Below are 56524 nucleotides of genomic sequence, written 5' to 3' on the forward strand. Positions count from 1 at the left end.
CGTCCATGTAGCGCTATTGGGTCAACGTCCATGTTGATCCCAATTGCCGGGAGAACACATCCCCCTCCCGACGGCGCTGAAAGGTAGGTTGTACGTTTCCGCGGAAACGTTCGACAGGGTGCGTGGTGCGTTTCCGCCGAAACGTTCGAAAGCTGGAGTGACGTTTCCGCGGAAAGGTGCGGGCGGCAGCGCCGAAATTCCGTTCCCCGTTTCGGGCCGTGCAAAACCTCTTGTCCGCGGCGCGGTATGCTTGCGTGCATGCCGATCTATTCCGAGCACACCTACCGTTCGCGTGACGGGTTGAAGCTCTACTTCCGCGACTATCCTGGCGACATGAAGAAGGTGCCGGTGCTTTGTATGCACGGGCTCACGCGCAATTGCCGGGACTTCGAGGCGCTGGCGCTGCGTATTACGCCGGGGAGGAGGGTGATCACGCCGGACTTCAGGGGAAGAGGGCGCTCGCAGTACGACTCGATGTGGATGAATTATCACCCGATGACTTACGTCGACGACATGTGGTCGCTCCTGCGTGAGATCGGAGTGGATCGCGTAATTGCGATCGGCACTTCGCTAGGCGGGCTTGTGGCGATGTTGATGGCCGCCGTGCGTGCGCAAACGTTTGCGGGCGTGGTGCTCAACGACATCGGTCCCGAAGTCGATCCAGTCGGCGCGGCGCGGATTCGGGGCTATGCGGGCCGGTTTCCGCCGCCGCGGAGTTGGGATGAAGCCATCGACCAAATGAAAGTGGTCTTCGGCGCAGCGCTGCCTGACTTCACGGAAAATCAGTGGCGCGAGTTCGTGCGATTCTCCTACAGTGAGGACAGCACCGGCTCGCCGCAGCTCGACGCGGATCCACGCATTGGCGACGCTATGCGAGCAGTGGTGCCGCCGCCGGGCGCGGCGCAAGGGATGTGGCTGGCGTTCAACGCGCTTCGTGACACGCCGACGCTGGCGATTCGAGGCGCGCTGTCCGATTTGCTGTCAGTGGAAGTCTTCGATCGTATGCAACGTGAGCATCCCAACCTACGCCGTGTAACGATCCAGAACCGCGGTCACGTGCCGCAGCTCGACGAGCCGCAGAGTCGCGCGGCGCTAGAGCAATTCCTTGCGGAGCTGCCATGAGCTTCAAAGACCATTTCTCCGGCCACGCCAACGCCTACGCCAAATATCGCCCGGACTATCCGCCCGAGCTGTTCGAATATCTGGCGACACTCACGAACAGCCGCGAGGTCGCGCTCGATTGCGCGACGGGCAGCGGCCAAGCCGCGGTCGGGCTGGCCGAACATTTCTCGCTAGTGGTCGCGAGCGATGGCAGCGTGTCGCAGCTCCAGAATGCCGAACAGCATTCGAAGGTCGCCTACGTCGCCAATCTCGCCGAGCAACCAGCATTGCGCGACGGCACGGTAGATCTCGTCGTCGCCGCGCAGGCGGCGCATTGGTTCGATCACGCGCGTTTCTATCCCGAAGTGAAACGTGTGTTGAAGCAGGACGGCGCGCTCGCGTTATGGACGTACGGGCTGGCGTTCGTGGAGCCGACCATCGATGCGATCGTGAGGCACTTCTACAGCGACGTGGTCGGCGGTTACTGGCCGCCCGAGCGGCGTTGGGTCGAGACCGCGTATCGCGACCTGCCGTTCCCGATGCAGGAAGTCAGCGCGCCTGACTTCGAGCTGCATTTGCAGTGGGACCTGGATAGTCTCATCGGCTACATCGGCACCTGGTCCGCGGTCCAACGATTCAAGCGCGCGACCGGACAAGATCCGCTGCCCGCTCTGCGGGCCGAGATCGCGCCGTGTTGGGGTTCGCCGGTCGAGGCGAGGGCGGTGACCTGGCCGTTATATCTGCGAGTCGGACGGGCGCACTGACTCAGGCACGGCACGGTCCGTCGATTTCACAAGGTTAAGTCGGCGCTCCAAAATCATCCGGCGGTTTATGATCGCCGCATGAACGCCAAACCTTTGCTCGCTGTATTCAGCTGCGCCTTCGTGCTCGCCGGTTGTTCGACTCCGCAAAGCGCTCCGCCCGCGGCGGCGCCGACGTCGACGATGCGCTCAGGTGTGTATGCATCGAATCTCGATAAAGCCGTTCGGCCCCAGGACGATTTCTATCGATTCGTGAATGGCCAGTGGCTGGCCAACACCACCATTCCTGCCGATCGTTCCAACTACGGCGCGTTCTCGCTGCTGGAAGACGGCGCCGAGAACGATCTCAAAGCCATTCTCGAAGAAGCCGCGGCCGCCAACGCGCCGGCAGGCTCGGACGCGCAGAAGGTCGGCGACTTGTATGCAAGCTTTCTGGATGAAACCACCGTCGAGGCGCGCGGGCTGACGCCGCTTGCGGCCGAGCTCAAGCGCATCGATGGGCTCAAGACCAAGCAGGACGTGGCGCGTTACATCGGTTACAGCCAGCGCATTTCAGTCCGGCATCCATTCGTCTACTACGTTTCCATCGACCGGAAGAACTCCAGCCAGTACACCGGCATCATCGCGCAGAGCGGCCTCGGCATGCCGGACCGCGACTATTACCTGTCCGAGGACCTGCGCCTGAAGGGCATCCGCGAGAAATATCAGGTCTACGTGAGAGACCTGCTCGCCGCGGCGGACACGCCGAAGGCGGATAAAGTCGCCGAGAAAATTTTCTCGATCGAAGCGCAGCTCGCGAACTCACATTGGACGCGCGTGCAGAATCGCGACGCCCAGAAAACCTACAACCGTTACGAAGCCGCCGAGTTGCCCAAGCTCATGCCAGGCTTCGACTGGGCAGCATTCTTCGCGGGCGCGCAGATTCCGGTCGAGAAGGCCAAGGCGCTGGTCGTGGTGCAACCGAGTTACTTCGAGGCGCTCGGCAAGGTCATCGCCACGACCTCGGTCGCGGACTGGCGCGGCTATTTCCGATATAAGTTGCTCAATGTCTATGCGCCCGACCTGCCGGCGAAGTTCGCGCAGCTGCATTTCGATTTCAATCAGCGCACCGTCTCCGGCATCGAAGAGCAGAAGCCGCGTTGGAAGCGCGCGGTCGATACCGTCGATGGCGCGGTCGGCGATCTGGTCGGCAAGATCTATGTGGAGCGCCACTTCAGCCCGGATGCGAAGCGGCGCATGGACGAACTGGTCGGCAACCTGATGAAGGCGTACGCCCAAGGCATCGATTCGCTCGAATGGATGACGTCGGCCACCAAGCAAAAGGCGCACGCCAAGCTCGCGCGATTCACCACCAAGATCGGTTATCCGTCCCAGTGGCGCGACTGGTCCAGGCTGGAGATTCGCCGCGACGACCTCGTAGGCAACGAGATGCGCGCGTCGACCGTCGTGTTCGAACGGAACCTCGCGAAACTGGGCGGGCCCATCGATCGCACGGAATGGTTCATGACGCCGCAGACGGTGAACGCTTACTACAGTCCGCCGAGCAACGAGATCGTGTTCCCCGCCGCGATTTTGCAGCCGCCGTTCTTCAACGTGGCGGCGGACGACGCTATCAACTACGGCGCCATCGGCGCGGTCATTGGCCACGAGATCAGTCATGGCTTCGACGATCAGGGTCGTCGCTACGACGGCACGGGCAACCTCAACGATTGGTGGGCGCCAGAGGACAACGAGGAGTTCACACGGCGCGCCAAGCGACTCGGCGCGCAATACAGCATGCTGAGCCCCATCCCTGGGATGAACGTGAACGCCGAGCTCACCATGGGCGAGAACATCGCCGATGTCGCCGGCCTGGCGATGGCGTATCGCGCCTGGCAACTGTCGCTGCAGGGCAAGCCGTCGCCGGTCATCGATGGCTTTACTGGCGAGCAACGCTTCTTCATCGGCTGGGCCCAGGGCTGGGCGCGCAAATATCGCGAGGACGAGTTGCGGCGCCGCCTGCTGACCGATCCGCACAGCCCCAGCGAGTACCGGACCAACGCGGTCGTGTCGAACTTGCCCGAGTTCCACGCGGCTTTCGACGTGAAACCGGGCGACAAAATGTACAAATCGCCTGCAGAACGCGTCCGCATCTGGTGAGGCTTCAGCGCACTACCTCGGGGCGCAGGCCGGTGAATTGGAGGCATTCACCGGCAATCGCTTGAAACGAGCCGCGTCTTTCCCCAATTTAACAGTCGCTGTCGGCGGAACTCCCACCCACCCCGGGCGGTTTCGCTGACGGGTCCGGCGCGCCTGTCGCCGCCGGCCGACCATTATTAGACGACTATTAGAGAAGGGCTCCGTCATGCATGTTCTGCGCATTGGTGTGCTGGTCCTGCTCGGCATGCTGTTGACCGGCTGTGGTTACAACCGGTTGCAACAACAGGACGAGCAGGTGACTGCGGCCTGGTCGGAGGTGCTGAACCAGTATCAGCGCCGCGCCGATCTCGTGCCTAACCTGGTGAACACGGTCAAAGGCGCGGTCCAGGCCGAAAAAGACATTCTCGACAGTGTGGTCGAGGCGCGCGCCCGCGCGACGTCCATTCAGGCCACGCCGGAGCTCATCAACAACCCGCAAGCCTTCCAGCAATGGCAGGCGGCGCAGGGCGAGTTGAGCCAGGCGCTGTCGCGACTGATGGTGGTGGTGGAGCGTTATCCGGAATTGAAATCCATCTCCGGGTTCGACGATCTGCGCGCGCAGCTGGAGGGCACCGAAAATCGTATTGCGGTGGCGCGCAAACGCTACATAGAGGCGGTGCAGACTTATAACGTCACCGTGCGCTCGTTCCCGACCAATCTCACCGCGAAAGTGTTCGGCCACGAATCGAAGCAGAATTTCTCGGTGGAAAACGAGCGTGAGATCGCGCGTCCGCCGGCGGTGGACTTCGGTCGCACCGAGTCCGGGCCGCAGCAGCAACAGACGCAGCCGCCCCAGGTCGAGAAGCCTGGCTGATCATGGGTGAAGCTCGTGCGTGGCGACCGTGGTCGCTGCTGTTTGTTCTGCTGCTGGCCTTCGCTGCGCTTGCGCAGGAGTTGCCGATTCCAGCACCGCCTGATGCGTACGTGCTGGATCTTACCGGCACGTTACGATCCGAAGAGATCGCCGCGCTGAATAGCCGGCTAGCCGCCTTCGAGCAGAGCAAGGGCAGTGAGATCGCCGTGCTCATCGTGCCAACGACTCAACCCGAGACCATCGAGGAATATTCCATACGCGTCGCGGATGCGTGGAAGGTCGGTCGCGCCGCTCCGGAGGACGGCGTCATTTTGCTGGTCGCGAAGAACGATCGCGCGGTGCGCATCGAAGTGGGCACGGGCTTGGAGGGCGCGCTGCCCGACGTGATCGCCAGCCGCATCATCTCGCAAGTCATCGCCCCGCACTTTCGCGAAGGCGATTTCGCGGGCGGCATCAATGCTGCCATCACTCGCATCATCGCGGTCATCGAAGGTGAACCACTGCCTGAACCGCAGCGCCGCTCGACGCGCGCGCCCGAAGGGCTCGGCGGTCTGGGTAACGCGCTGCCACTGCTGCTGATGTTTGTTTTCGTCGGCAGCGGAATATTGCGAAGCATGTTTGGCAGAGTCGCCGGCGCGGGCGCTACTGCAGGCATCGCAGGCTTTCTGATGTGGATCGTCACCAGCGTGGTTGCCGTGGCGATCGGTGCTGCTGTGCTCGCGTTCTTTTTCGCGCTGTTCGGTGGATTCGGCGGTGGCGGACGCGGCTGGACTAATCGTCGCGGCGGCGGTTGGGGCGGGGGTGGCTGGGGCGGCGGCTTCGGTGGCGGCGGCGGTTGGAGCGGTGGTGGTGGTGGCGGCGGCTTCGGCGGTGGCGGCTTCAGCGGCGGCGGCGCGTCGGGTCGTTGGTGAACAAATGAATTTCAGCCGACTCACCCGACACGTGTTCATGCCCCGGCGCAGCCTGCGTCGCGCCTTCGACGAAGCCGCGCTGTCGGCCATCGAGAGGGCAATTACCGACACAGAGAAAACTCACGGCGGCGAGATCCGTATTGCGCTGGAAGCGAGCCTCGAACCAGGAGAGCTGTTCAGCGACATCACACCGCGACAGCGCGCACTCCAGGCGTTTGCGCAACTCGGCGTGTGGGACACCGAACTAAACAACGGCGTGCTGATCTATGTGCTGTGGGCGGATCGCGACGTCGAGATCGTTGCGGATCGCGGCTTCAATGACCGAGTGAGCGCACAGGAATGGAGCGACGTGTGTCACCGGATGGAGCAGCTGTTCAGCCAGGGCGCGGCCGTGGACGCGGTGATCAGCGGCATTCAGGCCGCCGGAGCGCTGATTTCGCGCCATTTCCCAGGGGGCGACCGCAACGAGCTGTCCGATCGTCCGGTGATCCTCTGAACCCTGAGTGAACCCCTATCAGACAAACCCTGGGCGGAACGCCCGGAAATGGCGTCGATAACGTTTCGAAATGGAAAAGCGTGGGCCAATAAGGTAATAAGTACCCCCATGAACCTGTCGATCCGTCCCGTGCTTGGCCGCGTAATGTTGCTGGCCGCGGCCCTGGTGGCCGCTGGTTGTCAAATCACCCGCCCGGAGCCCCCACCGCCGCCTCCGCCCGCGCCGCCGCCGATTCAGGCTCCGCTGGCGATGCATAAATTCCGCTTCGATCCCGCGCAGGACGAAGTGGTGGGCCAGATTCAGATCACGCAAGTGCAGGGCGAGGACACGCTCTCCGACATCGCACGTCGCTTCAATGTCGGCTACGAGGAAATTCTTCGCGCCAATCCCGGTGTGGATCCATGGCTGCCTGGCGTCGGTCGCGAAATAGTCGTGCCCACGCAGTTCGTGTTGCCCAAGGGGCCGCGCGAAGGGCTGGTGGTAAATCTTGCACAGTTGCGCGTTTTCTATTACCCGAAGCCGGCGAAGCTGAAGAAGGGCGAAGTCGACGACGGCCTGCGCACCGTCATCACGCATCCCATCGGCATCGGCAAGGTGGGTTGGCAGACGCCCGAAGGCTCCACCAAGGTCATCAGCAAACAAAAGAATCCCACCTGGACGCCGCCGTTGTCGGTGCGCAAGGAGCACAAGGAAAACGGCGATCCGCTGCCGGCGCGTGTGCCGCCGGGTCCGGACAATCCGCTGGGCGCGTACAAGATGGTGCTTGGCTGGCCGAGCTATCTGATTCACGGCACCAACAAACCGTATGGCGTGGGCATGCGCTCCAGCCATGGCTGCATTCGTTTCTATCCTGAAGACATCGCCGAGCTCTACGACCAGATTCCGGTCGGCACCAAGGTCACGGTGGTCAACCAGCCGTTCCTGTTCGGCTGGCAGAAGGACGCGATGTATGTGCAGGCGTTCCCGGTGCTCGAAGACGACGACCGTGAGCATCCGAAGGGCGCCGAAGCGTTGCTCACCGCCGGGATCAACGACGAGTTGTCTCAGAAGCTGCAAGAGCACGGCGCGGCCGTCGATCTCGAACTGCTCAATCAGATCGTCGCTCAGCCCCGTGGCATCGCCATGCCCATCTCGCGCAAGAATGTGACGATCGACGGCTACCTCGCCACGGTCCGTCGCGTCGAGAACCGCGTGCCCGAGGGCGCGACCTGGAACTACACCGAAGAAGGTTTGTTTCTCGCCGAAGAATTCGAAGCGGTGCGCAACGGCCAGCCGTTGCCCAAGAAGACGCCGCCCAAAGGCAAAAAGACTGCCACCAAGCCAGCTGGCGCCGCCAGCGGCTCGTAAATCCACGCGTTTGTTGCGACCGGGCGCCCGCTTGAAGCGGTGGGCGCCCGGCCGCATATCGTCCGCAGGTTAGCTGCGTTCGATTGCCCTTGTCCGTCGTTCCACCGACCTCGAGTCACCTATGAAACGAATAGTGCTGTTTATCGCCACCAACGTGGCCATCCTGCTGGTTCTGAGCGTCACGCTGCGCTTGCTCGGCGTGGATCGCATTCTCAACGAGCAAGGCACGGGCCTGGATCTGAACAATCTGCTGATCCTGTCGGCGGTGATGGGTTTCACCGGCTCCCTGATCTCGCTGGCTATGTCCAAGTTCATCGCCAAGCGCTCGATGGGCGTGCAGGTCATCGAGCAGCCTCGCACCCAGACCGAGGTCTGGCTGGTCGAAACCGTGCGCAAGCAGGCGCAGGCGGCCGGCATCGGCATGCCTGAAGTCGGCATCTTCGACGCGCCTGAAATGAACGCGTTCGCCACGGGCGCGAATCGAAACAACGCGCTCGTCGCGGTCAGCAGCGGCCTGCTGCGTGGCATGTCACAGCGCGAGGCGGAGGCGGTGCTCGCTCACGAAGTCAGTCACGTCGCAAACGGCGACATGGTGACGCTGACCCTCATCCAGGGCGTGGTGAATACGTTCGTCGTGTTCTTCTCGCGCATCATCGGCTACACCGTCGATCGCGTGGTGTTCAAGACCGAGCGTGGTCACGGGCCGGCGTTCTTGATCACCGTGATCATCGCGCAGCTGGTGCTGGGCATTCTCGCGAGCATGATCGTGATGTGGTTCTCGCGTTATCGCGAGTTCCGCGCCGACGCGGGTGGCGCGCACTTGGCTGGTCGCGACAGCATGATCGGCGCGCTGGAACGCCTGCGTCACGCGCATGCCGCTCCGCTGCCGGATTCGATGCAGGCCTTTGGCATCAGCACCGACAAGGCGCCGGGCGGTCTGGCGCGGCTGTTCATGACTCACCCGCCGTTGGAAGAGCGCATCGCGGCTCTCCGCCAGGCGGCGTAAAGAAGTCGGTTTGACTACGACGGCGGCCAGATCCTGCGATCTGGTCGCCGTTTTCTTTTTCCGGGCCGGGCGGATTCATATAACCGTCATCAAAACGACATAGGCTGCCGCGCCATCGTCAGTCACGAGTGCCGGCATGCGCATCTTGATGATCTCGGATGTTTATTTTCCGCGGATCAACGGCGTTTCCACCTCGATCCAGACGTTCCGTCGCGGCCTGCATGCGGCCGGACATGAAACGGTCCTGATCGCGCCCGAATATCCGGTGCAGTATTCGGACGTGGGGCAGGAACCCATTATTCGCGTGCCGTCACGTTATCTGCCGCGCGATCCCGAAGATCGCATCATGAAACAAGGTGCGCTGAAGGCATTGCGTCCCGAGCTCAAGCGCGGCGGCTTCGATCTCGTCCACATCCAGACGCCGTTCCTGGCTCATTACTACGGCGTCAGCGTCGCCAGGGAATTGGGCGTGCCGGCGATCGAGACCTATCACACCTACTTCGAAGAGTACCTGCATCACTACGTGCCGCTGGTGCCGAGGTCGGTGATGCGTTTCGTCGCGCGACGGTTCACCGTTTCGCAATGTTCCGCGCTCGATGCGCTCGTCGTGCCCTCGCAGGCCATGCAGAAGGCGCTCGAGGACTATGGCGTTCGCTGTCCCATGCACATCATTCCGACGGGCATGGAGATGGAGCGCTTCGCGAGCGGTAACGGCCGTCCGTTCCGTGAGCGGCTCGGCATCCCGCTCGATCGTCCGACATTGGTTCACGTCGGGCGCATCGCTCACGAAAAGAACATCGACTTCCTGTTGCGCATGTTTGTTCGCGTGGTGAAGCGCAAGCCCGAGACCATGCTGGTGGTGGCGGGCGAGGGGCCGGCGCTCGAACACTGCAAATCGTATGTCGAGTCCTTGAAGCTCAGCCCCAATGTTCGCTTCGTCGGTTATCTCTCGCGCGAACGTGAGCTGCCCGACTGTTATACCGCAGGCGATCTGTTCGTGTTCTCGTCCAAGACGGAGACACAGGGCCTCGTGTTGCTGGAGGCCATGGCCTGCGGCACGCCGGTTGTTTCAACCGCGTACATGGGAACAGCGGACATTGTGAAGCCGGAACGCGGTGCGCGTGTCGCGCCGGATGACGAAGAAGGCTTTGCGAATCTGGTCGTTGAGCTGCTGGACGATCCTGCGCGTCGGCGTGAGATGTCAGCCGAAGCGCGCGGCTATGCGGCGACTTGGTCTGCCGGGGCGATGGCGACGCGCATGGCTGAGCTCTATTCGAGTCTTATCGCCACCGACGGCCGCAAGAACCTGGTCGCCGCTGCGTAAGATTTGGCGAAAACGGCGTCGGCCGGAACACTTCGCGTTCCAGTCCGTATAACCTCTACCGACAATTCTCGGCGGAGTGGCGTCATGCGTTGGCAAGGTCGGCAAGGCAGCTCGAATATCGAGGACCGGCGTGGCGTCCGTTTCGGACGGGCCGGCGGCATTGGCATCGGCACCATCCTGCTCGCGCTGGTCGCCATGTATTTCGGTCAGGATCCCTCCGTGGTGCTGCAGGGGATTCAACCTTCCGCACCGACTTCTGAAGAGGTTCCGTATAACGAGACCCCGGAAGAGGCGCAGCTTCGTGAGTTCGTCAGCGTCGTGCTGGCGGATACCGAGCAGACCTGGGGTCAGATCTTCAGCCAGGCCGGGGCCACCTACGAGCAACCCAAGCTGGTGTTGTTCAATGGCGCGGTCGAATCGGCGTGCGGGTTCGCGCAGGCGGCGGTCGGGCCGTTCTATTGCCCGGGCGATCGCAAGGTCTACATCGACCTCTCGTTCTATCAAGACTTGCAGAGCCGCTTCGGCGCACCGGGCGATTTCGCGCAGGCCTATGTGGTCGCGCACGAGATCGGTCATCACGTGCAGACGCTGATGGGTATCTCCGAAAGGAACATGGCGGCGCGGCAGAGCGTCGGCGAGGCCGAAGCGAATGCGTTGTCGGTGCGCCAGGAGCTGCAGGCCGATTGTTTCGCCGGCATCTGGGCGCACAACGCAGATCGCTCGCGTCAGCTGCTCGAGCAAGGTGACATCGAAGAAGGTTTGAACGCCGCCGCCGCCATCGGCGACGACCGGTTGCAGAAGCAGTCACGCGGCTACATAGCGCCGGAGTCGTTTACACATGGCAGCTCGGAGCAGCGAGTGCGATGGTTCAAACGCGGTTTCGAGAGCGGCTCGGTGCAGTCCTGCGATACTTTCGGCGCGAATTCTGTTTAACCTGTCAATAGCTGTGATAACTTACGCTTCGCACACACCTGGGGAGGTACGGTGCGGGAGCAAACGCTCGCGAACATTCAGATCGCGGCTATTTCGAGTGCGGAGCAACCGATTGCGCGCGCCAGCGCGCAGCTGACCGCGTTCGTCGGGCGGACTCTTCGCGGTCCCCTCAATCAACCCATCATCGTCCGCAGCTTCGCGGATTTTCAGCAGCACTTCGGCGGCCTGTGGCAGCCGAGCCCGCTGTCTTATGCCGTCGAGCATTTCTTCGAGCAGGGCGGTCGCCAGGCCGTCATCGTTCGTGTCGCCAATGGGGCGTCGCCTGTCACGCTGTCTCTAAAGTGCGGTCGCGAGACGCTGCGGCTTGAGGCCAAGGCGCCCGGCACTCGTGAGTTCCTGCGAGCTTCGGTCGACTACGACAATGTGCCCGGCGGCGACGATCAAGCCTTCAATCTGGTCATTCAGCGCGTGCGCTCGCCCGGTTCCGAGCGTGTCGAGGCGCAGGAAACGTTTCGTGGGCTGTCGGTGGATCCGGAGTCGCCGCGCTTCATTTCCAATGTATTGATGGATTCGGACCTGATGCGAGTTCGCGGCAATGTGCCGCTGCTGCGCCCGGATCGCACTCTCATGCCGGGCACGAACTTGCCCGTGGGGTACGTCAGCTCCAATCCGGATGGCGACGACGGCAAGCCCATTTCCGATTACGACGTGATCGGCTCGGCGGCCCGAGGCACGGGTTTGTTTGCATTGGAAGGCGTGGACGACCTGGCGTTTGTCTATATCCCGCCGCTGGCCCGCGTGGTCGATGTCGGGATCAGCACGTTGCTGGTTGCGGCCCGCTTCTGTCGTGACAAGCGGGCCATGCTCATCCTGGATCCGCCGTCTTCATGGGAAAGTGCGCCGGACGCAGTTCGTGCGCTCAAAGCGCTCGACTTTCGCAGTGACAATGCGCTGATGTTCTTTCCCCGAATCTCAGCGCAGGATCGGCTGCGTGGTCGGGCTGAGATCTTTGGTAACGGCGGCGCGGTTGCAGGGCTGTTATCCCGCTCCGGCGAGGCCGTCGCGGCCGCAGTCTCCGAGCGGGAGCCGGAGCCCATGCTGCGTTCCAGTGCCAAGCTGGCCAAGGACGTCAGCAGCACTGATCGCTGGTTGCTGGCTTCGTTGGGCGTCAATGTGCTGCAGTCGGTTCGCAATCCAGAGCGTGCCTGGCCGGCATTGCGAACGTTGGCGTGCGGCGCCAGTGCGTCCTCCGACTGGTCGTATCTGGCTCAGCGGCGATTCGCGCTATTCGTCATCAATGCCATCGAGCGCGGTACTCGCTGGTGCGCCGGGCAATCCAACGGCCCGCAAACTTGGGGGCGCGTGTCGAGCCAGATCTTGAATTTCCTAAGCGAGCTGCGTAGCGCCGGTGCTTTCGCTGCCGTGCCTGCCGATCAAGCCTTCCTGGTGATTTGTGACGAGCGCATCAATGACTCGGCCGACGGCGTCAACATCCTGGTGCAGTTCGCCGCCACACATGCCGGGGCTTATCACAGCTTTATGCTGACCCACCGCGTCGGCGGCTCGACGGTGCGGCCGGTGATGGTCAATCGCTTCGAGGCGACGCTGGTCTTGTCTCGCGAGCTGGAGCAGGAGATCACGCTCCGGCTCGGGCCCAAAGAAGATGTGGTGAGCGTGCTGGCGCTGAACTAGGTTTTCTTGCCGACGATGGGCGTGGTTTTTTTCCAGAGCACTTCCTGCCCGTTCTCATGTCGCGCCAACACGCGCGCGATCACGAACAATAAATCGGACAGGCGATTCAGATAACGCGTCACTTCCGGCGCGATCTCTTCCTGCTTCGACAGCGCCCATGAATTGCGCTCGGCGCGTCTGGTGATGGCCCGCGCCAGGTGGCACGCAGCCGCCGCCGGGCCGCCGCCCGGAAGAATGAACTCTTTCAACGGCGGGAGCGGATCGTTGAACCGATCCAGCGTGTCTTCCAGCTGGTCGATATGACTCGCCGTGATGACGCGGTATCCCGGCACCGCCAACTCCCCGCCGAGATCGAACAGCTCGTGCTGAATCTGCGTCAACGCTTGTGCCACGTCCGCCGGCAAATTGGGCACCGCCAGGATCATCCCGATTGCGCTGTTCGCTTCGTCCACCGTCCCATACGCCTCGATGCGGGCATGCGTCTTCTCCACCCGCGTGCCGTCTCCCAAGCCGGTCGTGCCGTCGTCGCCGGTGCGTGTGTAGATCTTCGAAAGACGGTGGCCCATGGCAGTTGCGCTCGTCGGAGGTCGAAACCCTTACCTTGCCCGGATCGGGCCGGATTGTCGAATCACGAGTCGCCTTTCGGCGCGCGCAGTTTGGTAAGCTGTTACCGCTAACAAGTATCCTTCGGGGGAGCCAGGATGAAGCCAAAGATCCGCGGGTTGCGCTGGTGGATCATCGCCGTCGTGATGATCGGCACCAGCCTCAACTATCTGACGCGCAGCACGCTGGGCGTGGCCGCGCCGACAGTGCTCGCGGACCTGAATATCGGCGAGCGCGAGTACGGCTTGATCACCGCTGCATTTCAGCTCGGCATCATGCTGCAGCCGGTGGCGGGCTATGTGCTCGACCTGATCGGGCTGCGCGTCGGACTTGCCGCGTTCGCCACCGCTTGGGCCGTCATCACCATGGGGCATGGACTTGCCGCCGGTTGGCACTCATTGCTCGCGCTACGCGCCGCGCTCGGATTTGCGGAAGGAACGGCGCACCCCGGCGGACTCAAAGTGGTGTCGCAATGGTTCCCGGCGCGTGAGCGTGGCTTCGCCGGCGGAATTTACAACATCGGCGCGTCTGTGGGCTCGATGGTCGCGCCACCGCTCGTCGCCGCGGCGATCCTGTTTTGGAACTGGCGGGCCGCGTTCTTCATCGTCGGGGCGATGGCCGCGGTGTGGGTGGTGTTGTGGCTGACCGTTTACCGCTCGCCGGCCGAGCACCCTCGTATTACTGATGAAGAACGCGAACAGATCATCTCTGGGCGCGAAGCGCATCTCACCGATCGAGAGCGGCGGCCACTGTCCAAGCTGCTGCGCGAACGCAATGTTTGGGGCCTTGCTCTGCCGCGCTTTCTCGCCGATCCGACGTGGGGCACGCTCACGTTTTGGTTGCCGCTGTATCTGACGACCACTCGTGGTTTCGATTTGAAACAAATCGCGATGTTCGCCTGGTTGCCGTTCGTCGCGGCTGATCTCGGCTGCATGGCCGGTCCGGCCACGGCCGCTTGGCTGAATCGTCGCGGCATCGGCCTCATCAACGCGCGTCGCTGCGCATTCACGATCGGCGCTGTGATGATGATCTGCATGATCTTCGTGCCCCAGGTGCAGAGTCCTTACGCCGCGATTGCTTTGCTATGTGTGGGCGGCTTCGCGCATCAGATGCTGTCGGTCACTTGCATCACGATGGCCACGGACCTGTTCCCGCAGAATGAGGTTGGCACCGTGTCGGGTCTCGCGGGCACGTTTGCGAACCTGGGCGTGTTGTTGTTCTCGCTCGCCATCGGTGGATTGGTCGCGACCATCGGCTACGATCCGTTCTTTATCGCACTCTCGTTACTGGACCTGGTCGCTGCCGCCGTGCTGTGGACCGTCATTCGTCCTCCTGTGTCTCAAGAGACTGCAGAGCCTTTGCCGCTGGAGAAGCCGCTGTGATTCGCAATCCCGTGTTGCCCGGGTTCAATCCGGATCCGTCCATCGTTCGCGTCGGCGAGGACTATTACATCGCCACTTCGACCTTCGAGTGGTTTCCGGGCGTGCAGATCTATCACTCACGCGACCTCGCCAACTGGACACTTCGCACGCGGCCTCTGACTCGCGCCAGTCAGCTCGACATGCGCGGCGATCCCGACAGCTGCGGCGTCTGGGCGCCGTGCCTCAGCTGGTCGGACGGATTGTTCTATTTGATCTATACCGATGTGAAGCGCTATGGACGCACCACTGTCGGTGGCGCCTCCGGCGCATCGCTGCGTGACTTCCACAACTACTTGGTCACTGCGCCGTCTATCGACGGCCCCTGGTCCGAGCGGGTGTATCTCAACAGCAGTGGCTTCGATCCTTCTTTGTTTCATGATGACGACGGCCGGAAATATCTGATCAACATGCTTTGGGATCATCGCCCCGGTCGCAATCGCTTCGCCGGCATCGTGCTGCAGGAATACGATCACTCGCGCAAGTCTCTGGTCGGCGAACGCCAATTGATATTCGGTGGCACCTCCCTCGGTCTGACCGAAGCGCCGCATCTCTACAAGCGCAACGGGTGGTACTACCTGCTCACGGCCGAGGGCGGCACCGGCTGGAACCACGCCGTCACCATGGCGCGTTCCCGCTCGCTCACCGGTCCATATGAGTTGCATCCCGACACATACATTCTGAGCTCTCGCAATCGCCCCGATGCGCCGCTTCAGCGCGCCGGTCATGCGAGCCTCGTGCATGACCCCGACGGTACGCCTTGGGTCGCTTATCTCTGTGGCCGACCGCTGCCGAATCGCGGACGTTGTGTGCTCGGCCGTGAGACAGCCATTCAGCCCATGCGTTGGGAAGATGACGGCTGGCTGTACACGTTGAACCGCGACGCGATGCCTGTCGCGACCATCGAACATCCAGCTTCATCGCCTGGATACACAGAGCGTCGCTACACCTTCGATTCGCCAAGACTCGATATCGATTTCCAGTGGCTGCGAACTCCGGGGCCGGAGGAGATCTTCAGTCTCACTGCACGTCCCGGCTATCTACGCCTGTTCGGCCGCGAGACGCTCGGCAGCGTGTTCACACAATCCCTGGTCGCTCGTCGCCAGCAGGCCCTCTGTTACTCCGCCAGCACCCGCATCGAGGTCGAACCCGCACATTTCCAGCAGCTCGCCGGCCTGGTTTGTTACTACAACGCCGTGAAGTTCCACTACCTTCACATCACCCACGACGACCAGCACGGCCGCCACCTTCGCGTGATGTCCGCACTCCCCGATAGCCCCCAAGCCGACGCCTTCACCTCGCCGATCCCCATCGGCCCCGGTCCTATCGAACTCGGCGTCGACGTCGACTTCGAACGCCTCCGCTTCCGCTACCGCCAAGCCGACGACTCAACGTGGCGCTACCTCCCCGAACAATTCGACGCCAGCATCCTCTCCGACGAAGCCGCCGCACCGGGCACCGCCAACTTCACCGGCGCATTCGTCGGCGTCGCATGTCAGGACATGGCCGGCACCGCGCTGCCCGCCGACGTCGCGTGGTTTGAATATCGGGAGCGCGATTTTCGAGTTACGCCGGGCGCGTAGGGTCGATGCGACTGGGGGTTCCCAAACCGAGTACGTTCTGTGCTCGGCTCGCATTGAACCAGAAATTCCAATCGCGACTCTACCGAAGGGGCTGTAGCAGTGGGGTTCTTCAACTCGACCCGCGCATCCAAAGCTTACATTAAGACTAGCCGCCGGACCGGAGACAGAGAGTCCCGTCACCGGAACGTGGCTTTCGCGTGATGAGGAAGAAGGTACACGCCCAGGAACAAATGTTCGCAAACATCTATCGCCAACCCTAGTTGCTCCATAGTGTGTGGCTTCACCTCATGCGCAGCTTCGTTACCAAGGCTGCGTACTTTGTGCAAGATGTCGGCTCCATCCTTAGTGAGGACTCCAAGAGGTACGAGCGCGTCAATTTTCTCAAGCAGGTTTCCTTTTGTCGCTTGTCTATCCCTGCAAATGCTCTCAACGATTGCTCTGATACCGATGCCCGCAAGCACGGGTTGTTCGTTGTTCATTGCCTTAATGGTTTCGCCGTAGATTCTCTGAACGTCCACCGGCAGTAAGTGCGAATCTTTCAGTGGTGTGCGGCCCTCGCTTCGGCTTGGATAGAGGCTCGTTGTGATGTTGTAGCTGAGACCGCCGTCATCGATATCGTAATCTTCCGAGTTCCAACCTCTTATGCGAAAGGAGATTGTTTCGCAGCCCTTGCATTGAATGACTTGGTAGTTCTCTGAGTATTCGACCGCGAGTATGCCCTGGTGATACTGTTGGCCGCTCAAGTCGGCGGACGCCAGCACAATATGCTTGGTCAGTCTGCGGCAACTAGCGCAGGCCACGTCGTCCACTTCGTTCGCTGTTTTGTTTATCTCAAGCTGCTGCCTGTCGCTGGACATGATCTCACGCTCAGTTTTCTGATGTTGCTATATGCACCAAGCGAGCAGACAAGATATATGCCTTCGTCACAGTTTGAACACTGTATTGCGAATGCAGCACGGAATCGCGTGGGGAATGGGTCATTGATTGGTTCGCAGCTGCCCGGCGTCTGCCAACGCGATTTCCGCGCACCGAGTCGTCTCAGGTGTTTGCGCTGGCGGCTCGCTGATTGATCGACAGCTACACGTCCGCAGGTGCGCGTCCGTTACTCGCGCTCTCGCGCGTAGTCGCTCTCACGCGTAGTCGCTCTCACGCGTAGTGACACTCGTGTCGCCCGCGTGAAGCGCGCGGAGAGCGGAGAAACATTTTCCTCGAATGCGGTCTGTTGTTATATACAGTAAAGGCGCGCCGAGGCACATTCAATTGATCGGTGCAACACTTCATTCTGATGGAAATGGGAGGTGTTGCATGAGGTTGTATCATCGTCGGAGCGAGAGCGAAGAGACCAGAGCACGGATATGGGATCATTGGGAAGCCGGACTGGGCCTGTGCGAGATTTCACGCGAGCTGAAAGTACGAGTGGCCAGGGTGTGCTCGACGATCGAGGCGTGCGGGGGAATCAGACCTCCGCGGCGACGACGCTCGAAGCAAGCACTGAGCGCGGCGGAACGCGAGGAGATCTCCCGTGGGTTAAGGGCGGGATGTTCTATGCGTGGGATCGCGCGCCATCTCCAGCGAGCTCCTTCCAGCATCAGTCGGGAGATTGCTCGCCACGGTGGAATCAGGAGATATCGCGCCGTGAATGCCGATGAACGTGCTTGGCGACACGCACGCCGGCCGAAGAAGCGCTTGTTAGCTCGTAACGAAGCGCTTCGCCAGGTCGTCACGCAGAAGTTGTTGATTGACTGGTCCCCGGAGCAGATCAGTGCGTGGTTGAAACTAGCCTATCCTGATGATGAGACGATGCGCGTGTCTCACGAGACGATCTATCGCAGTCTGTTCGTGCAAGCGCGCGGAGCGCTGAGAAAAGAGCTGACAGCGCATCTGCGCCGGCAACAATCAATACGCCGTAGCCGCGCGGCAGTCAGCCGTCGCGCACCCCACGGCCATATTGTCGACGCGGTGTGCATTCGTCAGCGGCCAGCCCAAGTCGAAGACAGAGCAGTTCCGGGGCACTGGGAAGGAGACTTGCTGTGTGGTACGCCCTCATCGCAGATTGCGACGCTAGTCGAGCGTAAGTCGCGGTTTGTGATGCTAGTAAAAGTGCCCAGCAAGAGCACTGAGGTGGTCGTAGCCGCCTTGAGCAAGCATATCCGCAAGCTTCCCTCGCAGCTGCGTCGCTCTCTCACCTGGGACCGAGGATTTGAGCTCACCGGCCACAAGCAGTTCACGCTGGCAACACAGATGCAAGTGTACTTTTGCGATCCACACAGCCCTTGGCAGCGCGGATCAAATGAGAACACCAATGGCTTGCTGCGACAATACTTTCCGAAGGGACAAGATGTCTCCGGATATTCGCAGCAGCAGCTCGATGCGATTGCAATGCGTCTCAATCAGCGCCCGAGGAAGACCTTGGACTTTTCTACGCCAGCACAGAGTCTTGCCCAAAGTGTTGCGTCGACCGATTGAGACCAAGCGATATACGATCGGTTCTGTGCCTGATTTAGGGCGCAGCGATCTCCGCCCGAAACCTATCCCGCAATTTTCGGGCGGCCTCCAAAGTCGATCAACAGCGAGCGAGTTCAGTGCATCAAAGGCGGCGCTCGACGGTGGTGGAACACCGCCGAACGCCTAACCAAATCACCTTTCCGAGGAAGATGACATGGCTACTAGCGATGATACTTCCAAGCCGCGCCGTTCACGACGCAAACATTCCACAACCACTGCCGTGGCGTCGAGCACGGAACCCCTCGGCAGTGGCGATCCACTAACACCGCCATCGCCAGATCTGCCGCGCACCTTAGAAGAAGCCGTGGAGAACGTGCGAAGCCTGCTGATGCAGGTGCGCGCGACCCTTCATTGCTTATCGGACGTATTGCTGTACTCGGATGACGATGACGGGGTCTTGCACGCGGAGGTGGCGAAGGCTCTCGAGGGCTGGGTGGACGAGGCGGCGGTGATGTTGGATCTCGTGAGCCTGAGGCCGTTGATCGAGGCGCTTCGGCAGCGCGGCGGTGAAGAGCCAAGCGAAGGCGGATCCGAGCCCGCGAGTCGTGGGCTGTATCAGGTGAGGGAGCCGACGCTCGTGTATATGGCCTGAGTGTTTGACGCCTGAGCGCCCTCTGCCGCCGAGTGGAAGACGAACGGCAGAGGGTGCGAGGGACGAGGTGACGAAGCGTTCTGCGGAGACTGTGCCATGAATGTGGAAAGTGTTCACCGAACCGAACAAGACAAAGCCCGAGCCGCCGACTGGCAATCGCTGCAGAACGTCGGCCATCAGATTGTTGAGCTCGCCGGCCATCTCAACGCGGCCAACTATCGTTTGCTGATGCTGATCGCCGAGTGGGACCGCCGCAAAGGCTGGAGCGATGGCGCCAGCGCATCGTGTGCTCACTGGCTCAATTGGAAGTGCGGCATCGATATGGGCGCGGCGCGCGAGAAGGTGCGCACGGCGCATGCGTTGACGAATCTGCCGAAAATCGCCGCGGCGATGGAGCGCGGGGAGTTGAGCTATGCGAAGGTCCGCGCGTTGACGCGCGTGGCGTGCCCCAACACCGAAGACACGCTACTCATGTACGCGCTGCACGGCACGGCGGTGCATGTAGAGCGCATCGTCCGTGACTTCCGCCGCTGCAAGGAAGCGGAAGAGTTGGGGCGCGAGGCGCAGCAGCAGCTTGATCGGAAACTCACTTGGTTCCACGATCAAGACGGTATGCTCGTGATCAAGGCACGGCTGCCCGCCGAGGCGGGGCAGATGTTTATTAAAGCCATCGAGGCGGCGTGCGAAGAGATCCCAGCGGCGGAGGACGTTTCTGCGGAAACGCCATCTGTTAAATGGCGCATTCATTCATCGGCCCGAAAAGTTGAAGCCCTGACGATGATGGCGGAAACATTTCTCGCCCAAGGACCGGCCGCGCTCAAAGGTGGCGATCGACATCAGATCGTCGTGCACGTAGACGCCGAGACCCTGCGAGACAGTGCGGCCGGCCGTTGTAATTTCGAACATGGTCCGAGCGTCTCCGCAGAAACGGCGCGGCGGTTATCTTGTGATTGCAGCGTCGTTCCCATCGTAGAGAACGAAGACGGCGAGCCGCTCAATGTGGGCCGGAAGACGCGCAGTATCCCGCCGGCGCTCCACCGCGCGATGAGGTCGCGCGATCGCGGCTGTTGTCGCTTCCCCGGTTGCCCGAACACGCGCTATCTCGATGGTCACCACATCCAGCACTGGGCTCACGGCGGAGAAACGAAACTATCTAACCTCGTAAGTCTCTGCCGCTTTCACCACCGACAGGTCCACGAGGGCAACGTCGTGGTCCTGGTCCTCGACGACGGCGCGATTCGTTTCGTGACACCCACCGGTGAATCCTTCGACAGCACGCTACCAAACCACACGCAGCCACTCAGCGACTGGCACCAGTTGGTCGCCACACATGAAGAACAAGGGTTACACATCGACCGCCACACGGCCGCGACTCGCTGGGACGGCGAAACTTACGACCACGGATGGGCGATCGAATCGCTGTTGCGTCGGTCGCGTCGCTAGCTCAACTGGGTGAGGCCGTGACTGTGTCAGAACCGTTGGCCCGTTGTAGCGCCTTCTGCGATCCGGCGTGCGTGTCAGACTGGAGCCTCTCGCGGCTGGCACCGACCCTCGCCGCGAAATTTTACGGCAAGTCACAAATTTGTAGACGGGTGATAATTTGAATGGGCAGCTAAAATCAACAGCTTGAAGGCGGTCAGTGGATTCTCATTCTTAATTCTTGAATTGAGAATATTGATTCTCCTTCGGGGACTCGTGCTGTCGAAAATTCTCCGGTCGGTGTCACGAAACGAACCGCCCCGTGGTCGAGCGCAGGACCAGGACGTTGCCTTCGTGCACCTGTCGGTGATGCCGGGCCGTTTCTGCAGAAACGCTCGGCCCATGGGTTGATTGCATCCGGTGATGAGCAGATGGATCGCGCCAAGCTTGTCGAGGAACGGTTACAAGTCATCGCGGGATTGGCCCGAACCTAGGTAGGCGCGAGTCGGAAGAATGTTCCGTTCGCGGGTCTTTCGTTGGACTGTCCGCCGACGGAACCCATCCACTCTGCCGGCGCGTTCACAGCCAGGCCCTCACCGAATCGCAAAGGAGAACTGCAAGTGCCGAACATCAACAAACAGATCTTGGAAAAAGCCAACGCCGCGATCTCCCAAGGCGACTTCGAAGGCTTTCTTGCGCTGTGTACGGAAGATACGGTCTGGACGTTCGAGGGTGGCCGGACGTTAAGAGGGAAGGCAGCGGTCCGCGAGTGGATGAAGACCGCGTATCAGGAGCCGCCCAGGTTTAGAGTTCATCGCATGATCGCCGAGGGCGACTTCCTAGCTGCCCTCGGCGATATCACCTTGAAGGACGAAGCCGGGAACGCGGCTCAACATTCGTACTGCGATGTCTGGCGCTTCCGTGAGGGGAAGATGGCCGAGCTTCACGCCTTCGTCGTCGAGAGCGGGACGGGCGCCGGCTAGACACGGCCGGCGCCTCGGCCGATTGTTTGTTTCATGCGAGCCCGAACTGCGCTTTGACTCCTGCGAAGAAGCTGGCATCGTCCGAAGCGCGTCTCGTCGCGAGCAAGTGCAGAGCGTCGGCGCCTGCTTCAAACCGAAGCCGGTCGCTCTTATCGGTCGCCGCGGCATACACCACCTCTGCGACCGCCTCCGGCACGGAGCCGTGTGCCGACATCGGCCCAAGTACATCGAGGACGGACTTGATCAGCGGCTGGTACTCGGTGAGTGCGCTGTCGTTGCTGAAGTCGAGCGATCGTCCGCCGAAGTCGGTATTCATGAAGCCGGGTTCGACGATCTTCACGCGCACCCCGATGGGCGCGAGCTCGTACTGCAAAGCCTCCGACAGGCCTTCGATCGCAAATTTCGTTCCGTGATACAGCGTGCCCAGCGGGAAAGCCACGCGGCCGCCCACCGATGCGACATTCACAATCGTGCCGGTCCGGTTCGCGCGGAAGTGTGGCAAGAGCGCCTGCGTAGTCGCCAGTAGACCAAGCACGTTCACATCGAACTGACGGCGGATCTTTTCAGATGGCGTGGCCTCGAGCGGCCCATAAGCGCCATAGCCGGCGTTGTTCACCAAAGCGTCGATGCGCCCGAACCTTGCGATGCCGGCGGCGACCGCCGGCTCGATGGAGTCGTGGTCCTGGACGTCGAGACGCACGACCAGCGAGCGCTCCAGTTTTGTGAGCTCCGACTCTCGCTCAGGGGAGCGCATCGTTGCGATGACATTCCAGCCCTTCCCGTGGAACAGCTTGGCGGTGGCCCTGCCGAGGCCGCTCGAAGTGCCCGTGATCAGAACGGTCTTGTTCATGCTCATCTCCCATTGAGGCGCCAGCCGCGGTTGACTGGAGGTCCTTCCGGTTACGGTCTTAACAGTGTTAAGATTGAGCATGCCCAAGGATCTTAACGCTGTCAAGATTGGCCGTTCCAGAAAACGTGTCGGCGCCGTGACCAAGGAATCGAAGCCTTACCACCACGGCGCGCTCCGAGAGGAACTGATACGTGCGGCCGTGGAAATCGTTGAGGAAGCCGGCCCTGACGGGTTCTCTCTGCGCGCTGCCGCGCGTCGGGCCGGCGTATCTGCGGCAGCTCCAGCTCACCACTTCGGCGACGTGCGGGGTCTGTTGACGGCAGTGGCCACCGTAGGATTCCGTGAGTTCGCGGACGAATTGGAGGCCGTGAGCGACCGACAAGCGACCGTTATCGCCGTTGCTCGTGTTTACTTGCGATTTGCGCAGAAGCGGCCGGGCATGTTTCGTCTCATGTGGCGCACCTCGGCGTTCCATCTCACAGACGAGGGGCTCTACCAAGCGGGGCTTCGTGCCTTCAGAGTTCTCGACCAGGCGGTTCGTGGTAAGGCCACCTCCGAGCTTGTGGGGGATTTGTCTCTCGCGCCCACTATTGCTGCCTGGTCCATGATGCACGGGTTTTCTGCCCTCGCGATCGACCAAGCTTTCTTCGCCGACGATCCTGCCGAATTGGCGCAGCTCGAAGTGCTGCTCGATGCAGTGTTCTCGAATCTCGACATCGCGAAGAAGGCGGCATCGCCTGCACCCACGCGCAAGCGGTAGTCACGCAATTACTTTTCCGAGTGACAAGGTCAATCTTCATGCGATCGATCAGTGAACTTGACTTGGCCGTGGTAATCCCGCTTCTCGCCGCGAAAATCCGCGAGCTCACTGCGGAGTTGCGCGCCACCGACGACCGACTGGACGACCTGACTGAGGAGGAGGTCGAAGACCGCGTGCAGCTTCAGGATATGCTGCAGCAATACCACGGCGTGCTCGACTCGCTGCGCGCCGAGTATGAAGATGCATTGGCTGAAGGTATCAATCTACCCAGCTACGACGAGCTAGTGGCGCGTTGAGCAACGCCGCCGACCCATCCCCAAGATCAACGAACGTCCTGCGCCAGCTCTAAGTCCTTGTAGGCTTTTGGCCGCATACGGTGAGCCCCGCGCCCAAGCGGCGCGACATGCGAATTCGTCGGGAATGTTCGACTGATGACCAGTCGTTCGCAGGACTAACATCATTCGCTCCACCAGCACAGGAGCGGCGGCCGTGCCTGACAAGCAACATACGACGAGTGTCAGCGAAAGCGAAAATCCGGCCATTCCGGCGCCAACCCCGAAAACGGTCAGTCGCCCGCGCACCAACAAAGACTGGTGGCCGAATCAGCTTGATTTAAGCGTGCTTCACACGCACTCGCATCTGTCGAATCCGATGGAGGCGGACTACAACTACGCGGAGCACTTCGCGCAGCTGGACGTGGAGGCGTTGAAGAAGGACTTGATCGAGGTGATGACGACATCGCAGCCGTGGTGGCCCGCGGACTACGGTCACTATGGCCCGCTCTTGATTCGCATGACCTGGCACGCGGCCGGGACTTATCGCATCGCCGATGGTCGCGGCGGCGGTGGTGAAGGTCAGCAGCGCTTCGCGCCTCTCAATAGTTGGCCCGATAACGCTAATTTGGACAAAGCGCGTCGTTTGTTGTGGCCGATCAAGAAGAAATACGGACAGAAGATCTCGTGGGCCGATCTGTTGATCTTCGCCGGCAACGTCGCTTACGAGTCGATGGGCTTCAAGACGTTCGGCTTCGGCTTCGGGCGGCCGGATGTATGGGAGCCCGAGGACATCTTCTGGGGTCCGGAGGACACCTGGCTGGGCGACGAGCGCTACAGCGGAGATCGCGAGCTCGCACGGCCCCTCGCCAACGTGCAGATGGGCCTCATCTATGTGAATCCTGAGGGGCCTGGCGGTAAGCCCGATCCTGCCGCCGCAGCGCGCGACATTCGTGAGACCTTCGCGCGCATGGCTATGAACGACGAAGAGACGGTCGCGCTCATCGTCGGTGGTCATACGGTCGGAAAAACGCACGGCGCCGCGCCGGCTCCTGACAACATCGGTCCGGAACCCGAAGGTGCTCCGATTTATGAGCAAGGGCTCGGTTGGAAGAACAAGTTCGGCACAGGCGCGGGCCCGCATGCGATCACGAGCGGTCTCGAAGGCGTATGGACGAACAATCCGACGACGTGGGACAACGGGTTCCTCGAGAACTTGTTCAAGTATGAGTGGGAGCTGACGACGAGCCCCGCGGGGGCCCATCAATGGAAGCCGAAGAATCCGGAAGCGCAGGGCACCGTTCCGGATGCGTTCGATAAGAACAAGCGCCTCGCGCCCACGATGCTCACTACCGATCTCTCGCTGCGAGTCGATCCCATTTACGCGCCGATCGCGAAGCGCTTCCGCGATCACCCCGAGCAACTCAACGAAGCGTTTGCAAAAGCGTGGTTCAAACTTCTTCACCGCGACATGGGGCCGCGCTCGCGCTACTTGGGTCCGTGGGTGCCCGAGCCACAGCAGTGGCAGGATCCTGTTCCTGCCGTCGATCATCCCTTGATCGGCGACGAGGACATCAAAGCGTTGAAGCGCGCCGTGCTCGCGTCGGGTGTGTCGATTTCAGATCTGGTCTCCACCGCATGGAATGCCGCCGCCAGTTTTCGCGGGACCGACAAGAGAGGTGGAGCCAACGGCGCGCGCATACGTCTCGCGCCACAGAAAGATTGGGAAGCGAACGAGCCGCCCCGACTCGCCAAGGTGCTGCAAGCGCTCGAACGAGTGCAGCAGGACTTCAGCAAGTCAGATGGCGGGAAGAAAGTGTCGCTCGCCGATCTCATCGTTCTCGCGGGCTGCGCTGCCGTCGAAGAGGCTGCGCGCAAAGCAGGTCATGAGATCAACGTGCCGTTCCAACCAGGCCGTACGGACGCCACCCAGGAGCAGACCGACGTCAACACGTTCGACGTGCTGGAGCCCTTGTCCGATGCGTTTCGCAACTATTTCCGAGCGGACGATCCATTGTCGCCGGAGACGCGGCTGCTCGATCGCGCGAACCTGTTGAAGCTGACAGCGCCGCAGATGACCGTTCTCCTCGGCGGCCTGCGCTCATTGGCGGCGAACCACGGACAGTCGAAGCTCGGCGTCTTCACGAGCCGACCAGAGACGCTGACGAATGATTTCTTCGTCAACTTGCTGGACACCGCCACGGCCTGGCGCCCTTCAGCGTCTAACAAGGGCGTGTATGAGGGCTACGATCGCGCGACAGGCACTGTCAAATGGAATGCGACAGCGGCAGATCTCGTGTTCGGCGCGCACTCACAACTGCGCGCCTTGGCCGAGGTGTACGCCTGCGACGATGCCGGCAGGAAGTTCGTACAGGACTTCGTCTCGGCGTGGAGCAAGGTGATGAATCTCGATCGATACGATCTGTTCGCACAGAGCAAGCCGGTCCGCGCAGCGGCAGGGTAGCTGGTCGTTAACCTGAAGCACTACGACTCGAATCGATAGCTGAGCTTGACCAGCAACTGTTCGTCATCGCGCAGACTGAACGTGTCGCGAAGCAGCCCTGCGGAGTCGCTGCGATCGTTCGCCTGCTCGTATCCGCCGCGACCGTAGACCACGTACAGGAACGAAAGCGGAGCGAACTCGTATCGGTAGCGAAGCTGCACGCCGAGGTTGCGCACACTGAAGTCTTCGACGGTTTCATCGACGGGCTGGGCGTTGCCTGTGAGATCCACCCGATGGCCGCGCCGAACGTTGGCGTCGACGGCGATGGCTTGCAGCCGCAGCCGCAGTTCCTGGCGGTTGCTGATGATCCAGTTGAAGCCGGCGTTGAGATCCGCTTCCTCGGCGTCGAAACTGCCGATGAGATTCTCTCGCTGCCAGACCAGCCAGTCCGGATCGCGCTCGAAATACACACCTACATAGACATTCAGCGCATCGCTGATGAAATAAGTCGGCTCGATGTTCACGCTGTAGCCAACCCTGTCGTTGCCGGACAGCCCGCCGCTGAAGGTCTCCAGCTCCAACAGATAGGACCAGTTGCCATCCCTGGGCCGAACGAATTCGAAGTAGGCGTCGAAGTTGGGCGGCAGCTTCACCGGGCCGTTACCGCGGGTGAGCAAATCGTCGACGCCTGCACTGTTGATGTTCACTTCTCCGTATTCGGTGCTGCCGTTACGGAGCTTGCTGTCGCGGCTGATCCGAAATCGATGATTCAGCAGTTGCCCGTGATCGTTGTAGGCGGAGCTGACGCGCCAGCGCCAATCCTTCGACATGTAGCGGGAGTCTCGCGGCAACTCGGTGAAGCGACGGTTGAACTGCCAGTGCGCGTAGTTGAGGCTCGCGCGCTCAAGATAGCCGGCGTCATTGATCTGCAGATCGTTGGCGAAGTGCATGCCGATCCATTGCTGGCGCCAGCCGTGATCCATCTCATAGTCCGCCCAGATCGTGCCGCCGTCACCAGTGGTGCTCTCGCCGTTCTGATCGATGTCGCTGCCGATGAGGCGCGTGCGCACGTTCCAACGCGCTGTCGGTCGCCAGTTGTGATCGATGCCGACGACGGTGGCGGTTCGGTCCAGGAATGGCCGCTCCACGTGCGTTGCCAGCACGCCGAGATTCTGACTATCGAAGTCACGCACCAAACGTAATGCGCTGAACGATCGACCCACGGCATCGGCTTCTTCGGCCGCGAACACGCCGTACTTGGTTGCGCCAAGGCTGCCGTTCAATTTCACCGCGCCCGTGATGTCCGCGGCGCCTGCGCCATCGTCGGTCAGGCCGCCAATGCGGCGCGTGTACAGCAGCTGGCTGAAATCGGAAGGCGTGGTGAATTCGAAAATGCCCTGGTTCTCGGTGAAGAACGGCCGCTTGTCGCTGATGAAGGTTTCGGTCGCGTCGAAGTTGACGACCAGGTCGTCACTTTCCACCTGGCCGAAATCGGGGTTCGCCGTCGCCGTCAGCTGAAACTGTCCATTGGGTTTCCAGAATAAATCGACGCCGCCATCGAGCTCGTTGTCCGAGCCGACGATGTCGTAGAGGCTCGACACGTAAGGCGTGATGGCCAGCAGCGATTGATTGAAGCTCCTGACTTCGATGGGTGCGAAATCGGAGAGGAAGCGCGGCCGCTCGAAGCTGGCCAGAGGCCATGCCGCCCGCTCGCCAGTGACGCCGACGATGCGATCGAGGTAGATCCCGAGCGTGCGGACATCGCCGCTGTTCTCGCGCATCGGCGCGATATGCCATGGGATGAGCACCTCGGCGCTCCAGCTGTCCTCTTCGTTGCTGACGGCGTGGCGCCAGTTACCGTCCCAGTCCTCGTTGAACTCGGATTCGTTGGTGACGATGGCGTCGTAAATCCCGTCGGTGGAGCTGACGGTGAAGTTGTAGCCGGTGCGACGATCGCCATCGAAGTCGATCATCACGTTGATGCGGTCGACCTGCTCCTCGAAATCTCGTTGCACGCGTTGCTGAGTGCGGGGCACCGAAGGAGGCTGCGAGTTGCGAAACGCCACTGCGAGCCCGTCTGGCGTGGCCAGAATCCACGCTTCCGTGGCCAGCGTCGCCGGCTCGCCGTTCAAAGGCTGCGTCTTTCGGAAGTCGGTGATGTGCTGAGCGCCTCGCCATTCGTCGGGATCGACCCGACCGTCGATGTCCACTGCGAACGTCGGGGTCGCGATCAAAGCGATCAGGAACGACCCGAGGCAGGGGACATGCCGGCCGAATCCGTTGGCTACTCGTCGAAGCGTGCTCATGCGTGGTTGGACGCGGCGAGAATCGGCAGGGTTTAAAGCGGAACTCGATTATCGCTGATGCGCCCGGGTGTAGGTCACCTCGGGGCACTCACCGGACGTTTCTGCAGAAACGCCAAGTTCGATGGCAAGTTATCGCGCGGAACTGATCCGCTATAACGTGAGCTTCGCGATGCTCGCAATCCTGTCGACATCCAGCGCCTGTTCCAAACTCGCAGCGACGGCGTCCAGAGAGCGTTCGACGCGGTACGAGTAGTCCTCGTTGTTGGAGGTGGCGCCGAGGAGGGAGAGGAAGGCGGCCCGGAAAGTGGGGGTGTGGAACAAACCGTGGATGTGACAGCCGCCGATGAGGCCATCAGGGGAGAGGGCGCCGTCGGTGGCTCCGTTAGCGAATCGAATGAAAGGGCGTGAGGTCGCGGGGCCGGTGGAGACGCCGAGGTGCATTTCGTAACCGGCGATCGGCGAACCGGTGGCGGTGTCGACGCCGGTGATGGCGCGAAGTTGTTTGTTGCCCGTCATAGTGGTGGTGATGTCGAGCAGGCCCAGGCCACGAGCGCTGGCTTGGTGGCCTTCGATGCGCTCGGGATCGGAAACTTCATGGCCAAGCATCTGATAGCCCGCGCAGATCCCGAGCACGCGGCCGCCGCGGCGGACGTGGGCGAGCAGGTCGATGTCCCAGCCTTGGGAGCGGAAGAACTCGAGGTCGGCGATGGTCGCTTTGCTGCCGGGGAGGATGATCAGCGAGGCGTCCAGCGGCAGCGGCTTGCCTGGCGGAACAAACATCAGCTCGACATCCGGCTCCGTGCGCAAGGGATCGAAATCGTCGAAGTTAGCGATGTGAGGCAGTCTCGGGATGGCGATGCGAACGCGTCGTCCCGGCGATGTTCCAGAAGATGCAGCCAGAGACTGATCGAGTTGCATGGCGTCTTCGGCCGGCAGCGCGCCGGCCTCGTGCAGCCAGGGCACGACGCCGAGACGTTGCCACCCAGTGCGGCTTTCGATCGTCTGCAGGCCGTCATCGAACAAACGAGCATCGCCTCGAAACTTGTTGATGATGAAGCCGCGGATCCGCGCACGATCCATGTCGTCGAGAACGGCGTGCGCGCCGACGAGCGAGGCAATCACATGCCCGCGGTCGATGTCGCCGACCAGCACGACGGGCACGTCGGCCGCGTGGGCGAAGCCCATGTTGGCGATGTCGTGCGTGCGCAGATTGGTTTCGGCCGGGCTACCGGCGCCCTCGACGACCACTAGCTGCGCTTCGCTCTGCAATTGACGGAAGCTCTCCACCGCAATCTGCAACAGCTCGCGTTTGTCTCGTCCGTGCGCGCTCGCCTGCATGACGCCTTGCCGGCGGCCGCGAACGATCAGTTGCGCGCCGATGTCACTTTGCGGTTTCAGCAACACCGGATTCATATCGACCGTGGGCGGCGTGCGGCAGGCGAGCGCCTGTAGCGCCGTCGAACGACCGATCTCGCCGCCGTCGGGCGTGACGGCCGCGTTGTTCGACATGTTCTGCGGTTTGAAGGGACGAACGACCAAGCCACGATTAGCAAACAGTCGGCAGAGTCCGGCCACCAGCAATGACTTGCCGACGTCCGAGCCGCAACCTTGGATCATGATCGCGGCCATCAGATCGCGTGCCACTCCGAGACTACGAAGCCGGCCAGCGCAGCCGTCAGCCACAGCAAACCGCAGGCGAAAACATAGATGCGCAAGCCGCGCTTGAGATCTTCGACGGTAGGCGAGGCGCCCGCGCCGAAGATCGGCCGCTCATGCATGACGCCGTCGTAAGCGGTCGGGCCGCCGAGTCGGATTCGCAAAGCGCCTGCCATGGCGGCTTCCGGCCAGCCCGCATTAGGCGAAGCGTGTTTCGGGGCGTCGCGCCACATGACCACCAACCCGCCGCCGCCCGCAATCGCGAGCAGCGCTCCGGCGAGTCGAGCGGGAATGAGATTGACGACGTCGTCGAAGCGCGCCGCGGCCCAACCGAACATTCTCCATCGCGGCTCGCGATGGCCGATCAAGCTGTCGGCCGTGTTCAAGGCTTTGTATGCAAACAATCCAGGCAAGCCGCCGACGAACAGCCAGAATGCCGGTGCGACGATGCCATCGTTGAAACTCTCGGCGAGGCTTTCGAGCGCCGCGCCAGCCACGCCGGATTCACTGAGTGAAGCTGTATCTCGGCCGACGATCTCCGAGACCGCCCGCCGAGCAGTGACCAAGTCACCCTCGGCTAACGGATTCAGCACGGCGCGAACATGCGTGTACAAGCTGTGCTGCGCTAAACCGCTCGTGGCGATCAGCACGATCAACGCCATACCAAAAGAGATGTTTCCTGCCAGAGCCTGCACGGCATAGCCGACCGCGGCCGCGCTGCCGGCAATCACCACGACCGTAACGATGCCGAACCAGCGACGTGTTTCGTCGCCCAGCTCGGGCCGGTTCAAGTGTCGCTCCAACACCTCGATCCCGATGCCGATCCAGACAACGGGATGCCGAATGGCGCGATAGATCGATTGGGGATACCCGATGCAGGCTTCAACGATCAACGCCGCCAGCAGTAGCCAAGGATCGGACATGCTGGCTATCCTCGCGCCGCCCGCCCGTGAATCGCAATCATCGGCGGCGTCTCGCCGCTGTCATCGACGAGCCACTGCGCGTCGATGTTGTAAACATCGCGCAGGATCTGCGGTGTGAGCGCAGTTCGGGGGGAGCCGTCAGCAACGATTCGACCGCCATCGAGTATCACCACGCGATCGGCGATTCTGGCCGCAAGAGTCAGGTCATGAATGGTCAGGACCACGCCACCGCCCTGGCCGGCGATCGAACGCAGCAGCTCGGCTGCTTCGAACTGATGCGACGGATCCAACCCGGTGAACGGCTCATCCGCGAGAATCCAATCAGATTCGCCGGCGAGCACGCGAGCCAACAGCACACGCGCACGCTCGCCCCCCGACAAGGTCGTAACAGGGCGATCAGCCCACTGGGAAACCTCTGTTTTGGCCATGGCGCGAGTCACAGCGGCGCGATCTTCCTCGTCGCTGCTGACGCCGTGATAAGGAATTCGTCCGAGGCCGACTAATGTTTGTACGTCGACAGCCCACGCGATTTCGGGCGTCTGTGGCAGGAAAGCGATGCGGCGCGCGCGTTGCATGGCAGGCAAGGAAAGCAGCGACGTTCCGTCCAGCTCGACCGAGCCCCGCTCCGGGCGGAGCAGGCCGGCAATGCACGATAGCAGCGTCGATTTGCCGGCGCCATTGGGGCCGAGCACGGCGGTGACCCCGCCCGACTGCAGGTGCAAATCGATGGCATCCAGCACCACCCGGCTGCCACGCCGGAACTGCAGTCCGCTGATCTTGAGATTGCTGGCGGGCCGCGTCATGTGAGTTTCCGGCGCATTGAATGCAGCAACACAAAGAAGAACGGCGCCCCGATCAGCGACATCACCACGCCCAGTTCGAGCTCCGATCCCCCAGGCAACAATCTCACGACGATGTCACCCGCGAGCACCAGAGCGGCCCCGCCGATCGCACTGGGAATCAATAGCGCGCCCGGCCGCGAGCCGACCAGGGGCCGCATTAAATGCGGCACGATCAAACCCACGAACCCGATGACGCCAGTGACCGCCGTGGTGCCTCCAACGATCAGCCCGATGCCGAGCGCGAGCTGCCATTGTGCTCTGTTCAGATCGATACCGAGCGAGCGTGCGCCGCTTTCACCGAGGGTGAGGGCATCGAGCGACCGACGACAGCCGAGCAAGGCCGCGCAGCCGACGACGATCAGTGGCGCGGCGATGGCCAGCTCATCGAAGCTGCGGTCGGTGAGACTGCCCAGCATCCATCGCACGATTTCGGTAGCCGCCCAGGGGCTCGGCGATAACGACAATGCCAACGAAATGCCGGCGATGGCGAGCGAACTGAGGATGATTCCTGACAGCACAAGAGTGAGTACGCTGGCTGCCGCTCCTGACAAAACAAACAAAGCGGCCATGCTGGTCATGGCCCCGATGACGCCGCAGATCGGCAATACCCACGGATGAAGTCCTGCGATATTGAAGAAGATGCTCAGTACGGCGCCGAGCGCGGCCATGGCCGACACGCCGAGCGTGCCAGGTTCGGCGAGAGCGTTTCGCAAATAACCCTGCATGGCCGCGCCGGCCATGCCGAGCGATGCGCCAACCAGCAGGCCAAGAATCGCGCGGGGTAGGCGCAGCTCAACAAGAATCGCGCGGCTCACCGCGTCCTGTGCTGACCAGACATCCCAAGTGAGCGTCACGCGCCCGACCGCGATAGACAGCAACGCAAGAATGACGACCAGCGCCAGCAGCGATGGAAGCGCCCAGCGACGAACCGTCACAACGCACTCCCTGCCGACAATAAGGTTAGTTGAGCTTTCTCACGCGCGCGCACCAGCGCGGCGACGGATTCGATCATGGTCGGGCCGGCGCAATACAACAGTCTCGCCGGAAACACGGATTGAGTCATTTGAGATTCCAAAGCTCGCAAGGCGCGATGTTTCACGACCTTCTCCTCCCGCATCGGCGCTCCCGGCGAAGTCTCGCCCACCAGCAAAACATCAGGCGGCGCGGCGACCAATACTTCCAAAGGAAGCGGACGATATTGCGTGACCCCGTAACGCGCGGCGATGTTCTGCAGCCCGGTGAGCTCCATCAACTCGCCAACCACTGTATTCGCGCCCGCCGACAAGCCGCCCGGCTGATAGATCGCAGCGGTCAATGGTTTCTGATCCTGGGGCAACCGCGCAGCCTGCAGCGCTGCTTCGATGCGGGCCACCATCACTTCGCCTTCACGTTCCGCGCCAAGCAAACGTGCGACCTGCCTGACTTGAGCCAGGCTGTCGGCGACCGTATCTGGAACATCGAACAGCTCGAACCGTATGCCAACTCGTTTCAAAGCATTGCGGGTGGCGATGGCGGAGTGCCGGCTGGTGAGCACGAGGTCAGGGCGTAGTGCGACGACTTCCTCGGCCGTCTCATACGTAATCGGCAGATGCTGAGCCACGGCCGAGATCGTGGAGCGCTGCGGATCGCGAGCGTAATGAGAGAGAGCCGCGATTCGATCGTGAGAAACGAGCTCGATGACGATACTGTCGACGCACATGTTCAACGAAACGATGCGCATCGGATGATTCGCGTCCTCCGCGGCCAATGTCGGGGTGGCAGCGAGAACGAGCGTGCTGAACAGCGCTGCCAGCCGGAGTCTCAAAATTCGACTCCGCGTTGTGCCTTGAAACCGGCCTCGTAGGGATGCTTGATCAGCGTCATCTCCGTGACGAGGTCCGCGATCTCGATCAGCTCGGGGCGGGCGTCGCGGCCCGTGATACAGATGTGCTTGTCGCGCGGCCGGTCCTTCAAGAAGGCGACGACGTCGGCGATGCTGACGTAGTCATTGCGAATCGCGATGTTCAGCTCGTCGAGCAGGATGAAATCGTAATCGGGATCGTTGATCAGCTCGCAGCTGCGCTGCCAGGCCTTCTGCGCGGCGGCGATGTCGCGTTGCCGGTCCTGCACGTCCCAAGTGAAGCCTTCACCCATGACTTCGAACGTCACCAGATCGGGAAAGCGGCGGAAGAAATGCTTTTCGCCGGTCTGCCACTTGCCCTTGATGAACTGCACGATGCCGATGCGCATGTCCCAGCCCAGCGCGCGCGCCACCATGCCGAAAGCGCTCGATGATTTTCCCTTGCCGGGCCCGGTGAGAATCATGAGCAAGCCGCCGCGCTCTTTCTTGGTCGCGCGCTCGGCGCGCCGTTCGGCCTGCCGGCGCTTCATCTCTTCGGCGTGAAGTCGATCGCGCTCGGCTTCGGCCTGGTTAGCGTCGGAAAGGCCGTCGATCGGTGTGCTCATGGTTGCACCTTCAGCGCGTCGGCGAGGCGTCGCCAATCGTTCGATGCGAGCGGCAGGCCGAAGCGTAACAACGTGCTGTCGTAATCGAAGGGCCGAGCCAGAATGCCGTGTGAGATCAACTGCGTGAATCGAGCACGCGCGTTCGGAGCGCGAGCCAATCGGTACAGCGAAGTTCCGCCGACGATGGTCATCCCGCCGCCGATGAGCAACTTGTCCAGCCGCTCCGCGGCGCGGCTCAATCGGCGGCGAGTTTTTTCAGCCCACGCGTTGTCCGCGTAAGCCGCAAGTCCAGCGCGGAGCGCGTCGGCCGAGATCGGCCAATCGCCCAGTACGTGACGCAGTTGAGTGGCAATGGCGGCAGAGGCGATAACAAAGCCCAACCGCACGCCGGCCAGTCCATAAAACTTTCCGAACGACCGCAACACGATCGTGCTGGGCGCGCTAGCACTGCCTGCGAGCGCCGCGACGCTGTGCTGTGGTTCCAGGTCGGCAAAAGCTTCGTCGACGATCAGCACGCCGCCGCTCGGGTGCAACGAGTCATGCAACGACTGCAACTGCTCTCGAGCAAGCACGCGCCCATCGGGGTTGTTTGGATTGACGACGGTCATCGCTGTCGCGACATCGCCGCCGCCAATTCTGCCGGGCGCGGCATCGCGCCCGCTCGATGCGCTGTTCGCGACGGCCCGCGCCATCAAGTCCGCGTCTGCGCAAACCTGCGTTTCGATTCCGGCGCGAGACCAAGCGTCTGCATGCGAGCTATAAGTCGGACCAGCGACAACGGCCGCAGCCATCTTCATCACATACGGCAGCAGTCGTAGTGCATTCTCCGTCCCGGCGGTCGCCACCACCCGTGAAGGATCATCGACGTTGAAAGCCGCGGCGGCCACGGATTCCAATCTCGCCAGCTCGGTCGGCTCAGGCAGACGATTGCGCTCGCGAGCCGAAGCTCGCGGCGCTGGGTACGCCGATGGATTGATCCCTGTGGACAGATCGATCCACGGCTGCGGCACGTTTGGAAACAGCGAGCGCGCGACGCACAGCCGACCGCCGTGATGGGCAAATCGGCCGGCTGCGATATCGGCGCCGCTGTTCATCAGAACCGCTGCCGGACGCCGCCGTAGTACGTGCGGCCGGGCGTGCCGTACTCAAAGACGGTTTCGTACTCGTCGTCGAACGCGTTCTCGATCCGGCCAAACACCTCCAGCGAATCGCTGACGGCATATGAAGCGCGGAAGTCGAACAGTGTGTAGCCGTCCAAAATGATCCTGTTGGCGGCATCCTCGAAGCTGCGGCCAGCATGCTGTACGGCCACTGTAGTCGTGAGGCCGATGGGCCAGTCGTAGCTCAGTTGCGCATTGGCCGTTTCGTTCGGACGACGCCGCAGCGAGCGCCCGAAGTTTGCAGTGCCGCGCGCAGTGTTCTCCGTCTCCATGTTCGTGTAATTCGCGGAGAGGACCAATCGTTCGGTGAGCTGCGCATTCAGTGCGAGCTCGACGCCTTCCGCATTGGTCTTTTGCACGTTCTCGTAATAACCGTCCGGTTTCGCCAGGCATTCCGGCGTGGTCACCCGGAAACAGGACACGAAGTCGATCATGTTGTCCGTGTCGCGGTCGAAGTAGGTCGCCGATACGGCCAGTTTCGAATCGAAGAAGCGTTGCTCCACGCCGGCGTCCCAGCTGTCGGCCTGTTCGGGCTCGAGGTTCACGTTGCCGTACAGGCTGTACAGCTGATACAGCGTGGGCGCTTTGAAACCTTCGCCGTAGCTGGCGCGCAGAATGGTGGAAGAAGTGGCCGACCAGGCGACGGACGCGCGGTTGGTGGTGTTGCCGCCGAACGTGTCGTGATCGTCGTGGCGAACGCCCGCGCTCAACGTCACAGCGTCGATCGGCGTCGCAGTAATCTGTCCATACACGCTGTCGATCTGCACATCGTCCGCGACTGGCGTGGGATTCGGCTCGAACTCCGTGGGCGACGCGGAGCTCATGTCGGAACGTTCCGATTCCAGGCCGACGATACCAGTGAGCCGATCGGAGACGCGCAACGTGCCCTGATATTCCCAGCGCTCGTTTTTGCCACTGGCGTCGAACGTGAGCGGCACGGTCGAGCTGGGATCGAAATTCTGGCGATCCGTGTCCGTGTAAGAGAAGCCGATGCGATTCTCGAAGCGTCCGTCGAACGCGGAGATATTCAAGCCCGCGTAGCTCGCCAGCTCTTCGGTCTTGTCGTGCTCCGGCGTATCGGTCAAGTCGAACAGCGGCGCTCGGAAACCGTCGTACTCCGAGCGTCCGTCGCTCCAGGTCGAACGCACTTCCGCGGAAATATTCTCAGTGAGATGCAGAATGCCGCGCACGTTGAAACCGACGTTGCGATAACCGTCCTGCTCGCGACCGCCACGTTCACGGCTGAACGCGGAGATTCCATCGCTGGTCAAATAGCCGCCGGCCACTCGCCACGCGAAGCGATCGCCGCCGGCCTGAGCATAGCCGCGAACGAACGCGCTCTCGTGAGTCCCGCCTTCTACCGCCAGAGATCCGGACAGCGGGCCTTCGGGCGTGGGCGTGACGATGTGAACTACGCCGCCGATGGCCTGGCTGCCCCACAACGTGGATTGCGGGCCCCGCAGCACCTCGATGTTTGCATACTCGGTCGCGATCAGATTGCCGAAGTTGAAGCCGCCGCTGGCTTGCGACGGATCGTTGACTTTCACGCCGTCGATGAGCACGAGAGTTTGATCCGTCTCCGCGCCGCGAATACGAAGCGCCGTCGTGGCGCCAAGCCCGCCGTTACGGGTAACGGTCACGCCGGGCGTCATTGCGATCAGATCGGAGAGGGCCGTTTTCTGGCTGCGGCGCTGTTCCTCCGCAGTAATCAACGTCACCGAATCGCCAACGCGTGCGGTTTGTTGCTGGATGCGGTTCGCGGTGACGACGACGTCCTCGACGTCGTCATCGACACCGGCGGCGCTGGCTGACAACGCCGGATGCAACAGCAAGGAAATGGAAATGGCGAGAAGACGAGAAGAGGCCCGATGGGCAAAGCGATGGGTGGACACAAAAGGCTCCGCGGCAAGTTACAAACCGCACGGGCTGCAACTCGAAACGCGTCGCGACCCATGCACCGGTCGCCTCTACAGGGAAAATTCCCGCTCTCTCGGCACACCCCGGCCGATCGATGGACGACGGCGGCAAGCAGGTCTCCTGGCTGGTGGCTGAAGTCCTCGCGTCACCTTCCCGGCGGGCCCGTTTCCGTCGGCCTCGCCAGTGGTTTTTTGACGCGCGGCGAACCACTTACAGTTGCGGGGGCAGCCCGGGCTTCACACCCGAGTTCCCTTTGAATCCCCTGATGGGGAACTTGTCGCGCGGCGCGAGGATGCGGTTCGGGCGGGCAATCGTCAAGCCCGGCCTGCCCGCCGCCGGTGCAGCCATTGGTCCAGCGACCACGGGCCCGGGCCATAGATGGCCAGCACCAGCAGGATAAACCCCCAGAAGTAATGCTGGCCGATGGCGGCCGCAAAGCCCTCCTGGTACAGAACGTGCGCATAGGAAACGACCGCCAGCACGTTGACGGCCTGCAGGCCGAGCGCGCTGATCCGGCCAAACAGGCCGAGGATGAGCAGGGTGGGGAACACCAGCTCGCCCGCGGTGCCGGCGATAGCCGCCAGGTGAGGCGAGAGCAGCGGCACGCGATATTCGTATTCGAACAAGGCGATCGTGCTGTCCCAGTCCGACAGCTTGAGATAGCCCGATTTCAGGAACACCCAGCTCACGTACACTCGCGAGGCCAGCGCGAACGGCGCCTGGAGTTTGTCCAGCAGGCGCGCCCACGTGCTGTTCGGGTCCATCAAAGCGTCGCTCAGCATGTTCAGCTCCGGTAAGACAGTGTCAGGCTATAGACCGGTGGCGTGGCTGGCTTATTACTTCGCCAGGATGTAATGCAATGGCGACCGGCCCGGTCTGGTGCGCTAGATGCTGTTCGCGGCATCGCTGACGATCCGTTTCACCGCATACGTCCAATAATCATCGAGGAGAAAGATTCATGAGCACTCAAAAAGCCACTCGCGCCGCCATGGCTGCCGCCGCTGCATTGCTTTTCAGCAGCGTGGCGATGACCGCCAACGCGGCGGACGAAGCCAAAGTCAAATGCGAAGGCGTCAATGCGTGTAAGGGCCACTCGGCCTGCGGCACGGCCACCAATGCGTGCCAGGGGCAGAACTCGTGCAAGGGCAAGGGTTATTTGCTGATGACCAAGGCCGAGTGCGATGCGGCCAAGGCCAAGATGAAGAAGCCGAGCTGAGCTGATGTGTTTGGGGCGCTGGTTCGCCAGCGCCCATCTCACCGGTATTCCAGCGCGCTCAATACCGTCCACGCGACATCGTCCACCGGCACCTCCTTACCCAGCACCACGATCACGCCGCGCGGCGCGGGCACGATCATGCCTTCGAAGCCTTCTTCGTCGATTCGCTCCTGCTTCTGGGTGGGCGCATGAGGCACCACCAGCACGGTGACCGGTCCTTGCCCGGTCTGCACGACGAGATGTGGAATTCGCTGGCCGCGGAATTCACAGTACTGAGCGTATGAAACTCGCGCTGCGCCCGGCTTCAAACGCATTCGCGCTGCCGACATGATCTGCTCGAGGCGTGCTGCATCGACAGTTTCCGACGTGCGGACCATCGAGAACTGCTCGTGTTTCATGTGAGCGATGGCTTCTTGGGCGAAGCTTTCTCGAGGTGTCAGCAGCCACAGTGACATTGCGCCGACGAGCACTGTGACGAGCACGCTTGCGGCCATTCGCCACAAACGCGGCGCTGGCGCGCGCTTTCTCGACAACAGTTGAGCCGCGTCCTGCCCGGCAGGAGCGTCGACGGCGAGTGCCCGATAGATCAAACGATCCATCGCCTGCATCTCTTCGCGATAGCGCGCGCAGTCCGGGCAGCTCGCGATGTGTGCGAGCACATCGGGATTGGTGGTGTTGGGCTCTGCGCCCACGATGGTTCGGAGCTCTTCGCAGTTCATGACCGCGCGCCCTCCGCACCTACCAGCTGTTGACGCAGCACCTGTCGCGCACGAAACAATCGCGTCAGCACCGCGGCGACGCTGATTTCCAGGTGCTTGGCAATCTCTTCGGTGGAATAACCCAGCAACACCTGCAACACCAGCGGCTCGCGGTGGATGACATCTAATTTCAGGATCGCGCGCCGCATTTCCGCGACTTCGTGCCGATCGTCGACGGCCAGCGCCTCGGGCTCCGATTCGTTGGCCACATCGATGTCCACCATCGGCAATCTCTTACGCTCGAACACCCGCGCCAGCTCGCGCCTCGCGATGGTGAGCAGCCAGGGCCGCGCCGCTGCCTCGTCGCCCAGCGAATCCAACGATCGCCAGGCCCGCAACAGCGTCTCCTGCACCACGTCCTCCGCCAAAGCCCGATCCCGACACAACCAATAGACGAACCGAAACACATCGGCCCGAAACGGCATGCACAGCGCCTCGAAGCGCCCACGCTCGCCGGCACTGTCAACGCTCATGGGAAGTAGACCCGGGCAGCGCGGAAGTTATTACGCGGCGCGCAAGGATGGGTCATGTCAGCCGATGCTGTCAGCCAGGGAGAATGTCGAAGCGAGCGTGCTCGCCCCAGTTCAGATTCCAGGACCACCGGTCTTCCATGCGCAGGCCGGCCGCCAGACAACGCAAAACGCGCAGCGGCCCGCCGTGCGCGACGATGGCGCAGCGGGAGACCGGCGCGGGGAGCGCCGCTCGATACCAGGTGGCGACTCGGGTCCATAGAGCTTGTTCTGTTTCTCCTCCGGGGGGCGACCGGTTCCAGGGATCCGCAGCCCACGGGTCGCTATGTTCCCTCGGAATTCGAGTCCACGGCAATTGCTCCCATTGCCCGAAGTCGAGCTCCTGGAGGTCGGGCGCCAAGGTGAGCGTGCATGCGTCTCTTTGCGCCAGCGCCGTCGCCAGGCGTGCGCAACGCTGTGCCGGACTCGAATAGATCAGATCGAACTTGGGCAGTCGCTCGAGGGCCAATTGAATATCGCTGTCCGCCGTCTCCGCGAGCGCCACGTCCGTGCGACCGTAACAAATGCCGTTCGCGACCGCCGGCGCGGTGTGCCGGATCAGAAAGAGTTCCACGACGCCAGCATGGCCACGTAAAAACTGATTTCGGTCAGCTGCTGCGCAGCGCCCAGCGTATCGCCGGTGAAGCCGCCGAGCCGTCGCATGAACCAACGAGCCAAGGCGTACAGCACCAACAGCGCGCCGAAGAAACCCGCGACCGCGTGCATGCCGCACCAGTACAACGGTGCGATACCTATCAAGGCCGCGAAGACGAATTCGCCTCGTCCCATCGGCTGAGCAACCGCTCGTGCTCGTGACAGCTCCGGATTGCCGACATAGCTGCCGGCAAACAGCAGCGTCACCGCGCAAGCACGCGAGAACGCATGGCCTGAGATCAATACAACGATCGCCAGTGTCACAGGCAGGGCGCTCAGCGCTGCAACTTTGATCAGCACTGTGAGAACGAGCGCAGCGACACCAAACGTGCCGATGCGCGAGTCCTTCATGATCTCCAGCGCTCGCTCGCGGGTCGCTCCGCCGCCCAATCCATCGAAAGTGTCCGCCAGGCCGTCCTCATGAAATGCACCTGTTAGAAATATAGTCGCAGCCGTGCTGAGGATGACCGGCAGTGGCCCGGGCAGAATCAAACTCGTCGCCCACAACACCAGCGCGCCGACGGCTCCAACGAAGATGCCCACGGCGGTGAAATATCGAGCTGTGCCGTTCAGATCCTCCGCCGAATGGCCCACCCAGGAAGGCATGGGCACGCGCGTGAAATACTGAATCGCCACGAGCAGCAGGCGCAGCTCGGTCAGCAGCCATGAAGGGCGGACGCTGTGCGCTTCGCTGTTCATGAGGCGCGATCGTCCACTCCGGCGGATTCGAAACTGGCCATTTCGGTCATCAAGCGTGCGGCAGCGTCGATGATGGGCCATGCCATCGCCGCGCCGGTGCCTTCGCCAAGTCGCATTCCGAGGTCGAGCAGGGGTTTCACATCGAGGTGCGCCAACAGTTGACGATGCGCGTGCTCGGCGGAGCAATGGCTGAAGATGCAGCGGGAACGCACTCGCGGATCGATTTCGATGGCGAGCAGCGCTGCGACAGTGACAGCGAAGCCGTCGATCACGGCGATACATTTCTCATCGGCCGTGGCGAGCAGCGCGCCAGTGATCATGGCCAGTTCGAACCCGCCGAACTCGGTGATTGTTTCGATCGGAGTGAGCTTCTCCGGCCGTCGCGCGGACGCCACCGCCAAACGTTCGCGCTTACGTGCGAGACCCACGTCGTCGAGCCCAGTGCCGCGCCCAACGCACTCGTCCAAGGACCAGCCCGTCCGCCGATGCAACAGCATGGACGCGCAGGCCGTGTTGCCGATGCCCATCTCACCAAACATCAACGCATTGGAACCTTGGCGCAGGGCGTCTTGCGCCAACGCCCGACCCGTAGCGATCGCATGCTCGCGCTGCTCGGCTGTCATCGCCGGCTCGATCCGGAAGTTGCGTGTGCCGCGGGCGGGGGCGCGAGCCAGAAGGGAAGGATGTTCGCCGATGTCGGTCGCGACTCCGGCATCGACGACGCGCAGGGTGATGCCATGCTGTCGCGCGAGTACATTGATGGCCGCTCCACCTCGCAGGTAGTTCAGCAGCATCTGGGCCGTGACCGACTGTGGGAAGGCGCTCACACCATCGGTGGCGATGCCGTGGTCGGCCGCAAATACAAACATTTGTGGCGCACGGAAAGCCGGCGTGTCGGTGTCGAGCGCGAGGCCGATGCGAACGGCGAGCGTCTCCAGCGTGCCTAATGAGCCCTGCGGCTTGGTGCGCGTGTCGAGTCGGCGTTGCAAGGCGGCGTTGGTTATCATATCGGTTGGAACTGTGAGTGCGGGCAATGAAAGACAACGAGTCAGGTGAGCGAACTTCGGCCGGGCGACGGCTGATTCTGGGTGGCGCGCGCTCCGGGAAGACCGCTCACGCCATCGCGTTGGCCAGGTCGCTGTCGGCGGCGCGAGGCATCTCCGTGACATATGTTGCCACGGCGCAAGCCCTCGATCAGGAAATGCAACATCGCATCTCGCTGCATCGTGCCGAGCGGCCGGCAACATGGCGAACCTTAGAAGCACCAGCCGGCCTTGCGCAAGCACTGCGCGATCACAGCGAGCCCGCCATCCTGGTCGTCGACTGCATGACGCTGTGGTTATCGAACGCATTGCTGAAAGATTTCCGCGAGGATGCGCCGACTGCCGTGCTGCCGAACTGGGAGTCCGAGCGCAGCGAATTTTTGCAATGGCTGCAAGCAGTTCGCGGCGATGTGCTGTTGATTTCCAACGAAGTCGGCGCGGGCATCGTCCCGTTGTCGCCGTTGTCCCGCCGCTTTCAGGACGAGCAGGGGCGGTTGAATCAGGCGCTCGCGGCGGTGTGCGACCAGGTGACGCTGGTGGTGGCCGGAATCGCCGTGCCCATCAAGCCGGCGGCCGGTCATTAATTGACGAACCCAAATTGACGAACTCAGAGTTTTCGCGCACTGTGCGCGCGAACGACAAGCAATGGGAACCGGGTGCAATGCCCGGGCTGCCCCCGCAACTGTAAGCGGTGCCGCCATCGAAGCTCCTGAAACATCGGGGCTGCCACTGGGCTGAACGGCCTGGGAAGGTGATGGCAAGGCGCGAAGCCGCGAGCCAGGAGACCAGCTTGCCGTGGTCGTCTTCGTGCAGCCGGGGTGTGCTGAACGAGCGGGAATTCCTGCAGCGACGACAGACTCGGTGCACGCTGAATGGCGGCGCCGTGATGTTGGTCAGCTTCGGGGTCCTGGACGTGCGCCGCTCGCAATTCCGCTTCGTTCTCCGCCGTTCGTGCGGATTTTTGTTGCTCCTGCTGCTTCCATTGCTCGCATCGGCGGCCACGCTGGTTGCGGTCGTTTCCGAGCGCAACTCCGGCGATCTCGCGCAGGCGGCTCGCGATTTCAATCGACGCCTGCCACAACATCGGCTGGTCTTTCGAACGACGGCGCAGATCGATGCGTTGAGCGACGCGCAGTTGCAGGAACTGATCGGCGGCGCGGATGCGCTGCTGCTCGCAACGGTGTTCAAGGAAACGGCCCAGCGCATTCAGGCATTGCTGCCGGAAGCGCAGGCGCGCGAGGTTATTGCTGTGGCTGGCGATCCTGCGCTTGGGCGTCAAAGTCGATGGCGCGGCAAACGTTTGTTTGCTGAAGAAGATCCGCGGTATGCGGAGTTGTCATCTCTCACCGCTGAGAAGGATGCTAGCGCGGAAACCGTCGCTGCCGCAGTTCGACGCCATCCACAGCTGACGCCTTGGATTCAAGGGCGAGCCTACTGGCAGAACCGCGGCGAATCGAATCTGATTTCGTTGCTGGCATTGCTCCTGTCCGAGCAGGATCGAGCGGCCGCCGCGGCCATCAAGCCCGTCGAAGATGCGCTGCCCATGCGCTTTCACTATCGGGGCGAATGGTTCACAGCCCAAACGCTTCCGTTGGCTGGGGGCCGGCGCGTCGTCGCGGTGCTCGAGGATCAGCACGCCGACGTCGTTTTGAGCGAAGCGATCTGCCGCGCGCTGAGCGAGCGATCCTTGGACTGCCTAACTGTGCTTGCTGGTTGGGGCAAGCCGAGCAGCGACGCGCTCGCGATCTTGCGTGACAAAGTCGGCGCTCGCCTGGGCGCAATCGTGTCGGTGCAGGACTTCATCGTCGGTGGCAGCAGCGATCGCGCGGTCGCGACTCGGCATCTCGATCAATTGGATGTGCCGGTGCTGAAGGCGTTGCGCTTGCACGATGTCACCGCCGACGGTTGGCGAATGTCCGAGCACGGCCTTGCTTGGGACAGTGTTTATTACCGCGTGGCCATGCCGGAGCTGCAAGGTATCAGCCAGCCTATCGTGGTCGCTGCCGCGGCCGCCGCGCAAGTGGATGCGCTCACTGGCATCGCCGTCACGCAAGTGGCGGCTATCCCCTCGCAGGTGGGCCAGCTGACTGCGCGCATCGACCGATGGATTCGTTTGCAGCAGACCAAGAACGCCGACAAGCACGTTGCCATTGTTTATTACAACCATCCGCCGGGGCGTCACAACATCGGCGCGGACAATCTCGACGTGCCGGCCTCGCTGCTGGAAATTCTGCGCGCAATGAAGCGCGAGGGCTATGACACCGGGCCGTTGCCTGAGTCATCCGCCGCGTTGCTGGAGAAATTGCAGCAGGATGGTGTGAATCTTCCCGAGCAGGGCGATGTGTTGCGAGCGATGGCGGCGCGCGTCGCCAACGTCAGCGCCGATCAATACGCGAAATGGTTCGCGACGCTGCCCGAAGCTTTGCAGAAAGAAATGACGGGCGGCCCGTTAGCCTTGCTGCAAGCAAACGTGTCGGCCGCTCAGGCGGCTCGCTTGCCGCAAGAAGCGCGCGGGCAAGTCACGCGCACGTTGCATGAGGTCGAGCATTTGCTGGAAGGCGCTCAGCATCCTGCTCGCGCTCGGGCCTTGGACCTGGTTCAGCAGCTCCAGGCGGCTTATGAAATTCAGCTGACCAAGGGCGGTAACGAAGCGCGCATCGACTCGCTGACTCGCGCCATTGCCGCCACGGGCATCGAGGGGTTGCGCGGCTGGGGCGAGTTGCCGGGCAATGTCATGGTGAACAAAGGCAAGTTGGTGTTGCCAGGCGTGCGCTTCGGCAAAGTGTTCGTGGGTCCACAGCCGCCGCGCGGCTGGGAGTTGAACGAGGAGTTGCTACACGCCAACACCAGCATCCCGCCGACGCACCAGTATCTCGCTTTCTATTTCTGGCTGCGCCATGAGTTTCGCGCGGATGCCATCGTGCATCTCGGGCGGCATTCGACATATGAGTTCCTGCCGCGCAAAGGCGTCGGTCAGGATGAGCTCGATTATCCGGCGCTCATCGCCGGCGACATTCCCGGGATCTATCCCTACATCGTCGATGGGGTGGGCGAGGGGCTGCAGGCGAAGCGACGGGGATTGGCTGTGATCGTGGATCATTTGATTCCGCCTCTCACCGCGACGCCGCTCTACGACGACCTCTTGCGCCTGCGACAACTGGTGGAGAGCTACGAGTCATCGAACAATCCGGCGTTGCGCAAGCAGGCAGCTGCGTCCATGCGCGGCCTGATCGATGAGTTGCATCTCAAGGACGCCTTGACCGCCAGCATGGATGCGGAGCTGAAGGTGCGCGGCATCTCGTTCGAACAGGCGGACGATGAGTTGCTGGTGCACGAGATCGGTCACTACCTCACGCACTTGCAAGAAGATTTCATGCCGCTGGGCCTGCACGTGTTCGGGAAGCCTTGGACCGCCGAAGCGTTGAACACGATGCTGGTGTCGATGAAGGCGGGCAAGGGCGATGAGGCTCTGCGTCGGAATCTGGAGAGCTCGCCATCGAATGAAATGCGAGCGCTGCTGCACGGACTGTCGGGTCGATTCATTCCGGCCGGTCCGGGCAACGATCCGATTCGCAATGCCGAGGCGCTGCCGACGGGAAGAAACTTTCATGGCCTCGACAACAGCCTGATTCCATCGCGGCTCGGTTACACGCTCGGCTCGAAGCTGGCGTCCGAGGCGCGCGCGAAAGTGGAAGAGGACGGCAAGGAGGCAGTCATTCTTTGGGCGTCCGATTCGGTGCGCGATGAAGGCGCGATGGTGGGATTCGGTCTGTCGCTGCTGGGCGTGGCCCCCGAATGGAACAGTCGCGGTATCGTGGCAGGGTTGGAGCGGCTGCCTTTGAACGAAGTGGGCATGCGCGCCGACACCGTATTCGTTACGTCGGGCCTGTTCCGTGATTTGTTCGGTCAGCAGATCGTGTGGCTGGACAAGGCCGTGTTGCTGGCGCTGGATGGCAGTCGCCGTACCATCGAGCGCAGTCGCCCCGATCTCGCGTCATCGCTGCGTGCCGCGCTGGAGCCGTTAGGACCGCTGGCGCACGCGGGCGATGAGCCATTGTCTCGCAATCATGTCGCCCGTCATTGGGTGATTGAAACATCTGCGCTGATCAAACAAGGCATCGGCCATGCCGAGGCCGGAAAGCAGGCCAGCCTGCGCGTGTTCGGGACTTCGCCAGGCGATTACAGCGCGGGCGTCAATCGCGCGGTCGAGCGATCGGGCAGCTGGAACGATCGCAAGGAGCTCGCGAAGATCTACATCGATCGCATCGGTCACGCGTACTCGGCCGATGGTGCGAGCCAGGCTCAGCAAGAGCTGTTACGCAACAACCTGCGCGCCGTGCGGAACACGTACCTCGGACGTTCCAGCAATCTGTACGGCTTGATGGATAACAACGACGCGTTCGATTATCTCGGCGGCTTGAGCCTTGCCGTGGAAACATTGAGCGGTCGCGTGCCGGCAAGTCACGTCGCCGATCATTCGAACCCGTCACAGCCGCAGATGCAGGCACTCCCGGCCGCCTTGCTCGCCGAGCTGCGCGGGCGCTATCTGAACCCAGCGTGGATCAAACCCCTGATGCAGCATGGCTATGCGGGCGCGCGCACCATGGGCAGCGAGTTCATGGAATATCTGTGGGGCTGGCAGGTGACCAATCCCGATGTGATCAAGAGCTGGGCCTGGGACGAGGTCAAGCAGGTGTATCTGGACGATAGTCACGGCCTCGGGCTGGACGAGTTCCTGGAGCAGGGCTCGAACGTGCATGTGAAGACCAACATGATGGCCATCCTGCTGGTCGCGGCTGAAAAACAATTCTGGCAGGCCGACGCGGCGACCTTGCAACAGCTCAGTCAGCAGTGGGTGGATCTGCTACTCGAACATGGCTTGCCTGGCAGCGGACATACCCAGCCGGATCATCCGGTGTTTCAGTGGGTTCAGCCGTATCTGCGCGCGGATCAGATCGAGCCGCTCAAGCAATTACTCGACCGTGCGCGCGTCGATGCGAAGGCGGCTTCGTCGCCCACGACGATGGCTGAGTTGCAGGCTGCGAATGAGCAGTCTCAACAGAGTGCTGAGGGGCAGCCCTCGGGCGGGCGGTCGCCTTGGGGACTGATGCTGATCGTTGTGGTCGTGGCCGTTCTGCTGTCCGCAGGTTACTTGCGCGGACGTTACGTTGCTCCGAAGGGTCGTTCCGCATGAGCTCATTTATCGTTCAATGGACACACGCGCTGGTGCCCATGTTGCTGGTGCCGGTCGTCATTGGATTGTTTGTTTGTATCGCGCTCGCGTGCGTCGATATCGGCGTGCTGGTGGGAGAGCGAGGGTTGTTACGTCGAAATGAGCGGCCGGCTGACGTCGCCGCCATCGAGCGTCGTGCTCATCGGCGCATCGAACGGGCAGACATCCTCACTCGCACGTCGCCCATGCTTGGATTGATGGCCACGCTGATCTCGCTTGGCCCTGGTCTGACGGCACTGAGTAACGGCAATCTGAATTTGCTCGCCGAGGCGATGCTGACCGCCTTCGATGCGACGGTGCTCGGGCTCGCGGCCGGTGTGGTTGGCTTCATCATCGGCCGGCTACGGCGGCGTTGGTACGATGAGGCCCTGCAGCGGTGGGAGCAGCAGGCATGAAGCGGCGTTGGACCAGCACACGATTCGACGAGACTCCCGAGGATCCGCAGGCCTCGCTGGTCAACCTCGTGGACATCATGCTCGTGTTTATCTGTGGCCTGATCGTCGCGCTGGTCTCGGCGCAACCGGCACTCGACATGACATCGAGCAGCGCCGAAGGCGGCCAGCAGGTCGAACAGGGTCGGGAGCTCACCGAGTTGCCGGAGGGCCTGCGCGGCCAGGCGGCGGGCGCGGGCATGGAGCCCGTTGGACAGGTGTATCGGGATCCGAAGACGGGGAAGCTGATCCTGGTCGGCGAGTAGTACACTGTCGGCCTTTGCCGGCCAGTGTCCGTACTCTTATGAATTCGCCGTTCCTGACCACCGCACTTGAAGCCGCCCGCGCGGGGGCCGATGTCATCCGCCGCTACTACCAGCGCAACCTGCAAGTCACCATCAAGGCGGACAAGTCGCCCGTGACCGAGGCGGATGTCGAGACCGAGAAGGTCATCCACAACGTCATCAGCTCGAAGTTTCCTTCGCATGGCTTTTATGGCGAAGAAACGGGGCAGAGCGCGATGGATTCGGAATATCTGTGGCTGGTCGATCCCATCGACGGCACGAAGGCGTTCGTGCGCGAATATCCGATGTTCTCCACGCAGATCGCGCTCATGCATCGCGGTCGGCTCATTCTCGGCGTGTCGTCAGCGCCGGTGTATGGAGAGCTTGCGTGGGCAGAGATCGGCCAGGGCGCGTGGCTCAACGATCAGCCTCTCAAGGTGAGCGAGATCGACGCCATCGAGTTGGGCGCGATTTCAGCGGGCAATCTCAAGACGCTGGCGAGTGGTCCGAAGTGGGATCGGTTCGGCAAGCTCGTCGCGCGGGCGCATCGTATTCGTGGCTACGGTGACTTTTTGCACTATCACTTGCTGGCGGCGGGCAAGATCGATGTGGTCGTCGAGTCGGATGTGAACATTCTCGATATCGCGGCGTGCGCGGTCATTGTCGAGGCCGCCGGCGGCAAGTTCACGGATCTCGAGGGCAAGCCGTTGACGTTGGAGACGACGTCGGTGCTCGCCAGCAACGGCAAGTTACATCCGACGGTGCTCGGCGCGCTGGCCTGATTATTCCTTGTACCAGCCGATTTCCTCGGCAGTCAGCTGGCCTACCACGACTTGGCGCAACGACTCCGGCGTCGTCGATTTTGAGCTCGTTACTGGAATGCGGCCGCCCATGAGCTCCGCATAATCTTGCGGCAGCAGCGGCTGTTTGTCCGGTTCTGCGTAGCCGATGGGATTGAGCGGCTGGTTGTTGCTCGGATTGTATTTATCGGTCGCGCCCAGCGTATGTAACAACTCGTGGGCGGTGATGACGTCGTTCGAGCCGATCATGGATCTGTCGGCGAACACGTTCACTACCGCATATAAACCTTTCTGCATGCCGATCGAGTGCGCCACCGCCGGCGTGATCGCTGGGTCGTGATAGATCACGAACAATTTGATGTCCGGCGCCGCGCCCGGCAGGTCCGGCGACTGCCATGCCCAATAACGCATGCGCAGGCTCCACCACATGATGCTGAGCACATTCGCGTTTCGATCGAGCGCGGGCGGCTGCTCGCCCAGCGGCGGCGCTGATTGGAATTGCACCGGCCGTTCCATGGCCAGGCCCCAACTGTCAGCCTCTTCCTCGAAGAATGCTTCCATCGCCTCGAAGCGATCCGGCTTTAGCTGATTGATGAATACGTCGACTGCGTCGCTGTCATCGCCGTTGATGGGATAGACGGTCACGCGCAGCGGGATATTCCAGTCCGTCGAGTACACACGGTCGAAGTACGTGTTCAAGGCGACGAACAGCAGAATCAGCAGCAGGATCAAAATGCGGAGTTTGCGCCACATGCCAGAACCTTACCCGCTGCCGCCAGCCGGCCCACAGGCGCGACGTCTCAGTTCGCCGATTCCACCCGCAAATCGGTGAGCTCGCCGCCCTCGGCGCTGTAATAAACGGTCATGGGCTGGCAACAGACGGAGCAATCCTCGATGTATTCCTGCGATTCGACCGAAAGGTCCAGGAACAGAGTGATGGATTCGCCGCAATGAGGGCAGGTGGTTTCAGCGGTGGTCTCGAGCATGGAGCGAGCCTATAGCGTGAATGCGTTCTTGATCCAGTCGACTTTGGCTTGGGGCTCGCCGGCGGTGATGGCGATGACGTCGAAACGAGCGGGGTAGCAGCGGAGTTCGGCGCGCTTCATCAGCAGGTGCTCGGCGGCTCTGATGAGCCTGCGCTGCTTTTCCCAAGTGATGGATGCCGCGGCGCCGCCGTACTGGTTGCTGGATCGGCATCGCACTTCCACGAAAACCAAGGTCTTGCCGTCCAACATGACCAGGTCGAGCTCACCTACCTTTGCGCGATAGTTGCGCGTAACGAGTGTCAGTCCGTGCGAAGTCAGGTGCGCGAGCGCCAACTCCTCGCCGAGCAGGCCAATTGCCTTTCGTTCCCAATCGTCCATGGCTGACTCCGCCGCATTAAAACTTGCGCCAGCGTGCCAGCACGGAACGCGACCGGGCGATCCGATTTCGCAAAGAAACGGCAGGCTATTGCGTAGCACTGCTGATTCGGAATGGTGTAGTTACGCGTGGCCTGGTGCCATATTCACTGGACTTTTTCTGCTCAGAATTATCATGTGATAAAACACCTGTGGAGATTCTCAAGTGTCTGAATGTCGCTAACTTTTAGTGCTACGAATTAAATAAATAATTGCCACGTTCGTTTGCGTGATCGAGGCCGCCGGGCTGAACGCGGGCTAGCGTCCAGCGCGCAGCGGCGGCGGATTCTCCGCAAGACGGCAGGCTGATGCGTATCTTGCCGGCGTGGTCTGGTGCAGCTACTGCACCGCTGCCGTGGCTGCGGTGCCCAGCGGGGTGGCGCGGCCGCCGGAGACTTTGGCCCAGTCGAGCTCGCGTTTGACGTGGCCGTTTTCGTCGATGGAGAGCAGGCCGGTCATGCCGGGGATGGCGTGGGCGCTGCCGAATTGGCCGGCTTTGAGGAGCGGCACGATGCGGCAGGCGTCGAAGCCGAAAGCATACAAACGGCCTCGGCCGCGAGCGCGGACGGGCCAGTGACGCGACAGGGTGGTGCGCAGTTCGGAGGAAGCGGCGTCGGGAGAGATCACCCAGGGCATGTCGGGGAAGATCACGCCTTCGAGATCGTTGTTTGCTTGCGCGTCCGGCTCGAAGATGTCCGAGGTAGCATACACCGCGAGCTCTTCGGCCATGTGAAATCGCAGAGCCGGCCGCAGCGAGCGACCCTGCACCGGCTGAGCGCCGACGAACACAAACTGCGCGTCACCACGACGGCGTGGTTCAAACTCCATCCGCGTGCCAAGCGCAGCAAACAACGCATTCGCCCGCGCACGACTCTCGTTGATCAGCAATAACTCAGTGATCGGCTGCGAATAGTCACGCGCCGAAGGATCGTAAAACTTCATGCCCGCGATCTGGCCACCGAGCGTCTTCAACTCCGTGTCGAACGCACGAAACACACGCTGGCCCCAGTCATTGTTGGGCAACAGCACCAGCCCGCGCATGCGACCATCCGCCGTCACACGTTGCGCCACCTGTCGCGCTTCTTCTTCCGGATCGAGCGAGAACTGGAACAACATCGGCGGCGGAGAAACGTTGTCGTTGGTCTGGTTGAGCGCCAATGTGAGCACCGACGTCTCGCCCGAAGTCGCAATGGCAGTCACTTCATCTTTGGTCAGCGGGCCAACGACGAACTGCGCGCCATCCGCAACGGCTCGACGATACGCCGTGGTCGCGCCCATCTCGGCGGAGTCATAAACATTCAACAACGGACGACGGCTCGCTTCCTGCTGCAACAGAGCCGCGAGAAAGCCGTCGCGCACCGCCATGCCGGCGGCCTGCTGGCGTCCGGACAGGGGCAGAATCAGCGCGATCTGCGTCGGATAATTGAGGCCAACGTTGAGTTGCGGCAGAACGTCTTCGGCAATCATCGAATTCGCCGGATGCGACGGATAGCGCGTACGCCACTGCGCGATGTCCTCGTTCGCCGAGAACGGATTGCGCGCAGTCCCGAGCGCCGCGCGACCGAGATCGAGCCAGCCCGTCAGCGTCTGACTTGAGCCCGCGGGCGCCGTGAAATCTGCGTTACCTGCCGCGCTCTTCTGCAAGCCCTGCCAGATCAACAGCTGATTCGCGCGAATTTCTTCCTGGCTGCTGAGCGTACGTTCGCGTTCGAGCGCAGCAGTGACACCCGCCGCTGGGCGATTCAGCGCAAACAACGCGCGAGCGCGAACTTCCAGAACGTCTGGCGAGAGTTCACGAGGAATCGGCTGCGGAATGCGATCCAATTCGGCTAGCGCCTTGTCTCCCCGACCGCCACGCAAAGCGAGCTCCGCCGACACGAGAGAACGCAAGCCAAAATCGGCACGAGGCAGCGATGCGCTGACCTGATTCAGCAGCGCCGTCGCCTGAGCAGTGTCGTCGGCGCGGACATACTCCCGCGAGGCGCGCAGAAGGAAACGATCACGCAATTCGCCGGGCGACTGGGCGGCCAAAGCTTCATACGAGCGAGCGGCCCCTTTGTAGTCGCCCTTCCGAGACAGCGCCTCGGCCTGGCCGACCTGGCGATCGGCGACGACGCCCGGCGTTTCTTCGACGACGCGTGTCGGCATGCAGGCGGTGACGGCAATCGCCAGTATCATGGAGGCGAGCCCCGTCATCGCCAATCGAGCCGTCTTAGTGCCATTCATTTCCACTGCATCCTCTCGGCAAGCGCCGCCGCGCATTATAGAAGCTATGCCCAGTAGTAGCGTCAGTGCATGAGCCCTGGATTTAACATGGAATCTACGGTAGAGCCCGGCACGCTGTACGTCGTCGCCACGCCGATCGGCAACCTCGGCGACCTCAGCACGCGAGCGCGCGAGGTGCTGTCGCGCGTTCAGCTGATCGCAGCCGAAGATACGCGGCACACTCGACAATTGTTGCAAGCGTTCGGCATCGATACAGCGCTTACTTCGTTGCACGAGCACAACGAGATGCAGAAAAGCGAGGCGCTGATTTCGCGCCTCTTGGCTGGAGAATCCATCGCGCTCGTGTCCGACGCGGGCACTCCGCTCATCAGCGATCCAGGCTTCGATCTAGTCGCCAATGCCCGTGCGCGCGGTGTTTCAATCGCGGTCGTGCCGGGGCCCTGCGCAGCCATCGCGGCGCTGTCGATCGCGGGCTTGCCGACGGATCGTTTCGTTTTCGAGGGCTTTTTGCCCGCGAAAAGCGGGCCTCGTGTGTCGCGCCTCAGAGAGTTGGTGAGCGAAGCCCGTACGATGATTTTTTACGAAGCTCCGCATCGACTCCCCGAAGTCCTGCGCGATCTGGCCGCCGAATTCGGCGCTGAACGCGCGGCTTCCGTGAGTCGCGAGCTCACCAAGCGATTCGAGACGACCTATACGGGAACGCTGGGCCAGCTGTGTGAAATCGCCGAGAAAAACGCAGATATGGCTCGCGGCGAGATCGTCATCATCGTGAGCGGCAACACAGCTGAGGCGAGCAGCGCGCAGAGCTTCAACGCCGATCAACTTCTGCGCACGTTGCTGGAAGATCTGCCGCCATCGCAGGCAGCGAAAATCGCCGCGAAATTAACGGGCGAAAAGCGCGGCGACTTGTACGCGCGCGCCACGCAGTTGAGCGGCGCCAAGCGCGAGTAACTTCTACCGGAACTTTCCCTCCGCTTCTGTATCATTAATGGCGGAGTCGGCCAGACAACCGCTGCTCTTGCTTGCAAGGGTGGAGGAAAGTCCGGGCTCCTAGGGCAAGGCGCCAGGTAACGCCTGGGGGACGTGAGTCCACGGAAAGTGCAACAGAAAGCAAACCGCCTAAGCGCGCGGCTTCGGCCGAGCGCCGGTAAGGGTGAAATGGTGCGGTAAGAGCGCACCGCGCCGGTGGTAACACTCGGTGGCACGGTAAACCCCGCCCGGAGCAAGACCAAATAGGGGAGCGCGCGGTCCGGTCTTCGGACTGGATCGCATGTGTGGCCCACACAGACTCCCGGGTAGGTCGCTGGAGGTACGCGGTGACGCGTATCGCAGATGAATGGTTGTCCTCGACAGAACCCGGCTTATCGGCCGACTCCTTTTCCCACCACGCCCTTGGCTCTCTCCAAGGGCATTAATTTTTTCTAAACGACGTTCAGGCTAGAGTTCGCTCTGCGGGCTGATTGACCCATCACTGTCGACAAATTCCTCACGTCGTCGGCCGCCACGATCGGCCCGATTTGCGCCCTGTTTCGGGCGCGCATTGCCCCTCGATTGCGCATTTCCGAGCGTTAAGGTTTTCCCTGTACTGGTTGAAAACACAGTTGCGGGCAAACCCTCGGATTCGTGCAACGCCACGCAAAGAAGGTTTCCTAACCCTCTGATTTCTGTCAGGCCGCCTTTTGGGTTTTTCGCTGACGGCGCCAGCTTCACGCTCTAAGTGCCTGTCGCTAAACAGGAAATGCCCGAAATTTTTTTGACCGCGACGAGTTGGGTACCTATAGTGCAAATCGGTGGGAAAAAGTGGGAACACGTGGGTTAGTGGGGCATGTTCAGGGGCGCCAACAAGGTCACTCTCGATAGCAAAGGTCGGCTTGCCATGCCGACGCGCTATCGCGAGCGCATCGTGGAGCGCTCCAACGGGCGGCTGATCGCGACTGTCGATCGCGCCGACCGTTGTCTGCTCATTTATCCGCTGCCGGAGTGGGAAGAGATCGAGCTGAAGTTGCGTCGCCTGCCGACCTTGAATCCGGTCGCGCGCAGGCTGCAGCGCCTGATGATCGGTCACGCCACCGACCTGGAGCTGGACTCCAGCGGCCGCATCCTGATTCCGCCGAGCTTGCGTGAGTACGCGACGCTGTCGCGCTCCGCGATGCTGATCGGTCAGGGCAACCGGTTCGAGCTGTGGGACGAGGCGTTGTGGAACGACAGCCGCGAGCAGTGGCTGAAGGTCGACGAAACCGCCGAGGAGCTGCCCCCCGAGCTCGAATCGCTGTCGTTGTAAGGCCCCGGTCATGTTGTCGCATACACCGGTGCTTCTGCAGGAAGTGCTGGTCGCGCTCGATATTCGCGAGGGCGGCCGGTATCTCGACGCCACGTTCGGTCGCGGCGGCCACAGCGCCGCGATCCTGGAGCGGGTCGGGCCGCAGGGAGCGGTGATTGCATTCGATCGGGACCCGGCGGCGATCGCGGCCGGGCGCGAACGCTTCGCCAACGATGGGCGGATGACTTTGGTGAGCAGTGCGTTTTCGCGATTGGGCGCGTTGGTGACGCAGATGGGGCTGGCAGGCGCCATCGACGGCGTGCTGCTCGACCTGGGCGTGTCGTCGCCGCAGCTGGACGAAGCTGCGCGCGGTTTCAGCTTCACGCAGGACGGCCCGCTCGACATGCGCATGGATGTTTCTTCCGGCAGCACGGCGGCGGAGTTCGTGGCGAAGGCTCCCGAGCACGAGCTGGCCCGGGTCATCCGTGAATTCGGTGAGGAAAAGTTTGCGAAGCGCATCGCGCGCGCCATTGTGAATGCGCGTCGCGAGGCGCCGATCGTTAGTACGTTGCAACTCGCGGAAATCGTTTCGCAGGCGAATCCCAAGTGGGAGCCGGGCAAACACCCGGCCACGCGTACGTTTCAGGCCATTCGTATTCAGGTGAATCACGAGTTCGAGGAAATTCGCGCCGCATTGGCGGGCAGCCTGACGGCGCTGGCGCCGCGTGGGCGCCTGTGCGTCATCAGTTTCCACTCGTTGGAAGACAACATCGTCAAACGTTTCATGCAGGAGCATTCGCAGGAAGATCCCGTGTACGCCGGCTTGCCCGACGTGCCCGCGCACGCCCGTCCGAAACTGCGCCGGATCGGCAAGGCGATTCATCCGAGCGAAGCGGAAGTCGCGGCGAATCCACGCTCGCGCAGTTCGGTCATGCGAGTGGCCGAGAGGTTGGCGGCATGAGCGGCAAAGTCGTCATGTCCATGTTGTGGGCGGTGCTGCTCGCGGCGGCGATCTCGGTCGTGTGGAGCAAACACGAGGCGCGCAGCCTGTTCATCGAGTTGCAGGGCCTGCACGCCGAGCGCGACCGGCTCGATATCGAGTGGGGTCAGCTGAAGCTGGAGCAGAGCGCCTGGGCGATGCATGGGCGAGTTGAACAGACCGCGCGCGTCAATTTGCAGATGGTCGTGCCGCGGCCGGACGAAGTTCGGATTGTGAAGCCCTGAGAGAGAACATGATCCGTCGCGACGAGGGCAAACAATTTTCACCGGAGCAGTACCGCGGGCGGCTGCGGTTCGTGCTCGGCACGCTGGTGCTGATCGCCGGCGGCCTGGTCGCGCGTGCGGTGGATTTGCAGGTGCTCGACGATGGCTTCCTCGAAGGCCAGGGCGATGCGCGCTACACCCGCATCGCCAAGCTGACCGCCAATCGCGGCGACATCTACGATCGCAACGGCGAGCCGTTGGCCGCGAGCATGCCGGTGGACACCGTGTGGGCGAACCCGTCCGAAGTCATGAAGGCGGCGGATCAGATTCCGCGCCTCGCCGAAGCGTTGAACCGCGATAAGAAGTGGGTGACGCAACTTATCACCAGCAACCTGGATCGCGAGTTCGTCTATCTCGTGCGCCACATGCGCCCGAGCGATGCCGCGCAGGTCAAGGAATTGAAGATTCCGGGCGTGTACTTGCAGCGTGAGTACCAGCGCTTCTATCCGGCGGGCGAAGTCACCGGGCATCTGCTTGGTTTCACCAAGAAGTACGACGACATCGGTCA

Annotated in this window: 53 protein-coding genes, 1 other RNA gene and 2 riboswitches (1 of these 56 cut by a window edge); of the genes, 32 read left to right on the forward strand and 22 right to left on the reverse strand. The window is 62.1% G+C overall.

Annotation, left to right across the window (positions count from 1 at the left end; genetic code table 11):
* The first annotated feature begins 258 nt into the window (after nt 1-258).
* From VGD45_RS24355 to VGD45_RS24405, 11 genes are all read left to right on the forward strand, one after another.
* The gene (locus tag VGD45_RS24355) at nt 259-1122 is read left to right on the forward strand and encodes an alpha/beta hydrolase (protein WP_331157973.1); all 864 of its coding nucleotides are present in this window, start codon (nt 259-261) and stop codon (nt 1120-1122) included.
* Nucleotides 1119-1865: a class I SAM-dependent methyltransferase gene (locus VGD45_RS24360; protein ID WP_331157974.1), complete on the forward strand. Its 747-nt coding sequence runs from the start codon at nt 1119-1121 to the stop codon at nt 1863-1865. Before VGD45_RS24355 ends, VGD45_RS24360 begins: the two co-directional genes overlap by 4 nt.
* Nucleotides 1866-1943: 78 nt before the next feature.
* A complete protein-coding gene (locus VGD45_RS24365) occupies nt 1944-4001 on the forward strand; it encodes a M13 family metallopeptidase (RefSeq protein WP_331157975.1) in 2058 nt (685 codons plus the stop codon).
* 205 nt (nt 4002-4206) lie between these two features.
* The gene (locus tag VGD45_RS24370; RefSeq protein ID WP_331157976.1) at nt 4207-4854 is read left to right on the forward strand and encodes a LemA family protein; all 648 of its coding nucleotides are present in this window, start codon (nt 4207-4209) and stop codon (nt 4852-4854) included.
* A 2-nt stretch (nt 4855-4856) separates the two neighbouring features.
* Nucleotides 4857-5765, forward strand: a complete 909-nt coding sequence (locus VGD45_RS24375; RefSeq protein WP_331157977.1) for a YgcG family protein — start codon at nt 4857-4859, stop codon at nt 5763-5765.
* A 4-nt stretch (nt 5766-5769) separates the two neighbouring features.
* The gene (locus VGD45_RS24380; protein ID WP_331157978.1) at nt 5770-6261 is read left to right on the forward strand and encodes a TPM domain-containing protein; all 492 of its coding nucleotides are present in this window, start codon (nt 5770-5772) and stop codon (nt 6259-6261) included.
* Between the two features lie 108 nt (nt 6262-6369).
* Nucleotides 6370-7608 carry a L,D-transpeptidase family protein gene (locus VGD45_RS24385; RefSeq protein ID WP_331157979.1) on the forward strand — a complete coding sequence of 413 codons (1239 nt, stop codon included), beginning with the start codon at nt 6370-6372 and terminating at the stop codon, nt 7606-7608.
* Between the two features lie 121 nt (nt 7609-7729).
* The gene (htpX, locus tag VGD45_RS24390) at nt 7730-8614 is read left to right on the forward strand and encodes a protease HtpX (protein ID WP_331157980.1); all 885 of its coding nucleotides are present in this window, start codon (nt 7730-7732) and stop codon (nt 8612-8614) included.
* Between the two features lie 136 nt (nt 8615-8750).
* On the forward strand, nt 8751-9938 hold the full coding sequence (locus VGD45_RS24395; RefSeq protein WP_331157981.1) for a glycosyltransferase: 1188 nt from the start codon (nt 8751-8753) through the stop codon (nt 9936-9938).
* Between the two features lie 84 nt (nt 9939-10022).
* Nucleotides 10023-10871 (forward strand): KPN_02809 family neutral zinc metallopeptidase, encoded by an 849-nt coding sequence (gene ypfJ / locus VGD45_RS24400; RefSeq protein ID WP_331157982.1) that lies wholly within the window; start codon nt 10023-10025, stop codon nt 10869-10871.
* Between the two features lie 51 nt (nt 10872-10922).
* On the forward strand, nt 10923-12563 hold the full coding sequence (locus tag VGD45_RS24405; RefSeq protein WP_331157983.1) for a hypothetical protein: 1641 nt from the start codon (nt 10923-10925) through the stop codon (nt 12561-12563).
* Here VGD45_RS24405 and VGD45_RS24410 read toward each other — a convergent pair.
* Nucleotides 12560-13129, reverse strand: coding sequence for a cob(I)yrinic acid a,c-diamide adenosyltransferase (locus tag VGD45_RS24410; protein ID WP_331157984.1), 570 nt, complete (start codon nt 13127-13129; stop codon nt 12560-12562). The genes VGD45_RS24405 and VGD45_RS24410 overlap by 4 nt on opposite strands.
* 135 nt (nt 13130-13264) lie before the next feature.
* Here VGD45_RS24410 and VGD45_RS24415 point away from each other — a divergent pair, with 135 nt between their 5' ends.
* Both VGD45_RS24415 and VGD45_RS24420 read left to right on the forward strand, forming a co-directional pair.
* Entirely contained in the window at nt 13265-14548 is a 1284-nt protein-coding gene (locus tag VGD45_RS24415) for an MFS transporter (protein ID WP_331157985.1), read from the forward strand.
* Nucleotides 14545-16167, forward strand: a complete 1623-nt coding sequence (locus VGD45_RS24420) for a glycoside hydrolase family 43 protein (protein ID WP_331157986.1) — start codon at nt 14545-14547, stop codon at nt 16165-16167. The genes VGD45_RS24415 and VGD45_RS24420 overlap by 4 nt, the downstream gene beginning before the upstream one ends.
* A 176-nt stretch (nt 16168-16343) precedes the next feature.
* On the opposite strand, the gene VGD45_RS24425 is transcribed toward VGD45_RS24420, so the two are convergent.
* Nucleotides 16344-17024 (reverse strand): DUF4145 domain-containing protein, encoded by a 681-nt coding sequence (locus VGD45_RS24425; RefSeq protein ID WP_331157987.1) that lies wholly within the window; start codon nt 17022-17024, stop codon nt 16344-16346.
* A 448-nt stretch (nt 17025-17472) separates the two neighbouring features.
* Here VGD45_RS24425 and VGD45_RS24430 point away from each other — a divergent pair, with 448 nt between their 5' ends.
* The 4 genes from VGD45_RS24430 (at nt 17473) to VGD45_RS24445 (ending at nt 21666) form a co-directional block, all read left to right on the forward strand.
* Nucleotides 17473-18633 carry an IS30 family transposase gene (locus tag VGD45_RS24430; protein WP_331157988.1) on the forward strand — a complete coding sequence of 387 codons (1161 nt, stop codon included), beginning with the start codon at nt 17473-17475 and terminating at the stop codon, nt 18631-18633.
* A 193-nt stretch (nt 18634-18826) separates the two neighbouring features.
* Nucleotides 18827-19264 (forward strand): hypothetical protein, encoded by a 438-nt coding sequence (locus VGD45_RS24435; RefSeq protein WP_331157989.1) that lies wholly within the window; start codon nt 18827-18829, stop codon nt 19262-19264.
* A 96-nt stretch (nt 19265-19360) separates the two neighbouring features.
* On the forward strand, nt 19361-20707 hold the full coding sequence (locus tag VGD45_RS24440) for an HNH endonuclease (RefSeq protein ID WP_331157990.1): 1347 nt from the start codon (nt 19361-19363) through the stop codon (nt 20705-20707).
* A 596-nt stretch (nt 20708-21303) separates the two neighbouring features.
* Complete coding sequence (locus tag VGD45_RS24445; protein ID WP_331157991.1) at nt 21304-21666, forward strand: nuclear transport factor 2 family protein; 363 nt, start codon at nt 21304-21306, stop codon at nt 21664-21666.
* A gap of 31 nt (nt 21667-21697) precedes the next feature.
* Here the strand turns inward: VGD45_RS24445 and VGD45_RS24450 are convergent, their stop codons facing one another.
* A complete protein-coding gene (locus tag VGD45_RS24450) occupies nt 21698-22516 on the reverse strand; it encodes an SDR family oxidoreductase (protein ID WP_331157992.1) in 819 nt (272 codons plus the stop codon).
* 79 nt (nt 22517-22595) lie between these two features.
* Between VGD45_RS24450 and VGD45_RS24455 the strand changes: the two genes are divergently transcribed.
* From VGD45_RS24455 to katG, 3 genes are all read left to right on the forward strand, one after another.
* On the forward strand, nt 22596-23276 hold the full coding sequence (locus VGD45_RS24455; RefSeq protein WP_331157993.1) for a TetR/AcrR family transcriptional regulator: 681 nt from the start codon (nt 22596-22598) through the stop codon (nt 23274-23276).
* Between the two features lie 38 nt (nt 23277-23314).
* A complete protein-coding gene (locus tag VGD45_RS24460; RefSeq protein WP_331157994.1) occupies nt 23315-23572 on the forward strand; it encodes a hypothetical protein in 258 nt (85 codons plus the stop codon).
* 193 nt (nt 23573-23765) lie between these two features.
* A complete protein-coding gene (katG, locus tag VGD45_RS24465; RefSeq protein WP_331157995.1) occupies nt 23766-26012 on the forward strand; it encodes a catalase/peroxidase HPI in 2247 nt (748 codons plus the stop codon).
* A 20-nt stretch (nt 26013-26032) separates the two neighbouring features.
* Here the strand turns inward: katG and VGD45_RS24470 are convergent, their stop codons facing one another.
* The 10 genes from VGD45_RS24470 to VGD45_RS24515 all read right to left on the reverse strand — a co-directional run bounded on the left by VGD45_RS24470 (nt 26033) and on the right by VGD45_RS24515 (nt 38022).
* Nucleotides 26033-28297: a DUF5916 domain-containing protein gene (locus VGD45_RS24470; protein WP_331157996.1), complete on the reverse strand. Its 2265-nt coding sequence runs from the start codon at nt 28295-28297 to the stop codon at nt 26033-26035.
* 150 nt (nt 28298-28447) lie between these two features.
* Nucleotides 28448-29926, reverse strand: coding sequence for a cobyric acid synthase (locus tag VGD45_RS24475; protein WP_349263357.1), 1479 nt, complete (start codon nt 29924-29926; stop codon nt 28448-28450).
* A complete protein-coding gene (gene cbiB / locus VGD45_RS24480; protein WP_331157998.1) occupies nt 29926-30876 on the reverse strand; it encodes an adenosylcobinamide-phosphate synthase CbiB in 951 nt (316 codons plus the stop codon). Before cbiB ends, VGD45_RS24475 begins: the two co-directional genes overlap by 1 nt.
* 5 nt (nt 30877-30881) lie before the next feature.
* Nucleotides 30882-31679, reverse strand: a complete 798-nt coding sequence (locus VGD45_RS24485) for an ABC transporter ATP-binding protein (RefSeq protein ID WP_331157999.1) — start codon at nt 31677-31679, stop codon at nt 30882-30884.
* Nucleotides 31676-32653 carry an iron ABC transporter permease gene (locus tag VGD45_RS24490; protein ID WP_331158000.1) on the reverse strand — a complete coding sequence of 326 codons (978 nt, stop codon included), beginning with the start codon at nt 32651-32653 and terminating at the stop codon, nt 31676-31678. The genes VGD45_RS24485 and VGD45_RS24490 overlap by 4 nt, the downstream gene beginning before the upstream one ends.
* Nucleotides 32650-33522, reverse strand: coding sequence for an ABC transporter substrate-binding protein (locus VGD45_RS24495; RefSeq protein ID WP_331158001.1), 873 nt, complete (start codon nt 33520-33522; stop codon nt 32650-32652). The genes VGD45_RS24490 and VGD45_RS24495 overlap by 4 nt, the downstream gene beginning before the upstream one ends.
* Nucleotides 33519-34163 (reverse strand): cob(I)yrinic acid a,c-diamide adenosyltransferase, encoded by a 645-nt coding sequence (gene cobO / locus VGD45_RS24500; RefSeq protein ID WP_331158002.1) that lies wholly within the window; start codon nt 34161-34163, stop codon nt 33519-33521. Before cobO ends, VGD45_RS24495 begins: the two co-directional genes overlap by 4 nt.
* A complete protein-coding gene (gene cobD, locus VGD45_RS24505; protein WP_331158003.1) occupies nt 34160-35257 on the reverse strand; it encodes a threonine-phosphate decarboxylase CobD in 1098 nt (365 codons plus the stop codon). Before cobD ends, cobO begins: the two co-directional genes overlap by 4 nt.
* On the reverse strand, nt 35257-37215 hold the full coding sequence (locus VGD45_RS24510; RefSeq protein WP_331158004.1) for a TonB-dependent receptor plug domain-containing protein: 1959 nt from the start codon (nt 37213-37215) through the stop codon (nt 35257-35259). The genes cobD and VGD45_RS24510 overlap by 1 nt, the downstream gene beginning before the upstream one ends.
* A 118-nt stretch (nt 37216-37333) precedes the next feature.
* Nucleotides 37334-37533: riboswitch (cobalamin riboswitch) on the reverse strand.
* Between the two features lie 21 nt (nt 37534-37554).
* Complete coding sequence (locus VGD45_RS24515) at nt 37555-38022, reverse strand: DoxX family protein (RefSeq protein WP_331158005.1); 468 nt, start codon at nt 38020-38022, stop codon at nt 37555-37557.
* Between the two features lie 176 nt (nt 38023-38198).
* Here VGD45_RS24515 and VGD45_RS24520 point away from each other — a divergent pair, with 176 nt between their 5' ends.
* Entirely contained in the window at nt 38199-38456 is a 258-nt protein-coding gene (locus VGD45_RS24520) for a hypothetical protein (protein WP_331158006.1), read from the forward strand.
* 38 nt (nt 38457-38494) lie between these two features.
* On the opposite strand, the gene VGD45_RS24525 is transcribed toward VGD45_RS24520, so the two are convergent.
* The 5 genes from VGD45_RS24525 to cobT form a co-directional block, all read right to left on the reverse strand.
* On the reverse strand, nt 38495-39175 hold the full coding sequence (locus tag VGD45_RS24525) for a DUF3379 family protein (protein ID WP_331158007.1): 681 nt from the start codon (nt 39173-39175) through the stop codon (nt 38495-38497).
* Nucleotides 39172-39687 (reverse strand): sigma-70 family RNA polymerase sigma factor, encoded by a 516-nt coding sequence (locus VGD45_RS24530; protein WP_331158008.1) that lies wholly within the window; start codon nt 39685-39687, stop codon nt 39172-39174. The genes VGD45_RS24525 and VGD45_RS24530 overlap by 4 nt, the downstream gene beginning before the upstream one ends.
* A gap of 70 nt (nt 39688-39757) precedes the next feature.
* Entirely contained in the window at nt 39758-40297 is a 540-nt protein-coding gene (locus VGD45_RS24535) for a histidine phosphatase family protein (RefSeq protein WP_331158009.1), read from the reverse strand.
* Nucleotides 40282-41076, reverse strand: coding sequence for an adenosylcobinamide-GDP ribazoletransferase (locus tag VGD45_RS24540; protein ID WP_331158010.1), 795 nt, complete (start codon nt 41074-41076; stop codon nt 40282-40284). Before VGD45_RS24540 ends, VGD45_RS24535 begins: the two co-directional genes overlap by 16 nt.
* Nucleotides 41073-42083, reverse strand: a complete 1011-nt coding sequence (gene cobT / locus VGD45_RS24545) for a nicotinate-nucleotide--dimethylbenzimidazole phosphoribosyltransferase (protein WP_331158011.1) — start codon at nt 42081-42083, stop codon at nt 41073-41075. The genes VGD45_RS24540 and cobT overlap by 4 nt, the downstream gene beginning before the upstream one ends.
* Nucleotides 42084-42109: 26 nt before the next feature.
* Between cobT and cobU the strand changes: the two genes are divergently transcribed.
* The 5 genes from cobU (at nt 42110) to VGD45_RS24570 (ending at nt 48849) form a co-directional block, all read left to right on the forward strand.
* Nucleotides 42110-42703 (forward strand): bifunctional adenosylcobinamide kinase/adenosylcobinamide-phosphate guanylyltransferase, encoded by a 594-nt coding sequence (gene cobU, locus VGD45_RS24550; RefSeq protein WP_331158012.1) that lies wholly within the window; start codon nt 42110-42112, stop codon nt 42701-42703.
* Nucleotides 42704-42712: 9 nt separating this feature from the next.
* Nucleotides 42713-42929, forward strand: a riboswitch (cobalamin riboswitch).
* The gene (locus VGD45_RS24555) at nt 42910-47313 is read left to right on the forward strand and encodes a cobaltochelatase subunit CobN (protein WP_331158013.1); all 4404 of its coding nucleotides are present in this window, start codon (nt 42910-42912) and stop codon (nt 47311-47313) included. Its footprint overlaps the riboswitch before it by 20 nt.
* Nucleotides 47310-47747, forward strand: coding sequence for a MotA/TolQ/ExbB proton channel family protein (locus VGD45_RS24560; RefSeq protein WP_331158014.1), 438 nt, complete (start codon nt 47310-47312; stop codon nt 47745-47747). The genes VGD45_RS24555 and VGD45_RS24560 overlap by 4 nt, the downstream gene beginning before the upstream one ends.
* Entirely contained in the window at nt 47744-48049 is a 306-nt protein-coding gene (locus tag VGD45_RS24565; protein WP_331158015.1) for a DUF2149 domain-containing protein, read from the forward strand. The genes VGD45_RS24560 and VGD45_RS24565 overlap by 4 nt, the downstream gene beginning before the upstream one ends.
* Nucleotides 48050-48087: 38 nt before the next feature.
* Nucleotides 48088-48849, forward strand: coding sequence for an inositol monophosphatase family protein (locus VGD45_RS24570; RefSeq protein WP_331158016.1), 762 nt, complete (start codon nt 48088-48090; stop codon nt 48847-48849).
* Here VGD45_RS24570 and VGD45_RS24575 read toward each other — a convergent pair whose 3' ends face one another.
* The 4 genes from VGD45_RS24575 to VGD45_RS24590 form a co-directional block, all read right to left on the reverse strand.
* Complete coding sequence (locus VGD45_RS24575) at nt 48850-49620, reverse strand: hypothetical protein (RefSeq protein ID WP_331158017.1); 771 nt, start codon at nt 49618-49620, stop codon at nt 48850-48852.
* A gap of 47 nt (nt 49621-49667) precedes the next feature.
* Nucleotides 49668-49853, reverse strand: a complete 186-nt coding sequence (locus tag VGD45_RS24580) for a CPXCG motif-containing cysteine-rich protein (RefSeq protein ID WP_161813035.1) — start codon at nt 49851-49853, stop codon at nt 49668-49670.
* Between the two features lie 9 nt (nt 49854-49862).
* Nucleotides 49863-50231, reverse strand: a complete 369-nt coding sequence (locus VGD45_RS24585; RefSeq protein WP_331158018.1) for a YraN family protein — start codon at nt 50229-50231, stop codon at nt 49863-49865.
* Nucleotides 50232-50606: 375 nt separating this feature from the next.
* Nucleotides 50607-52493 carry a penicillin-binding protein activator gene (locus VGD45_RS24590; RefSeq protein ID WP_331158019.1) on the reverse strand — a complete coding sequence of 629 codons (1887 nt, stop codon included), beginning with the start codon at nt 52491-52493 and terminating at the stop codon, nt 50607-50609.
* Between the two features lie 87 nt (nt 52494-52580).
* On the opposite strand from VGD45_RS24590, the gene rsmI reads away from it, so the two are divergent.
* The 6 genes from rsmI to VGD45_RS24620 form a co-directional block, all read left to right on the forward strand.
* Entirely contained in the window at nt 52581-53444 is an 864-nt protein-coding gene (gene rsmI, locus VGD45_RS24595; protein ID WP_331158020.1) for a 16S rRNA (cytidine(1402)-2'-O)-methyltransferase, read from the forward strand.
* A 42-nt stretch (nt 53445-53486) separates the two neighbouring features.
* Nucleotides 53487-53873, forward strand: an RNA gene (rnpB, locus tag VGD45_RS24600) — RNase P RNA component class A.
* Nucleotides 53874-54318: 445 nt separating this feature from the next.
* On the forward strand, nt 54319-54774 hold the full coding sequence (gene mraZ, locus VGD45_RS24605) for a division/cell wall cluster transcriptional repressor MraZ (RefSeq protein ID WP_331158021.1): 456 nt from the start codon (nt 54319-54321) through the stop codon (nt 54772-54774).
* A gap of 10 nt (nt 54775-54784) precedes the next feature.
* On the forward strand, nt 54785-55714 hold the full coding sequence (gene rsmH, locus VGD45_RS24610) for a 16S rRNA (cytosine(1402)-N(4))-methyltransferase RsmH (protein WP_331158022.1): 930 nt from the start codon (nt 54785-54787) through the stop codon (nt 55712-55714).
* Nucleotides 55711-55977, forward strand: a complete 267-nt coding sequence (gene ftsL / locus VGD45_RS24615) for a cell division protein FtsL (RefSeq protein WP_331158023.1) — start codon at nt 55711-55713, stop codon at nt 55975-55977. Before rsmH ends, ftsL begins: the two co-directional genes overlap by 4 nt.
* Nucleotides 55978-55985: 8 nt before the next feature.
* A protein-coding gene (locus VGD45_RS24620) for a peptidoglycan D,D-transpeptidase FtsI family protein (RefSeq protein ID WP_331158024.1) crosses the window boundary here: on the forward strand, nt 55986-56524 show its 5' portion. The gene runs 1189 nt beyond the window's last position; 539 of the gene's 1728 nt are visible here — the first part of the coding sequence; its start codon is at nt 55986-55988; the stop codon falls past the right edge of the window.

The sequence above is a fragment of the Steroidobacter sp. genome, from assembly GCF_036402275.1.
Taxonomy (GTDB): Bacteria; Pseudomonadota; Gammaproteobacteria; order Steroidobacterales; family Steroidobacteraceae; genus Steroidobacter.

What these genes read in the sequence shown, in the direction of transcription:
- VGD45_RS24395 (WP_331157981.1), top strand. Translation starts at nt 8,751, where the DNA reads ATGCGCATCTTGATGATCTCGGATGTTTATTTTCCGCGGATCAACGGC.
- VGD45_RS24585 (WP_331158018.1), bottom strand. Translation starts at nt 50,231, where the DNA reads ATGGACGATTGGGAACGAAAGGCAATTGGCCTGCTCGGCGAGGAGTTG.
- VGD45_RS24530 (WP_331158008.1), bottom strand. Translation starts at nt 39,687, where the DNA reads ATGAGCGTTGACAGTGCCGGCGAGCGTGGGCGCTTCGAGGCGCTGTGC.
- VGD45_RS24430 (WP_331157988.1), top strand. Translation starts at nt 17,473, where the DNA reads ATGAGGTTGTATCATCGTCGGAGCGAGAGCGAAGAGACCAGAGCACGG.
- VGD45_RS24360 (WP_331157974.1), top strand. Translation starts at nt 1,119, where the DNA reads ATGAGCTTCAAAGACCATTTCTCCGGCCACGCCAACGCCTACGCCAAA.
- VGD45_RS24440 (WP_331157990.1), top strand. Translation starts at nt 19,361, where the DNA reads ATGAATGTGGAAAGTGTTCACCGAACCGAACAAGACAAAGCCCGAGCC.
- VGD45_RS24385 (WP_331157979.1), top strand. Translation starts at nt 6,370, where the DNA reads ATGAACCTGTCGATCCGTCCCGTGCTTGGCCGCGTAATGTTGCTGGCC.
- VGD45_RS24365 (WP_331157975.1), top strand. Translation starts at nt 1,944, where the DNA reads ATGAACGCCAAACCTTTGCTCGCTGTATTCAGCTGCGCCTTCGTGCTC.
- VGD45_RS24520 (WP_331158006.1), top strand. Translation starts at nt 38,199, where the DNA reads ATGAGCACTCAAAAAGCCACTCGCGCCGCCATGGCTGCCGCCGCTGCA.
- VGD45_RS24450 (WP_331157992.1), bottom strand. Translation starts at nt 22,516, where the DNA reads ATGAACAAGACCGTTCTGATCACGGGCACTTCGAGCGGCCTCGGCAGG.
- cbiB (WP_331157998.1), bottom strand. Translation starts at nt 30,876, where the DNA reads ATGTCCGATCCTTGGCTACTGCTGGCGGCGTTGATCGTTGAAGCCTGC.
- VGD45_RS24435 (WP_331157989.1), top strand. Translation starts at nt 18,827, where the DNA reads ATGGCTACTAGCGATGATACTTCCAAGCCGCGCCGTTCACGACGCAAA.
- ypfJ (WP_331157982.1), top strand. Translation starts at nt 10,023, where the DNA reads ATGCGTTGGCAAGGTCGGCAAGGCAGCTCGAATATCGAGGACCGGCGT.
- VGD45_RS24470 (WP_331157996.1), bottom strand. Translation starts at nt 28,297, where the DNA reads ATGAGCACGCTTCGACGAGTAGCCAACGGATTCGGCCGGCATGTCCCC.
- VGD45_RS24525 (WP_331158007.1), bottom strand. Translation starts at nt 39,175, where the DNA reads ATGAACTGCGAAGAGCTCCGAACCATCGTGGGCGCAGAGCCCAACACC.
- htpX (WP_331157980.1), top strand. Translation starts at nt 7,730, where the DNA reads ATGAAACGAATAGTGCTGTTTATCGCCACCAACGTGGCCATCCTGCTG.
- VGD45_RS24380 (WP_331157978.1), top strand. Translation starts at nt 5,770, where the DNA reads ATGAATTTCAGCCGACTCACCCGACACGTGTTCATGCCCCGGCGCAGC.
- VGD45_RS24565 (WP_331158015.1), top strand. Translation starts at nt 47,744, where the DNA reads ATGAAGCGGCGTTGGACCAGCACACGATTCGACGAGACTCCCGAGGAT.
- VGD45_RS24425 (WP_331157987.1), bottom strand. Translation starts at nt 17,024, where the DNA reads ATGTCCAGCGACAGGCAGCAGCTTGAGATAAACAAAACAGCGAACGAA.
- VGD45_RS24375 (WP_331157977.1), top strand. Translation starts at nt 4,857, where the DNA reads ATGGGTGAAGCTCGTGCGTGGCGACCGTGGTCGCTGCTGTTTGTTCTG.
- ftsL (WP_331158023.1), top strand. Translation starts at nt 55,711, where the DNA reads ATGAGCGGCAAAGTCGTCATGTCCATGTTGTGGGCGGTGCTGCTCGCG.
- VGD45_RS24515 (WP_331158005.1), bottom strand. Translation starts at nt 38,022, where the DNA reads ATGCTGAGCGACGCTTTGATGGACCCGAACAGCACGTGGGCGCGCCTG.
- mraZ (WP_331158021.1), top strand. Translation starts at nt 54,319, where the DNA reads ATGTTCAGGGGCGCCAACAAGGTCACTCTCGATAGCAAAGGTCGGCTT.
- VGD45_RS24485 (WP_331157999.1), bottom strand. Translation starts at nt 31,679, where the DNA reads ATGACGCGGCCCGCCAGCAATCTCAAGATCAGCGGACTGCAGTTCCGG.
- cobO (WP_331158002.1), bottom strand. Translation starts at nt 34,163, where the DNA reads ATGAGCACACCGATCGACGGCCTTTCCGACGCTAACCAGGCCGAAGCC.
- VGD45_RS24540 (WP_331158010.1), bottom strand. Translation starts at nt 41,076, where the DNA reads ATGAACAGCGAAGCGCACAGCGTCCGCCCTTCATGGCTGCTGACCGAG.
- VGD45_RS24575 (WP_331158017.1), bottom strand. Translation starts at nt 49,620, where the DNA reads ATGTGGCGCAAACTCCGCATTTTGATCCTGCTGCTGATTCTGCTGTTC.
- cobT (WP_331158011.1), bottom strand. Translation starts at nt 42,083, where the DNA reads ATGATAACCAACGCCGCCTTGCAACGCCGACTCGACACGCGCACCAAG.
- cobD (WP_331158003.1), bottom strand. Translation starts at nt 35,257, where the DNA reads ATGAACAGCGGCGCCGATATCGCAGCCGGCCGATTTGCCCATCACGGC.
- cobU (WP_331158012.1), top strand. Translation starts at nt 42,110, where the DNA reads ATGAAAGACAACGAGTCAGGTGAGCGAACTTCGGCCGGGCGACGGCTG.
- VGD45_RS24355 (WP_331157973.1), top strand. Translation starts at nt 259, where the DNA reads ATGCCGATCTATTCCGAGCACACCTACCGTTCGCGTGACGGGTTGAAG.
- VGD45_RS24580 (WP_161813035.1), bottom strand. Translation starts at nt 49,853, where the DNA reads ATGCTCGAGACCACCGCTGAAACCACCTGCCCTCATTGCGGCGAATCC.
- VGD45_RS24460 (WP_331157994.1), top strand. Translation starts at nt 23,315, where the DNA reads ATGCGATCGATCAGTGAACTTGACTTGGCCGTGGTAATCCCGCTTCTC.
- VGD45_RS24570 (WP_331158016.1), top strand. Translation starts at nt 48,088, where the DNA reads ATGAATTCGCCGTTCCTGACCACCGCACTTGAAGCCGCCCGCGCGGGG.
- VGD45_RS24415 (WP_331157985.1), top strand. Translation starts at nt 13,265, where the DNA reads ATGAAGCCAAAGATCCGCGGGTTGCGCTGGTGGATCATCGCCGTCGTG.
- VGD45_RS24455 (WP_331157993.1), top strand. Translation starts at nt 22,596, where the DNA reads ATGCCCAAGGATCTTAACGCTGTCAAGATTGGCCGTTCCAGAAAACGT.
- rsmH (WP_331158022.1), top strand. Translation starts at nt 54,785, where the DNA reads ATGTTGTCGCATACACCGGTGCTTCTGCAGGAAGTGCTGGTCGCGCTC.
- VGD45_RS24370 (WP_331157976.1), top strand. Translation starts at nt 4,207, where the DNA reads ATGCATGTTCTGCGCATTGGTGTGCTGGTCCTGCTCGGCATGCTGTTG.
- rsmI (WP_331158020.1), top strand. Translation starts at nt 52,581, where the DNA reads ATGGAATCTACGGTAGAGCCCGGCACGCTGTACGTCGTCGCCACGCCG.
- VGD45_RS24410 (WP_331157984.1), bottom strand. Translation starts at nt 13,129, where the DNA reads ATGGGCCACCGTCTTTCGAAGATCTACACACGCACCGGCGACGACGGC.
- VGD45_RS24560 (WP_331158014.1), top strand. Translation starts at nt 47,310, where the DNA reads ATGAGCTCATTTATCGTTCAATGGACACACGCGCTGGTGCCCATGTTG.
- VGD45_RS24590 (WP_331158019.1), bottom strand. Translation starts at nt 52,493, where the DNA reads ATGAATGGCACTAAGACGGCTCGATTGGCGATGACGGGGCTCGCCTCC.
- VGD45_RS24475 (WP_349263357.1), bottom strand. Translation starts at nt 29,926, where the DNA reads ATGGCCGCGATCATGATCCAAGGTTGCGGCTCGGACGTCGGCAAGTCA.